This is a genomic window from Acidimicrobiia bacterium (assembly GCA_029210695.1).
Lineage (GTDB): Bacteria > Actinomycetota > Acidimicrobiia > Spongiisociales > JAHEDJ01 > JAHEDJ01.
Map to the genome: position 1 here is coordinate 1 of JARGFH010000030.1, position 43,978 is coordinate 43,978.

A 43,978-nucleotide genomic window follows, 5' to 3' on the forward strand; every position below is an offset into this window, starting at 1 on the left:
CCAACAGTGGGTATTCCCTCTCAGGAGGTGGGGAATTTCAGTGAGCAGGTCTGGGGAGTTTCAATGAGCGTGGTCACAGATCGGCTCGACCCCGAACTCCTCTCTATGCCCGTCGATGTAATCCACCATCACCTCTGTGGGCGGTCGAGCTCCGCTGCGAAAAAAGCCGAGGCAGAACGAAGAATCGCATTCGCTCTCCTCAGCTCCTTCACCTCCCGCTGCAACTCTTTGATCGTCTCGGACTCATCCGAGGTCACCCCGGGCGTCTCACCCCGGTCGATCTCGTCCTGTCGGACCCAGGCGCGCAAGGACTCCACCCCACACCCCAACTGGCCGGCCACCCGGCCGATCGTTCCCCTCTTCTCCCCGGTCTCCTCCCGGAGCTGGCGGACCATCCGCACCGCCCGCTCCTTGAACTCGGCCGAGTACCGACGGTTCGTCGGCGCCTGCAGTTTCTTTGACATAACTCCATCCTCGCTTCCAAGGTAAAGAGTCTCCAAGAATCCCAGGGCGATACAAACCGAGGGCTCCGAACGCCCTTCTTTTTGTGTTGAGTTTGTAGTGTACACGTCACGCATCGTGGTTGTGGGTTTTCTTTCGCGAATGATGAGTGGCGCAACTCGAGACTCGCCGTTTGGTACCATCGCCACTTATGGCAGTCCTGTGTTATCACTCTGTGTGCAACGATTGGGCAGACCCGCTGGCCGTGACCGCAACGCGATTCGAGCATCAATGCGAATGGCTCGCCCGGCGATTCACAACCGTTGATCTGGAGACTGCCGTGGGACTGCTCGACCGTTACGGAAGGCTCCCACGGCGCGTCGCTTCGCTCACCTTCGACGACGGATTCGCCGACAACTTCGACGTAGCGCTCCCAATCCTCCGGCGACTACACCTTCCGGCGACGGTATTCGTCGTAGCGGCAACCATCGACCGGGGACACGAAGTGAGCTGGGTGGACTCACCCCCGCCATTCCGTCTCGAGACCTTGACCCGGGACCAGATCATGACGATGGCCGCTGAGGGTGTGGGCATTGGTTCTCATTCACTCTTCCACAAGGATCTCACTTCGCTGTCACACAGCGAATGTCTCGAAGACCTCAAGACCAGCCGGCAGATCCTCGAAGAGATAATCAGCGCTCCCGTACCGAACCTCGCCTACCCGCGCGGGAGGTGGAACCATACGGTTGCCGAGGCTGCCAAGGCGGCCGGCTACGCCCGGGCATTCACCCTGCCAACCGGCCCAGAGGAAATCAGTTCGTATTCTCTTCCGAGAGTCGGCATATACCGCGCCAACGGATCTATTCGCTTCGGAGTCAAGAACGCGCGTTGGTACCTGCCGGCCCGGATGTCAAAGGCGTATCAGTTCGCCCGGCGCTGAACTCCAATGGCCCGGACAACGTCGAGAATCTCCGAGACGGTTGATTCCAGCGAGTACTCCCCCATTGCCAGCGCCCGACCGTTCGACCCCAGACGGCGGCGAAGTTCTGTGTCGGTGAGAAGCTCCTCGAGGGCGTCGGCGAGGCTTCCCGGGTCGTGCGGTTCCACCAGTCGCCCGACATCGTCGTTGATGACCTGGGGTATCTGCCCTACCCGTGAAGCCACTACCGGCAGGCCGCTGGCCAGAGCCTCGAGTACCGACAACGGCATGGCCTCGAACCACGACGGGAGACAGAACACGTCCGCCCGCTGCAGGTATTCAGGCATTTCCCGGTGGGGGACGGCCCCGATGAAGTCCTCCAGACCGCTGGCGACGGCCAGTACTTCCTGCTCCTCGGCGACACCTTCGTCCGGTCGCCCCCCGACGATCACCAACCGATGCGCTACACCCCGCGAAAGCAAGAGCCGGGAAGCATCCATGAGATCGACAACACCCTTGCGGCGGGTGAGAAGCCCTGCGTAAATCACAGTCGGTGGATTCCGATTCCCTCTTTCAATTGGTGCGAAGGTGTCGGTATCCACCCCGTTGTAGATCGTCACAGTGCGCTTGGCCGGAAGGACGGTGGTGATGCCGTCCGACACACTGATCATGACGTTGGCGGCCGGCGCAATGATCCGGATGAGCAACCGTCTCATCTTCGATGACGCCCACTCCGGCAGCGATCCGCCGTGGACATGGAGAATCGTCCTCGCCCCCCGCACCCGCGCGGCAATCAACAGCAGACCCGCCCTGATCATCGTGACGGACGGAACGAAAGCGCTATGCACGTAGACCACGTCATAGGCGCCGCCGAGTCTGAACACACGAACGGTGTCGGCAATGGTCCTGCCAACATTGGTGGCGCTCAGAACGCCGGCGGTGTAACCCCGGTCGCGAGTCAGATTGAGGACACCTACACTGCATCGTGGTGTGAGGTGTCGCTGCAACGTCGTGAGCATTGCCGAAATACCCCCCGAATCAGGAGGTCCCTTACCGACCAGAAGCACTGAAAGGGGTTTCACGAGGTATCAATGGTAGCTTTTGCGCATGGATGCCAACAGGCAGGGCGAACCGGCACCGTTTCCGATCGAACCGGACATCGAGCACGTCCACTCAGTGCTCCACCGACTCGGAATCGAAATCCGCAAACCGCCAGTCACGACTTCGGGACTCCACGAAATCGACGTGTGGGGGAGGGAATCCGACCTCATCGAGCTTCGGAGCGGACTTGAGAGCGCCGGCCTCCTCCCATACCGCCCGCACCGCCGAGCAGACCATCGTTTCTTCCTTGGTCTTGGATCGCAGGGCTGGATCAAAGTCGATGTGAAGCTGCGCGGCAAAGAGCAGTCGCAAATAATCGGCGATCTCGCATGGCTGCTCCGCCGCCGTCGTGGAATGGTCGTCGCGTTGCTTGGGGCCGATGGAGCCGGTAAGTCGACTGCCTCTGAATGCGTCGAGAAAAGCATGCCGATCGATGTGACGAGCAGATACCTCGGCGACGCCCGTCGATCACCCGCCGGGCGCCGGCCGCGCAAGGTGCGGGTCTCGCCAGCACGCCGGATGGCGGGGCTGGCCAAGTGGATCGTAACGACCCTCATGAAACTGTGGTCACTCGAGGTGGCGGCTCGACGGGGCACAGTTGTGGTGTGCGACCGCCATCCCATCGAAGCCGGCCACATTGGTGGTGAGTCCCGGTTCGTTCGGACTATCAAACGAGGAGTGATCCGGACGCTGGCTCCCGGGCCTGATCTCATAGTCCTTCTCGATGCTCCTGGCGAGATCCTCTTTGCACGCAAGGGAGAGCACTCGCCTGAGCATCTCGACCGCATGTCAGAAGTCTGGCGCCGCGTCATCGAACGAAACCGCGGCATCGTGATTGGCGTGGACCGGCCTGCCGATCAGGTCTGTCATGACATCCAAGAGCAGATCTGGGTCAGGCTCGCCAAACGGCGAGCATCGTGAACCAATCCGATCTGCTCTACCCACTCCTTGGCGAGACTGGTCTAGAGACCCCTATGGTCATCTGTCCCCCGGCAGACGGATGGCGCCGGCTCATCGGCCATCTCGTGGACCGGGCCGTCAACCATCGGCGTGCCGATCGCTTGCTTCCCGCAGATCGCGAGCTCGTAATCTGGCGACCTTCTCCCGGACGCTGGCCCCGCTTCCCACGGCTCAGGCAGAGGCTCCTGGCCGGGGCTATGTATGTTCAACTCCCCCACAACTCACCGATCGACTCGATACGCCGACAAGAGGAGTTCGTTCCCTCCGATCACCCGCGAGCAGGGAGCGGCGGCGGATTGCACCAGATCGGGACCCAGCGTGGCCGGGCCGTGCTGCTGCGACTCGGCTCGATTGACACGTCCGGCGACCCTGGGCGCCATTATGAGGCATTGCAGGCGATCAGCCGACCGGTCGTGCCTGCTGCTTTGGCAACCGGCACCAGAGATATGGTCCGGTGGACACTCGAAGGGTTCGTCGACGGGCGCCGCGTCGACAAGTTGACGGCGGCGATGACCGAACAGGTCAGCGACTTCCTCTGTGATCTGCCCCGCAGCAGCGAACCGATCACTGCGATCGAATCAAGTGCGGGCGTGTTGGCATCGGCGACAACCGCCGTGGATATCAAGGGAGTAGCGACGATCATCGACGGGGCGACCGGAAACCTGCCCGCGGTTGTCGCACATGGCGATCTTTGGTCCGGGAATCTTCTGTTTCACAACGGAGAGTTGACCGGGATCGTCGACTGGGACTCCTGGCTCGAGCGAGCCGTTCCGGGCACCGACCTTCTCCACTTGCGCGCCGAGGAAATTCGCCGGAGTGGAGGCATGGCCTACGGGGACCTGGTGGCCGACGGTTTTTGGGCGAGACCCGACGTTGCCGGTTTAATCGGAACCTATATGCGCCGCCTCGATATTCCATGGGATGGACGGCTGCTGCCGGTCATCGGTTGGGCATGGTGGTTGACCACTACCGCCGGAGCGCTAACCCGTACCCCGGCGCTGGCCGGCGACGGCGAGTGGATGGCGAGGAACGTGATCGATCCGGGCCGGCTGATAACCCGGCAGCTCAGGTGATGGGAGGCTCGTCTTCCACCGCCCATTCCGGGCTTCCCCAGCGAGTTGAATCAACGCCCGATGCCTCCGGCAAACGGAAGCCGTAGCGCGCAATACGAGCCAACCCCTCCCAGACTCCCCAACCCCACGCAAGTTGCATGGCGCCGAGAACCCCCGGAACCCGAAATCGGTCCCGCCACGAACCGAGCGTCCGCATGATCGGTGCGGACATGCCGATGAGGAGTGCCAGATAGACCAAGAGGACCCCCGGCAACAAGAGCGGGAAGAAGGGGAGGAGGCCGGCGCAGACGACGAGCGCGGCGACGACCAGCGGTGGCGCGGCGTGGCGAAAGCGCACCTCAGATGGGTGCAGGAAAGCCACATCGGCCTTGCCTCGTCCATATCTCCGATATTGGCGGGCAAGATCGATAATTCGACTCCGACAACGCCATGCGACCTCGATCGTCGGGTCGAGCAGCAGCTTTCCTCCGCTAGCGCGCACGCGCACGTCGAACTCGTAGTCCTCATTGGCGACGAGTCGCTCGTCCCATCCTCCAAGCTCCCTGGCCAGGTCGGTGCCATATGCACCGAACGGTATGTGGTCCGTCTCCATCGGTTCGGTCGCGTAGTGATATGCAGAACCACCCACTCCGAACGGTGACCCCAGGCTGGCGGCGATGGCTGCTCCGCTGGGGGGTGAACCTACCGCCTCTTTCTTGCCACCAACCCCGGCCCACTTGCCGGTTTGGAGATGGGTCACCAGTCGTTCAACGTAGTCGTTGGGAATCGTGCAATGGGCGTCGACCCGCACGAGATAGGAGCCCGTCGCCTCTCTGAGGCCGAGATTGAGCCCAGTTGGAATGGACTTGCGGTGGTTGGTGAGGACTCGAACCCGCGGGTCCTGCGCCGACCAGGCAAGCAGTTTGGCAAGGGTTCCATCATCAGATACTCCGTCGACCACCAGGATCTCGAGTTCTGGGTACGATTGACAGACCACGGATTCGAGCGTGGCATCGATGGTCCTGACTTCGTTCAGGATCGGGATGATGACCGATACCGCCGGAGCGATCTGTGACACTTCGAAATCCCCCAAAGTCGTATTCCTCCGCCCGGCCGTCGGGCCTGGAGGATTGTAACCCTGTGCCATCCGCCGTTCGGAGCCCCCATGAATGACCCAGGCGACCGTCTCCGGGTGCTGGTCGTCGGCATGCGGCCACCCCGGTTGCCGATCCGGGACGGCTACGTGCTGCACCTCTACCACCTGCTCAAACAACTGCACCGGCACCACGATGTCCGGTTTCTGGCCCCGGATGATGAGAACGGGCTGTTCAAAGACATCGACGGGCTGAACTGTTCCCTCGTTGCCGGCGGACGGCGCAAGCTCGAAAGGGAGACGTTGGATCAGATCGGACGGTTCAAACCCCAGGTCGTGCACGTCGTTGGTGCCCCGCTGGCGGGAATACTCCGACGACTACCCCGGCCGATGTCGTCCATACTCGGCGCTCTCGATGCTCCTCACCTCAATGTCGATGCCGTGGAGGCAAGAACCGCCGCAGGTTTGATTAGCAAGCGGGTGAAGCGAGCTCGAGCGATCTGGGCTATTCGGCACTCATATCGACAGGCGGATCGGGTCGTCGTTGTGAGCGCCGAAGATCGGGAGGCCCTCGAACACCAGAATGCTCGTCTGTCGGTCTCGGTAATCCCGAATGGTGTTGACGTGGACGATTTCGGATCACGACGCGATGTGGCCCGACAACGCGATCATCTCCTGTTCACCGGAGCGCTGGACTACCCGCCGAATGTGTCTGCCGCGCTGTTCCTCGTCAATGAAGTCCTACCCAGAATCCGAGCCGTGCAACCGTCGGCCCGGGTGTCCTTGGTTGGTCGCGATCCTTCTGACGAGATCCGGAGCCTCGACGGCCGACCAGGCGTTGATGTCGTCGGACCGGTCGATGTCATGGTTGATGCGCTCGCCGTCGGAAGCGTGTACGTCTGTCCGATGATCAGCGGTACAGGGATCAAGAACAAACTGCTGGAAGCCCTCGCAAACGGTCTGCCCTGTGTTGCGAGTGAGCTGGCGGTGCGGGGAACGAGCCTCGCTGACGGCATCGAGGTGCTCATAGCCAACACGGCAGATGAGGTAGCCGAAGCCACACTTCGATTGCTCTCCGATGCCGGGCTACGGGAGCGAATCGGCAGCGCAGGTCAGGACTACGTGACGCGGAACCACGCCTGGTCTTCGATCGGCGAGCTGTATTCAGATCTGTATCGAGCGGTCCTCACGCCCGGTGGCGGCGAACCCAGGTAAACAGACGAGCCCGCCGACTCATTGGGTACGCCATCAAGAATTCGTTCAGGTCTCGCAACACGACGTCGTCCGTGAGGTGGCCGCCGAGCATCGCGTCGTGACGTTGAAGATTCGGCACCCGGTGAAGATGTTGTCGATAGGCAGCATGCTGCTGGGCGACAAGCGTGGCACCCACCAGATCGTCCGGCTTCCGGGCAGCCGCTTCCGCCGCATCCACATCGAGGAACACGGCGAAATCGGCGTTCGGAATGAACAAGCGGATGAGGAAACGCTGAAATCCGGAGTGCACCCCCTGGTAGAGCACATCAACCGTCCCAAGCGCATCAATGAGGTGACGATCGTAGATAACTAGGCCGCCGGCCTTCCTGGTCTGATTACGGACGTCGGCGAGATACGCCATGGTCACGAGCGTCAGCCAGACCCAGCCCGTGAGTCCCCGACGAGACGAGATGGTCTCCGACGCCTGACCTTCTGCCAACCGCTCCAATCCAATCTCTTCCTCTTTGCGGAGTCGGCGTGCCCAGACGGCCAACCGGTCGAGCAGCTTCAATCGCATTCCGGGCCGGGTCCATACGACGGTCGTCGGAATGTCACACCGTTTGAGGCTCTCACTGAGCGCCTCCACGAGCGTTGATTTTCCCGATCCATCAATACCGCTGATCGCCACCCGGATGCTCGGTCGACGCAATTTCCGTCGAGGTGCCGGCTCATCCGGATCGGTGGGCGATGGAGACCGCCAAGCGATCAGCCGGTTCCTGCCGAGTTCGCGCTCCAGATCGGAGACACCCCCCAACAAACCTGGATCGATTGAGTCGGGATCGACCCCACCGTCCATCAGGTGCAGGACTTCCAGGTACGACCGAACGTCGGGTTTGCCCCGCCGCCGCACACGGTCCGTGACCTTGTCAAGGTCCGTTGGTGCCCGCCCTGACTTGAATTCGGCTTTGGCGAGAATTGTGCCGCGGTCGACGATGGCGTAACTCTCACCATCGACATAGCCGAGGTGGCTAAGGATGCCGCTGAGTGGAATCCAATCCGCTTGTCGCGCCAGCGACTCAGCCGCGCTCAGATCAGGCACATAGATGTCAATGTCTGACGACCATCCGGGCCCGAGTGGAGAGACGCTGAACTCTGCGCCGGTTGCCTCGAGGAGCGCGACCGCTCGATCGAAGGCCTCGACCATGCGCACCTGATCCGCCGGTGAAGGGAACGTACCGGCGGGAAAGCCACGTTCGTCATTGCTTGGCTCCGTCATTCCCCTACTCCAGTCTGGCGCCGCAATCGAATGAAGGCAGGAAGCGGGTCGCACACCGACACAATGCTGTGACAGACTCCGCGGTGAGGCATAGCTTCTCTCCAAGCCGAGAAGATGGTGCGGTCGCCGGCCCGGATTTCCGACAGAAGGCTGCGAAGATCACCGTCGATCCAGCGATAGCGTACGCCCACCGCGGCCGTTTGCGTGGCAACATCCTCGCCCTCCGTCAACCGGCACACCAGGTCGGGAAGGTTCAATCCCGCCGCCAGGGCGAGAGCCATCGATCCGTACGGGCGGAGATTCAGGTCGATCAACGCTTCTCCAACGAACTGAGCCTGGAATATTCCATCGAAGTCCCCGAGTAGCGCCTCCAGCAACCCGAACCGGTTTGGATCGATTGCTTCGGTTATCGCGAAGGAGGCCGTGCCGGCCGCAGACGGGAACGTCCGGATGTAGCGTTGTTGCAGCCGGGCGACGATCCGTCCATTCCAGGCAACTCCGGCAAGGGCCCGGGTTACTCCGTTCAGATACGGCTGGGCAACGCCGACCCCGACCGGTACCGCCATGAGGTCGATGGCATGGTCGACGCGAACGGAGACCGGCCCTCCTGGAGACTTGGTCCGCGGCTTCACAATCAGCGGGAAGCCGAGCTCACGGCCGACGAGGTCCAACTCGGCGGCCGAAGCGAAGGTCCTCGTGGGAGGGGTGGTAAGACCAGCCGCGATGATCCCGGCGGTCAGGGTGGACTTGTCCATGAGGCGGGCAGTCGCGGGAACGAGCGAGACGAGCGCGATATCAGAGGTGGGGAATACGGTGGTTGCCGCCCGATCGGTTGCCAGGTTTCGAACTGCTTCAGCAAAGCCGGGGTCGGACGGGGGAACAACCGAGACCGTCTCAGATGTGAATCGGGAGCCGGCAGCCAGCGAACCGGGACCGCTGACCGCCACAATGGCGGTACGCCCTGCCCTGGCCAAGGCGCGCACCGTGGCAAGGGCCGAGCGATCATGGGTCCACCCCTCCGAGGTCACTATTGCGGTCGACGAGGTCCCTGGCACAGCGGGATCGTAGTGTCTTGTATCGACATGGCATCTCTCCGTTCGGCGCAATAGATTGGCGAGATCGTGAAGAAGGTCCTCTTCGTCGCCCTCACCGCGCTCGTGGTGATCATCTTGATTTCGGTGACGGCCGACTCCGAACGTGTGCTGCTATTGCCGGACGCGTTCAGCGCCGATTCGATCTGGAACACGCCGCTGCCGGAAGACGTTCCGCTACATCCGCGCTCCGATGAGATGATCTCGTTCCTGGCGTCGGATAACGCGCTACAGGGGTGTATCACCCTGGCCGGAGCCGAGAACAATTGGGGCATGCCGATCTATGTCGCTGATGCGGATTCACCGACATATAGCGTGACGTCCACCAAGTATCCGGTTCCGCCGGAGTTCGCATCGTTGCGCATCCCGCGCCGCGCCTTGCCGGCGGACACATCGGACGCCGAGATGGTGATATACGACCTCGATCGAGGGGTAGTGGCACAGCTTTCGAAAGCTCGGTACGACGGTGATCGCGACGCGTGGACTGTGAGCGGCGGGAGCATCGCCTACCTGGAGTCGAACGGTCTGGACGGCTCGTTGCCGGCTTCAGATGAACGCCGCAATCGGGGAACCTTTCGGGGTTACAACGGCGCCGTGGCGGCCGTTCATTACGACGACGTCGCGGATGGGGTGTTGGACAACGTTGTCAAGATCGGGGTTCATAGATCGCATGTGGATGCGGTCTCACCAATGGTGGGTAGCGACGGCGACCTCGTCGCCGACGGCGTACCCCGCCAGGGCATGCGGCTCCGCATACGTCCGGAGTTGGACCTCACCACCCTGGGACTGGCACCACAGGCCTTGATCATTGCCACGGGCCTCCAGGAGTACGGGGCGATTATCGGCGACAGCACGGGCGGGGCCATCGTTCTCATGCTGGAAGACACGGACCGGAGTGGCTCGGGAGGTCGATGGGACCTCGACGAGTTTGGTCTCTGTGCCATCACCGCAGCCGACCTCCAGATCGTTGACACCGGGTCTGGATGACCCGCCGTCGGGTACACCCACACCGGTTTGGGGTAGTGGCCGCCAATCGACGATACTCTGCCGACACTGTGCGCTGGGGATTGCGACGACGGAACTCCACAAGGAGACTCAACACATGACTCGTCAATTGACTCGCCTAGCTCTCGCCCTCGCTATCGGGCTAATGGTGATCTCCGCAGATGTTGCTTCTGCTGCCGAACCTGCGCCCGACGCATTCTCAGCCGACTCGTTCTGGAACACGCCGGTGGCCCCCGACGCAACGGTCCATCCCAATTCCGACAACATCATCGACTTCCTCGTGGCCGACAACGACCTCGACGGGTGCATCACCCTCGGAGGCGCGGCCGACAGCAGCAACTGGGGCATGCCGACCTTCGTGGCCGATTCGTCCGACCCCGAAACACCCGTGTCAACGGTCAAATGGGATGTACCACCGGAGTTCGCGCATCTGCGGATTCCAATCGGAGCAACAGCTGCGGACAACTCCGACGGGGAAATGGTCGTCTACGACCTGGTGGCCGGCGTGGTCGCTCAGCTCTCGAAGGCCGTGTATTCCTCCGGAACCTGGACGGTGAGTGGAGGCAGTGTTGCCTACCTCGACTCAAACGGCCTCGACGGATCACTCCCCCAATCGGATGAGCCGAAAAACGGCGGGACGTTCCGCGGATATCCGGGATCAACAGCCATGGTGCACTACGACGACGTGGCCGGCGGTCGCCTCGACAACGTCGTCAAGATCGGGGTCAACACCGCCAACGCGAGATTCGTGTTTCCGATGATCGGTAGCGATGGCGACACATCGAACCCGGACGCTCCACTGCAGGGAATGCACATTCGGATCCGTCCAGATGTGGATCTCGCCGGCCTGGGCCTCACAGGCCAGGCGTTGACCATCGCCAGGGGTCTTCAGGAATTCGGGATGATCGTCGCCGACAGCACAGGAGGAGCCGTAGTACTCGCGCTGGAAGATACGGTGGCCGGCGGACGGGGGAACCTCTGGAAACTCAACCGCGAGAGTCTGTGTGCCATCACCGGCGCCCACCTCGAGGTGCTTGCCGATTCCGGCACACCAACCTCTCCAAGTGGTTTCACGGATGTCGCCGGTCACTTCTTCGAACCCGACATCACCTGGCTCGTAGAGGCGGGCATCACCAAGGGATGCGGGTCCGGTCGTTTCTGCCCGGATGCGCCTGTCTCACGAGGTCAGATGGCTGCCTTCCTATCGCGAGCGCTCAACCTCGAGACGGCGCCGTCTGCGGGATTCACCGATACCGTCGGACACTTCTTCGAGCGTGACATTGATCGGTTGTTCGCGGCGAACGTGACCCGCGGCTGTGCCACAGGGATCTTCTGCCCCGACAGACTGATGACCCGGGGCGAGATGGCCGCGTTTCTGGTCCGGGGTTTTGGACTGCCGGCCGCCCCGCCGTATCCCTTCACCGATACCGTCGGAAGCTACTTCTCGCACGATATCGACCGGTTGGCGGCCTCGGGTATCACACGTGGGTGCACCGCATCGACCTTCTGTCCGAACGACCATGTGACCCGCGGTCAAATGGCAGCATTCCTGAGAAGGGCAAAAGAAGGCTGATCCGGCAGTGTCATTTTGAGCAACAAACAGATTGGAGACGCCAAAACCTCCGTCTCGGAAACAGATGATTCGGAGTCACACAGCCAGGTGCGCGGCTCGAGTTTGTTGTTATCAGGTCAGCTGGTCGCAACCGCCATCAGCTACGCCACGCAGATCCTCATTATTCGCTACTTGAGCAAGAGCGACTACGGCGCCTTCGCGTACGCCCTCTCAATCGTGGCCGTTCTGCAAGCGGCGGTCCAGTTTGGCTTCGACCGCGGCCTGTCGAGATACCTGCCGATCTACGACGAGAAGTCCGACACCGGTTCCATCATCGGAGCCATCACGTTCGTCGGCGGTATGGCCGCTGGGTTTGGCTCGGTGGCCGCGGTGGTTTTCTGGACTACCCGTTCGCTCATCGAAGGTGCCCTCATTGAGGACCCGCTGGCAGTGTCGGTTTTGGCGATACTGGTGGTGCTTGCGCCGGTGGATGCGCTCGACAACTTGCTCATCACCATCCTGGCCGCGTTCCGTCGGACCGGTGCGATCTTCCTTCGACGCTACGTCGTTGCCCCGTTGCTCAAATTCGCGACTGTCGTGCTGCTGATAGGCACGGGCAGCAACGTCAAGTTCCTCGCAGTCGGGTACGCGACCGCCGGCTTCATCGGACTGGTGGTCTTCGCTTCAGTGCTGGGTCGTTATCTCTCTTTACGTCGTTCGAAAGATCCGATGAGCCCCATTCGATTTCCGATCCGGGAGTTGGCGACGTTCTCGTTGCCCCTGTTGACCACTGATCTCGTATTCATGGTGTTCAACGCCTCGGACTCGATAATGCTGGAGTGGTTCGGGTCGACGGTCGACGTTGCGACCCTACGGGCTGTCCAACCAACCGCCCGCCTGAATCAACTCGTGTTGTCTGCGTTCGGTGTGCTCTACATCCCCTACATAGCCAGGCTCTTTGCGCGAGGAGAACACGACGAAGTTGGCAGACGGTACTGGCAAACCGTCAACTGGGTGGTGATGCTATCCCTACCCGTCTTGAGCCTTTGCCTGTTGTTTCCCAACGAGTTGACCGGCCGACTCCTGGGCGGTGACTATGCCGATTCGGCAGCGGTGCTGGGCGTGCTCGCCGTCGGGTACTTCATCCATGCGATGTTCGGGTTCAACGGAATGACTCTCAACGTGTACAGGAAGATCGGATACCTGGTCGGCGTGAACCTTGCGGCGGTATCGGTCAACGTAGCTCTCAATCTTGCGCTCATCCCATCGATGGGACCTCTGGGAGCTGCGATCGGGACCACTGGGTCCTTCCTCTTTCACAATATCGCCAAACAGTACGGACTGATTCGAAGAGTGGGGCTCTCACGGGCTAGTTCCTCGACCTGGCGGCTATACGCATTGGTGATTGGCGTCGCAACAACTTCGGCGGTCGTCGGCTACGGAAGCGGGATTCCATTCTGGGGTCGAGTCGGCCTTTGGGCTGCTTTCGGCGCAATTGCCATTCTTGTAGGACGTAAGATCCTTCGAATCGATGAAGCCTTCCCCGGTCTGGCCAGGATTCCGTTGATCCGCCGCATCTTCCGATGATGGTGCTCGAGGAGACTCGACGGCTAGTCATGGCCCCGTCGTCCAACCTTCCCCAAACCGAAAACGGCTCATGGTTGTTTCTGTTGGCCGGCCTCGACCATGTGGTCTGCCTGGGCCTCCCGCCTCGAGCTGTAATCAGCCTGCTGCGCGCCACGGCCAAACGGGTGACGATCCTCCCGGAGGGATCCGAAGTCACCGAAGGCGATCATGCTGCAGCCTTCGTGGTAGCCAGCGACGATGAGGCCTGGGTGGATGAGGCTTCACGCGGCTACAAGTCCTCGATCGAGGCAGGTGCCAGCGTCGTGCAGCTCGCCGGCAGCGCCCGGGCGTTAGAGGGCGGCCGATGGATCGTGCTCGAAATCACATCCCCTCCTGATTCGGTTTGGGTGCGGCGCCTCAAACGACTCGTCCAACTGGCCCAATCCCGTGTCGCTGCCATCGCCCGGGGTCAAATCGCTCCTTCCGCTCGTCGCCACCCTTCAGATGTTGCCTTCATACGTGTCCCATCAGAAACCCGAACGGAACCCGACCCGGCAGCCCTCTCAATAGGAAGTCGGTCCCTCGAGCTTCCATCGTTCGTTCGGGAAATAGCTGCTGCTGCGGGCTACGACTTTGCAGATCGTGAGTGGTCGTTTGGGCCGCCCCGTGGTTTCTCCTCGCAGAAGGTGGTATTCGTGATCGAGGGCACCGACGCAACCCCGGAGATCGTGGTCAAACTCACTCAGGAATCCCGCTTCAATCGACGATTGCAAGCCGAAGCCGGTTCCCTGCATCGCTGGGCATCGGAAACTGTCTCTTTCGCCACGCCTCGCGTGGTTTTCGAGGGCCTGCACGATGATCGTCTCGTTCTCGGGCAGACCGCTGTCTCTGGCCGGCCCTTCCGAGCGGTCGCAGAGCCCGATCCGGCCGGTCGCATCGCCGGTGCCGGATACCGGGCGATCATCGATCTCTCGACGAATTCGGTCCAGCCGACCGCGGCCGGTGAAAGCGCGACGGCTCTGTCGTCACTCACCGCCGACTTCGGGAAAGCCTTCCGGCCTCCGGATTCGACGGCTGCCGCGATCAGCGCGACCGCCGACCGGCTCGGAGCGCTCGAGCTTCCGGCTGTGTTCATGCACGGCGATCTCGGCGTGTGGAACTTGCTGGTCGACCCGGATGGCAGGATCGGCATTCTGGATTGGGAAAACGGCGACCCTCGCGGGATGCCGTTGTGGGATCTATTCGTGTATTCCCGCACTCTGGGCGTATTCCTGGCCGATGCGCGGGGCGTTAGATACTCGCCAGCGGTATTCGCCAGACAGTTCCTCAAAGATTCGGCGCTGCGCCGGTCCATGTTCGAGTGGATTCGAGAGTATCGTCGATATGTGGAAATTCCGGTACGTGCGGTCGACGACCTCTTCATCATGTGCTTGGTGCAGCAGGCAGTTCGGGAAGCGGCGAGTTTGGAAGATCCGGCATGGTTGGCATCTCACGGCACGCGATACCTGGCCTCTGCCCTGGCCCGCCCACTTGGATTCGAAGGCTAGCGTGATCAAGCCTCCGCGACCGGCAACGAGATCAACAGCATGAGCCCGATTGTCGTTCTGACCCTGCTAACTGCATCGTTGCCGGCGATCGTCGCAGTCGCCGTTTGGATGTGGCGGCGACCGATTCGCTTCCTCGCCGCCTATTTTGCGGTCTTGCCGGTTGGTTCGGCAGTTTCGTTGCCGCTGGGTTTGCCCTCGTCGTTCTCCACGGTGTCGTCGTTACTCGGTCTTCTTGTCATAGCTGTGTACTTTCGGAGATGGAAACGCGAGCGACCGCCACTGCGGATTCCGTCGCTTAGCGTGCCGGTATGGGCGATCTACCTGGCCCTCGCCGCCGCCAGCACTGCATGGTCCATCAGGAGTAGCGCCACAATCAACGGATTGCTGGTCCTGATCAGCCTGATCGGCCTCTTCTTCGTGGTTGTCGTGACACCGATCACGAGCCAGGAGTTGGGTTACCTCAGAGCCTGGATCGCCACCGGGGCAGCCCTAACTGGTCTCTATGGGATTGTCCTCGCCGCGACCGGAAATCTGCAGAAGACCGGCGCCGGCCTGGCCCGTTTCATGGTTACCGGCGCAGGAGGTGGCGACCGTGGTGACCCGAACATAACCGCCGCAGCATTCCTGGTACCGATTTCCATCGCGTTGTGGGAAGGCCTCAATCCGGATCGGTCTCGAAAAAGCCGTGGGTGGTACCTCACGGCGGCTGCACTGGCCGGATCAGCGGTGCTGTTGACGGCGTCGAGAGGCGGGCTCCTCTCGCTGGGGGTCGTCTCGGTTGTGACCATCCTCTCGAGAAAGAGAGGAATATTGTCGCTCGTACTGCTCGGCCTGATGGTGCTTCCGACGATGCTCCTGATCCCCTCCACCTTCCAGGAACGGGCGGACAATACGGGGACGAGCGGTCGGACCGAGATCTGGCGTCTTGCCATCGACAGCTGCCCGCAATATTGCCCGACCGGCAGCGGATACGGAACGTTTGCCGATGTGCACGAGGCGGCGATCCTCGTATCAGAAGATGCCACGGGAACGAAACTACGGTATCAGGCCCACTCGATCTGGCTCGAAGCTTTGATCGAGCTCGGAGTCCTCGGGTTTGCCCTCCTGATCGTGGCATTCGCCATTACGATGAATGACCTGATCCATGTGAACATTGCCGAGCGCGGAGGCGCGCTGGCAGGTCTAATCGGCTTACTGGTGGCGAATACGTTTCTCTCAACCCTGACCTTCAAGTACTTCTGGCTGGGTCTGATCTACGCTCTCCTGGTGGTCGGCTCCGCGGCCGACAAGACTTCAATCAGCCCTCTTCACCCAGCAGGTCACTCGGCGCGGTGAGATCAACGGCTTGTTCGATCCAGTCGACCACCACCTGGCGACGGACGTCAATTGCGCCTGCCAGCCATCTGGGATCGGCGTTGGCCAGATCCTTCAGAGTTGTAATTCCTGCAGTCGCGAGCCTGGCCCCGAAAATCGGACCGATGCCGTTGATGGACTCGACGACCTCTGAGGCCGCCTCATGGGATGAGATCAGCGAACGGACCGGCGCTGATCGCTGCATCTCGTCCATGAACACCACGAGAGGCTGATCTCCGACCAGATCTGACTGCTCGTCTTGATCCCGACCGTCGGTAGGCGCGACGGCAAGCCGCCTGCCCTGCCCGTCGCCCCCGGCGGTGCGCCGGTACGCACTCCCATCTTCATCCCATGTCTCCCATTGGTCACCGGTGGCGCCAACCGAATGCGCGGAGTCTGCATGAGTTCTGACGACTGAGACGGGCCGTGCGGATGGATCGGGCTGTAAACCCTTGACGTAGAAGGTGATCAACGTCGCCATTCCGATGGCTGACGCCAAACCGGCCACCACGCTCAATACGATGATGAGGAGGCGGGGACCCGCAAGCGGAGTTGTTGGTACCGTCGCCTCGATCTGAAGGGCAAACTCACCGAATCCGGGGCCGACCCGGTTCAGTTCCTCCGCCAGGGCTTGGCCCGCTGCATTGGCATAGAGTGCGGCAAGCTCAGGATCGGGATGCAACGCTTCGATCCCGACAACCCACGTATTCTCGAGAGGTTCGGCTGTAACAATGTCGGGAATGAGGTCGGCCGGGAGGATGCCGGTTCCTGCCCGTTCCGCCGCTAGGGCGGCGACGGTGCCGCCGTTGAAGATGGCGACGGCTGTTCGCGGGAATGATTCGACACGGATTTCCAGCTGGGACGCCACCACCAACGCTTCGGCGTGATACAACGGCTCGTCCGGTTCGACGATCCAGGCTACAAAGTTCACGGCGGAGATCACGATGAGGGCGAGCAGCAAGAACTGCAACCAACCGCGCCGGAGGGTGGTAACAATGTCGAGAGGTCCCACCTGAACCGATGGGCGTTGACCGGTTTGGGCGTTGTCGGCTGCGCTTCGTGAGAGGCTTGGATCAGTCATGGATTACGCTCATAGTACAAGACTCAGGGAGCGACGCCTCCAAAACAATATGTTGCGGAAAGTGTTCGAACACTTGCAGAACGCGTTCAGCCCTGCTGCAATGCTGACGAAACCCGGTGCGCTGGCATAATGGGGATTCGCGTTGGCAGACCAACCAACGTTCTCGCAGATATTAGGGGCCTAAGAATGCAGATGAAGAAGCGAGGTTTCCTCGCAATTGTACTTTCAATGGTCATCGTCGGCGCCACGATGGTGGTTGCCTTGGGTGAGACCGCTTCGGCTCAAACCACCAACACATTCACCGACGACGACGGCAACACCCACGAAGCTAACATAGAAGCGATTGCCGCGGCGGGAATCACCAAAGGCTGCAACCCGGCCGGCACGTTGTACTGTCCGTCTGACTTCGTGACCCGGGCTCAGATGGCTTCGTTCCTGGCCCGTGCCTTCAGCCTCCCTGCCGCTTCTCTCGACTATTTCCTCGACGACACCGGCAACACCCACGAGGACAACATCAACCGCATCGCCGCCGCAGGGATCACGCTCGGCTATCCCGACGGCACCTTTCGACCGACGGGGTTCGTGACCAGGGCTCAGATGGGTTCGTTTATCGCCAGGGCGATGAAGCTGACCCCCATCGTTGCGAATCGTTTCAGCGATGTGTCGGGAACTCATGCAGCGAACATCAACGCAATTGCGGAAGCCGGCGTGACGTTGGGATGCAATCCCGCCGGGACCCTGTATTGCCCCAACGATAACGTTCGCCGTGATCAAATGGCCTCGTTCCTCGCTCGCGCCACGCCGACTACGAGCACCACCACAAGTACCAGCACCACAACAACTTCGAGCACCACAACGACGACAACGGTAGTGACCAATCCGAACGTTGCCCAGGGTTCGTTCGGGATTTATGTCGATGGAACCGAACCAAGTGCTGCCCTGTTTTCGGGACCCGGCACCGAGGACACCCCGGCAGTGGTGGATTTGAATGAAACCTTCTCGATTCGGGTAGCGCTGGCCAACACGGGCGCCGCGGCTACCTCAGTTCGGCCCAAGCTGCAGTTCCGCTCCATTGGCCCGTCGGTGCCGCCGGGAACCAGTTGGTCGCCGTGGGCCGACGTCACGGGATCGTCGAACCTCGTCCGAGCCAGCCTTGGAACTGTCGTCGACGGTGCGCCAACCACGGAACGGCTCGACGGCTCGCTGACGTTCGTGCCAGGGCGGATCGACGAAGTCGACGGCGTCATCAACTCTGCTGTCGCGCTGGCTCAGAACCAGGAAACCGAGTTCCTGTTCTCGGTAAGAGTTACGATCCCGAGCGTTGCCAAAGACCAGTTCCAGTTCCGATTGATCGACGCCGCTTTGGGCAGCGTATACGACGGATACGACCAACGGCCGCCGGCCGTCAACTTCCCCTTCGCGTTTGCCAACGGGTTTGAGGCCGGCACCCCCGGAGCTGTCATCACAGCAGCCGGCTCCGCCAACCCGGATCCGTGGACACAGGTAGAGCCGGGAACGGTGATCACATACGACAACACTCAGAAGATCCAGGCCACGCAGTCGGCCAGATTCGAGCGCTCGTATCTCGACCTTGATTCGTACCTACGGCTCAACGACTTCAATCAGGCCCAGCACCTGTACGGGCGGGTGTACTTCCGCTATACGGGTCTTGCGCGGGACATCGACAGCCAACCGGTGAATGTGCGAATCGTCGACGTGGTCGGTGGATATGACGACGGGGACCAGAACTCGCATTCGATCACGGTCACTCTGGCCGGCCAGGTCAGGATAAAGGCGGGCGGCCTCGCCGGACCGGGTGATGTCGAACTGGTGCTGCCAAGTACAACCCTCGACTTCGACACGTGGTACCGCATCGAGTGGCACGCCACGACTGAGTCGGCGCCTCTTGCCAAAGACGGCACGGTCGAGGTAGTGATCTACAACGCGGCTGGTACGGAGTTGGAGAGGGGTTCCATCTCTGCCGCTCCAACCCTCACCGAATTCGAAGACATCGACATCGGCCCCCGCAGGAGCACCATCACCGCCTGGATCGATGCAGTGGCACTCTCCAACCAGGGCTGGCTCGGACCGTAAGCCACCTTCGAATAGACAATCGCCGGCGCGAGGGACAACCCCGACCGCCGGCGATTTCGCGTCCGGCGTTGCTGCCGACGCCGGCGCATGCAAAGAGTGCTCGTCGCTCGGCGGCCTAGTACGACAACCGATGCCACGAAGAACTCCGACAAGCGCTATAGTAAAACCGTACGCCCGATTGCGTACAACGCCGGGCTCCCCCCCACTCGTTCCGTCTGGTGGAGCCACCGCAGGACATGCTGGTTCACGTCGACGCCGCGTCGGCTCTCCAACGCAGATCAGGCGGGGCGTCAACCCCGACGGTTCGACGCTTCGGAAGGAGCAACCATCATGTCCAGCAACCTCTACGTGGGTAATCTCACGTTCAACACCACCTCGGGTGACCTCGAGACTCTCTTCGCCAAGCACGGCGAGGTGACGAAGGCCCAGGTCATCACGGACCGGGACACCGGTCGGTCACGTGGCTTCGGCTTCGTCGAGATGGCCACCTCCGAGGGCGGCAAGGCCGCCATCGACAACCTCAACGGTTACAACCTCGATGGTCGTGACCTCACTGTGAACGTCGCCAAAGAACGCTCACGCTGAAACCAGGTTCGATGCGCAAGATCGACGGAGGCAGGCAACGATGCGTGGGATGCGGACATCCCCGCAAAGAGCACAACGATCGCGAAGGGTGCTCGGTGCCCAAATGTGCTTGTAGTGAGTACATGCAACCGGCGGACCCGGAGTCATCCGGCCGCAAGGGAGCGAAACGGTCGTAGTGATCTGTCCCCTTCGGGGCGCATAGACTGATTGAGTAGGGGTGAGTTCGGAAACGGACTCACCCCTCTCTCGTTAACAGGCGTACCGGGATAGGTCCAGAGCACCTATCCCGAGAGCCGGTGCTCCCCCGGCACGCGACCGGCGCCTGCCGCCGCGATCCGGCGGGCCATTGCGCCGAAGATCAGGGCATGGAACGGGACCAGGGCGTACCAGTACATCCGTCCCAGGAGGCCACGAGGCACGAACGTCGCGGTCTGGGTCAGCTCTGTCGCAGATCCGTCGGGGTCCACCGACCACTCCAACCAGGCTTCGCCCGGCAGCTTCATCTCTGCTTGCAGCAGCAAACTGCGGTCCGGTTCCACCCGGACGACCCGCCAGAAATCGAGGGCCTCGCCGGGCCGGAGATCCTCCGGGTGGCGCCGGCCGCGCCGCAGCCCCACTCCCCCGATCAGGGAGTCGAGCACGCCGCGAATACGCCAGGCCCAGTCAAATCCGTAGTAGCCAACGTCACCCCCAACCCTGGTGAACGCCCAGAAGATGTCCCCGGCGGCGGCTCGTGAGTCGACGACCCGACGATCCTCGAACCTCTTGCCGCCCGCCCACGCCGGATCGGTGGGAAGTGGGTGAGCGGGGCTGGTGGCTGCATCGCTCCAACGGGTCTCGACCTGGCGGGAGGTGGTGAGTTCCAGCGCCAGGCGCACGGCCTCCCGGTAGCTGATCGGCTGGTACGGGAAGAGCCGCGCCGGCGCGTCGTCGGTTACGATCACTTCATTCTTCAGACTGTCCACGAGCGGTCGCGCTACGGCGGACGGAAGCGGAGTGACGAGGCCGATCCACCGGGATGACAGGCCGGGACTGAGCACCGGGACCGGGATGATGATCCGCCGCCGCAGGCCGGCCTCTTCCGCGTAGATCTGCATCATCTCCTCATAGGTCAGAACCTCGGGACCACCCACCTCGAGCACCCGGCTGACCGGTTCGTCCTCGAGCACTGCAGTGAGCATCTCGAGCACGTCTCGAATGGCGATGGGCTGACACCGAGTTCGGACCCATTTCGGAGTGGTCATGATCGGCAGCACTTCGGTGAGATAGCGCAGCATCTCGAAGCTCACCGAACCGGATCCAATGATCACCGCCGCCCGAACCTCGGTCACCGGAACGCGCCCGGACGCCAGCGTCTGGCCCACCTCCTGGCGGGACCGGAGATGCTTTGAGAGCGCTTCATCTTCGGGACGGCCCAGTCCGCCGAGGTAGACGATGCGACGGAGGCCTGCAGTTGCAGCAGCTTCCTGGAAATTCTGGGCGCCGACCCGGTCGGTTTGCCCGAAGTCGGCGGTGTCACCCATTGAGTGGATCAGGTAGTAGGCGTAATCACATCCCTCGAGTGCAGCCCCGAGGGTGGCAGGATCGAGAACGTCGCCTTTCACCACCTCGACCTGATCGCGCCAGGGGTCGAGAGCCAGCTTGGAAGGGTCCCGGGCCAGACAGCGGACTCGATGGCCGCGCTCGAGCAAGCGCTGCACCAACCGTCCGCCGATGTAGCCGGTTGCCCCGGTGACGAGAGTGAGAGGCGAGTCCATCGGCGAGAGGATACCTGCGCCGTGGTTCCTACTTCGGAGCCCACTCGGCAAGACAGGAGCGTGATTCCCCATGAGTCTGCGCGAGCACCCGTGTCTCGTTTGTGAGTGAGCACTCACTCAGTTACTCTGACCCATCGTGAATACCCGACACACCCGCGCCAAGCCACTGTCACGTGATGATCGCAGAGAAGCGATCTTGACGGCCGTCATCCCCCTCCTCATCGAGAAGGGTCAGGCGGTGACTACCGCCGAGATGGCAGAGGCGGCGGGTATCGCAGAAGGAACCATCTTCCGGGCGTTCCCGGACAAGGCCGCGCTCATTCACGAAGCGGTGAAGATCACGATGGATCCGGCCCCGGTCCGGGTCGCCCTCGAAGCGATCGACGCGACCGCCCCCATCGAGACACAACTCACCGAGGCCGCCCACATTCTCGTCGAACGGTTCGACCGGATCACCGCACTGATGGAAGTCCTTCGCACGATGCCACTTCCGGCCACCGGCCCGCCGGCCGGCGCCCGCCGTGTGGTTACCGAGTCGATCGCCTCCATCTCGGCCGGCCTTACCGTGCTCCTCGAGCGGCACCGCGATCGCCTCGTGATTGCACCCTCACGAGCGGCGGCGGCCTTCCGGGGATTGATCTTCGCCAATGCCCACTCGGTGATGACCCCGGAGGAGAAATTGACGATCGATGAGGTCGTCGGGATCCTGCTCTGCGGCATTTCAGCTCGCCCGATCGGAGACTGATCGCCTCGTGCTGATCCGGATTCTCAAAGAGCGCCTCAAGCCGTATTCCCGTCAGATCACGATCGTGATCCTCCTTCAACTGGCCGGGACGATCGCGTCGTTGTACCTCCCCAGCCTCAACGCCGACATCATCGACGACGGTGTCGTCACCGGTGACACGGCCTACATCACCCGCACCGGGGTGTGGATGCTGCTCGTATCCCTGATTCAGGTCGGCTGCACGATCTCCGCCGTCTTCTTCGGCGCCAGAACCGCCATGGCGTTCGGACGCGACCTGCGCTCGGTGATCTTCCACCGGGTAGCCGACTTCTCGAGCCGGGAGATGGCCGCCTTGGGTGCGCCCTCGCTGATTACCCGCAACACCAACGACGTCCAGCAGGTACAGATGCTGGTGTTGATGGGCCTCACCATGATGGTGTCGGCCCCGATCATGATGGTGGGCGGCATCATCATGGCCCTGCGCGAAGATGTCGGGCTCTCGTGGCTGGTGGTGGTGGCGATTCCGATTCTGGCCATGGCGGTCGGGTTGATCATCTCCCGAATGATCCCGGCCTACCGGCTGATGCAGTCGCGAATCGACAGCGTTAACCGGGTCCTTCGCGAACAGGCCACCGGCATCCGGGTCCTCCGCGCCTTTGTCAGGGAACCGTTCGAGACCAAACGATTCGAGCAGGCGAATGCCGACCTCACAGACGTGTCGATCACGGTCGGCCGGTGGATGTCGGCCATGTTCCCGGTGGTAATGCTTGTGCTCAACCTATCCAGTGTTGCGGTGCTGTGGTTCGGCGGGTTCCGCATCGACTCAGGCGCTATGGAGATCGGCGCTCTCACCGCCTTCCTCACCTATCTGATCCAAATCCTGATGTCGGTGATGATGGCAACGTTCATGCTGGTCATGGTGCCACGAGCCACCGTGTCTGCCGATCGCATCGGTGAGGTCCTCGACACCGAGTCGTCGGTGCTGCTCCCGGCGGTCGGAGTGACCAAGGTCGGCCGGCGCGGCGAACTCGATCTGCGCGGAGCGGGGTTCAGCTACCCGGGAGCAAACTTCCCGGTGCTGTGTGACGTGACGTTCTCGGCCAGACCCGGCCAGACCACCGCCATCGTGGGGTCGACGGGTGCCGGGAAGACGACCTTGTTCGGCCTGATTCCCAGGTTGTTCGACGCCACCACCGGAAGCGTGCTCGTCGACGGAGTCGACGTTCGAGAACTCGAGCCAAGCGTCTTGTGGTCGAAGATCGGGCTGGTCCCCCAGATCCCCTACCTGTTTTCGGGGACGGTTGCCTCCAATCTGCGCTACGGCAAGCCCGATGCCAGCGAAGCCGAAATGTGGGCGGCGCTCGAAGTCGCCCAAGCTCGAGGGTTCGTCGAGGACATGCCGGAGGGTCTCGAGGCACTGATCTCCCAGGGTGGCACCAACGTGTCGGGCGGTCAGCGCCAGCGCCTCGCCATCGCCAGGGCGCTGATCCTGAAACCCGAGATCTACCTGTTCGACGACTCATTCTCTGCCCTCGACCTGGCAACCGACGCCAGGCTCAGGCGGGCGCTGAAGCCGGTGACGGCCGACGCCACAGTCCTGATCATTGCCCAGCGCATCTCGACCATCGCAGACGCCGACCAGATCGTCGTGCTCGAAGACGGCGAGTTGGTGGGTCTCGGCACCCATGAGTCATTGCTGGAGACGTGTGAGACATACGTCGAGATCGTCGAGTCGCAGCTGAAGGCGGAGGTTGCCTGATGAGCGGCCGCGACATGAAAGCAACTGAACGAATCTCGGGTCAGCGCGGGCCCGGTCATGGCCCGTTCGGTGGTGGGATGATCGGTCAGAAACCGCTCTCGTTCGGAGCTTCTGCCAAACGGATCGTCAAGCGCCTTCGACCGCAACTTCCCAAGGTCATCGGTGTGTTTGCGGCTGGAATCGTCAGTGTGGCGCTCTCCGCTATCGGTCCGAGGGTATTGGGTCGGGCAACAGACCTGATCTTCGCCGGAGCGATCGGCAAGCGGCTTCCGGCCGGGCTCACAAAGGAGCAAGCCATCGAAGCGGCCAGAGCAGCCGGCCAGGCCCAGATCGCAGATCTGCTGACCGGAGTGGACGTGATACCCGGTCAGGGAATCGACTTTGCGGCGCTGGGGAACGTGCTGTTGATCGTCATCGCCCTCTACGCAGGCTCGGCCTTGCTCGGGTTCCTGCAGGGGTACATGCTCAACGATGTAGTCCAGCGAACCATCTTCCGTCTTCGTTCCGAGGTCGAGGACAAGCTCAACCGGCTCCCACTCCGTTATTTCGACCGCCAGCCGCGCGGCGAGCTCTTGAGCCGGGTCACCAACGACATCGACAACGTATCCCAGAGCCTCCAGCAGACGATGAGCCAGCTGCTGACGTCACTGTTGACGATCATATTTGTGGTCGGGATGATGATCTCGATCTCACCGACGCTGTCCCTGATTGCCCTGGTGACGATCCCCGTCACGATGGTGGTTGCCGGTTTGGTGATGAGGAAGTCTCAGAAGCACTTCATCACCCAGTGGCGCCGGACCGGAAACCTCAACGCTCAAATCGAAGAGGCGTTTACCGGCCACTCGCTGGTCAAAGTGTTCGGCCGTCAGCAGGAAGTCCAGGCCACCTTCGAGCTCGAAAACGAAGCGCTGTATAAGGCCAGCTTCGGAGCACAGTTCCTCTCCGGGCTGATCATGCCGATCATGATGTTCATCGGAAACCTCAACTACGTGATCATCGCCGTGATTGGCGGGCTGCGGGTGGCGAGCGGCACGATGAGCCTCGGTGACGTCCAGGCGTTCATTCAGTACTCCCGCCAGTTCACGCAGCCGGTCACTCAGGTGGCGTCCATGGTCAACCTGTTGCAGTCGGGCGTTGCCTCAGCAGAACGGGTGTTCGAACTTCTCGACGCAGAGGAGGAAGTTCCGGACGACCATCATCCTCCGATGTCAAACGAATCGTACGGGCGAGTGACGTTCGAGGACGTTTCGTTCCGCTACGACGAGGATCGCCCACTCATAGAGCACCTGTCGATGACGGTCGAACCTGGCCAGACGGTCGCGATCGTCGGGCCGACCGGAGCGGGCAAGACCACGCTGGTCAACCTGATCATGCGGTTCTACGAACTGAATGAAGGTCGGATCACCCTCGATGGGGTCGACATCACGCAGATGTCGCGTGCCGGGCTACGTTCACGAATCGGCATGGTGCTGCAAGACACGTGGCTGTTCAAGGGGACGATCAGGGACAATATCGCCTACGGACGGCCGGATGCCACGGAGGCTGAAGTCCTCGAGGCTGCCCGGGCCACACTCGTCGACCGTTTCGTTCACAGCCTTCCCGAGGGCTACAACACCGTCATCGACGATGAGGGCAGCAACGTCAGCTCCGGCGAAAAGCAGCTGATCACCATCGCCCGGGCGTTCCTCGCCGACCCTGCCTTGCTCATCCTCGATGAAGCAACCAGCTCGGTCGACACCCGCACCGAGCTGCTGGTACAGCATGCCATGGCGGCGTTGCGCACAGATCGCACCAGCTTCGTCATTGCCCACCGCCTCTCGACCATCCGGGACGCCGATCTGATCCTGGTGATGGAGGAAGGCCGGATCGTCGAACGCGGCAACCACAACGAGCTGATCAAGCTCGACGGCGCCTACGCCCACCTCTACAACTCACAGTTTGCCGGACCCGATGTCGAGGACCCGGCCCTGGTCCCGGAAGGTCCCCCCGTCGGCGTACGTTGAGAGAACGATGGACAATCTGTCGGATCCCCGACAATCGCTTGAACCATCGGTCCCCCACCCCTACTGTTGCCGGACCCCCACGCTCTGGGAGGAACCAGATGGCGAAATTCATGTTGATCTACACCGGCGGCATGGGTATGGAAGCGGATCCCGAGGATCAGAAGAGGATCATGGAAGAGTGGGGTGTGTGGTACGGCAAGATGGGTGCCTCGATCGTCGATGGCGGCGCACCCTTCGCACACTCCAAGCACCTGAAGGGCAACGGCATCGAAGACGGGCCTCTGAGCGAGACACCTGCCACCGGCTACACCGTGATCGAAGCCGACTCACTCGAGGCAGCGGCGGCTGCCTGCGAAGGCCATCCGCACCTCAACCACGGCGGCCGGGTCGAGATCTACACCTGCATCGACATGGGCTCCCCTGAATAGGGGCCAGGAACCCCCGGCTGAGCTGGGTAAGACCAACCACCAAAGAGCAGCACCGGGGCGCAACTCCAAGCCGCGCCAAGGACGTGGAAGGTGACGAATGGGTGTTGAGGGTTCGCGGTACTCGGATCAAGTGGGAACGTTCGCCGAAGAGCTGGTCGTCGCGCTCTCCCCCATCGGTGACGTGTCGCGACATGCTCGCATGCCGTACCACACGCTCCCGGCCGACATCCTCGATGACGAGGAGATGCTCATCGAATGGGCTCGAGAGTCGGCCGACATCGCGTTGAGGTGATCCGTATTCGGCCACACCCAGTTCGGAGGGACTCGGTCCCGCCGTTTCCGCGGCGCCGTTGCGGTATCAACTCCACACCCCTAGGGTCGTCCGGATGACCGACGAAAACCGAAGATCTCTCATCGGCATCGCGGCCGCCCTCGTGATCGGGGTACTGGTCGGGTTGGCCGGCAGCGCCGGCAGCCGCAGCGTCGGTCCGATAGCCGTGTTTGCCGTGTGCGGACTAGTCGCATATGCGATCAACTGGGTGGTCTTCGTCCCCTCCAACCGGGCGAAAACCGAGCACTACTTCGACCTGACCGGTAGCGTCACCTATCTGACCGTCACGGCCGTTGCTCTGGCGTTCAGCGGCGACCTCGACGCCCGGGCGATCATCGTTGGCGTCATGGTTTGGATATGGGCTGCACGACTGGGTTCGTTCCTGTTCCGCCGGGTTCGGCGGGACGGGCGAGACGGCCGGTTCGACCGGATCAAGACCGACCCGCTGCGGTTCTTCATGACCTGGACGTTGCAGGGCCTGTGGGTACTGCTCACCTTGGCTGCGGCCCTGGCGATCATCACCGGCACCGAACGACAGACGATCGGATGGCTTGCCGTCGTCGGCATCGCCGTCTGGGTCGCCGGCTTCGCGGTCGAGTCCGTGGCCGATTGGCAGAAGTCAGCCTTCAAACGGAATCCGGCCAACGCCGGCCGCTTCATCACTTCCGGATTGTGGGCATGGTCGCGTCATCCGAATTACTTCGGAGAGATCGTGCTCTGGACGGGCATAGCAATCATGGCCCTCCCGGTCCTTTCCGGTTGGCGGTGGATCACCTTGATCTCGCCGTTATTCGTTGTGCTTCTGCTGACCCGTGTGAGCGGGATCCCGATGCTCGAGACCCGGGCCGAGAAGCGCTGGGGCGACGAAGCGGAGTACCAGGAGTACACAAGCCGGACACCCGTCTTGATTCCCCGGCCACCGCGTAACTAGCAGCATCGATCCGCGGGGCCTCGGACGCCGCAGGGCTCAAGACTGCGCCCGCAGGATCCATCTTGCGTGCCGGTGGACCCGGGTCTTCGACCATCAGCGAGCCCATTGGTATCAGTGCTCGGGCCGGCCGGCGACGATGGCGGTCACATGATCTACTGCTCTTTCGACACCATTCTCCGCTCGGAGCCTTGCTGCCAGCTCCGCCGATCTGGAGCGAATGTTCTCTTGGTCCGTTGTCAGGATCGCCCGGGACAAGGACTCGATGGTGAGCCGGCGTCTAGGCAGGCTAACTCCTACTCCGAGAGCCTCTACCCGCTCTCCCCAGAAGAACTGGTCGGCGAACGACGGCACCACGACTGATGGGGTCCCCGACTGAAGAGCCGTGCCGGTGGTGCCTGCGCCGCCGTGGTGCACAACTGCCGCCATCTGGGGAAACAACCAATCGTGCGGAACATCGTCGACCACGAGCACGTCGTCACTCGAATCCGCCACCTTGAGTCCTCCCCATCCGGTCAATAGGACCGCCCGCTTGCCCGTCCGCCTGACCGCGGCCAGCACCACGCCGGTGAGTACTTCCGGCTCCCGCTCGGGGCGGCTGCCGAATCCGACATATACGGGCGCCGGACCATCGGCCAGAAACCGGGTGAGGGCTTCCGACGGCCGCCAAGTCCTGGGACGTTCACGGACCCAGTAGCCGGTCACCTTGATTTGGTCCGGCCAGTCCGAAGGTGGCGTCACCACCGCCGGCGAGAATCCGTAGAGAACCGGCATCGATTTGTAGATGGACCGGTAGAGACCCGACCGCGGAAGCGGACCCAAGCCTAATCCCGCTCGCCAGCGATTGACCGACCGCCGGACCGGCTGCCAGGTGATCTGCTCCACGGCGACGTGGGACCACAGATTGAGAAGCCCGGACCCACTCCGCTTCATGAACAGGCTGGGAAACTGGCGGGTGCGGGTCATGGGCTGCAGGTAGGCGCCGATCGCCGGGATGCGGGCTGCCTCGGCGAGGTGGTAGGCCGGGAAGGCGAGAACGGAAAACAAAACCGCGTCGGTGCCTGCCATGGCGGCCTCGCAATCCTTCAGGTATTGATGAAAGATTGGTCCTGAAAGATCCAAGAGACGCTGCATGATTCGAACGGGGTTCCGTCCGCTGGCGAGCCACCTCTTGCCCGGCTCCGCTTCCATCATGAGGCGGGGATCTCCACCGGCAGGGCTGAACTCCATACCCGCCTCCCGGATCTCCGGCTCGTAACGCTCGTGGGTAGACAGCCGCACGGTGTTTCCCACCGCAACGAGTCCATGGCCGAGTGCAATGTACGGCTCGATGTCACCCCTCGACCCGACCGTGAACAGAGTCATGTGCACGAGACCATGGTCTCGCATGTGGAGGCCAAGAACAAGCGATGGTTGCTCCCCGCACCCGTGGACCTATAGGATCGGATCGCCCCGATCCGACATGCCTTCACGACTAAGGGAGTCAGCTATGACCCGAGTTGTCCTCTTCCATCACGCGCAGGGGCTGACGCCCGGTGTGGAGGCGTTTGCCGATAATCTTCGGGCTGCCGGTCACGAAGTGCACACCCCGGACCTGTTCGACGGCGAAACCTTCGACTCCATTCAGGCCGGCATGGCCCATGTCGGAACGATTGGGTTCGGGGAGATCATGCAACGCGGCGCTCGTGCAGCCGATGCCCTCGGCGGCCACCTCGTGTACGCGGGGTTCTCGCTGGGTGTGGTGCCGGCCCAGATGCTTGCCCAGACCCGTCGCGGGGCGCTGGGCGCGGTGCTTTGTTATTCGTGCGTGCCCGTCTCGGAGTTCGGTGAGTCGTGGCCCGCCGACGTTCCGGTGCAGATCCACGGGATGGACGCCGACCCCTTCTTCGTAGACGAGGGTGACATCGACGCCGCCCGTGCCATCGTCGAGTCCTCCCCCCGCGCCGAGTTGTTCCTGTATCCGGGTGATCAGCACTACTTCGCCGATAACTCGTTGCCCTCCTACGACGCGGAAGCAACCGAGCTGTTATTGCGGCGGGTCATCAGCTTCCTGGCGGGACTGTCCGACGCACCGGCGGACGCCCCGGCCAAACCGTGACATCTATCCAGGTCACATGCCGGCCGTTTGACGCCATTGTGAACCCGAGATGGGTGTGGACCGAGCTTGCACCGGACACGAACCGGACACCCGGCATCATGACCGGCGGCCATTTGCCCGGCCCTCGGCTACTCCTCCAGCATGGCAAGGCGGATCGCAACCAGGCGGCGAACGAGAACCTCATCCGGTGCCCGGTCCACCGGGAACCGCAAGGTGCCTTTGGACCAGTCGTAGCCCTCGAGTAGCTCCGGCTCGACGCGTGGGATGACAGAGCCGGAGTGGGGGAAGTAGCTGCAGTGGCGTTTGGCATGGGCGTAGCCGACCACAGCCTTTCCGCCGACTTTGAAGGCAGGGACACCGTACGACATGCCTTCTTCTGCCTCCGGAAGGATCGACGTCAACATCGCACGAAGGCGGTTCAGCGTGCTTCGCTGAGGTTCGGGTGCTGCATCGAGGTACTCGTCCACGGTCATGGCGAGAATCTACATCGTTTGCTGAACCGACTACCAGGGAATCGGCCCCACGCACGCCGGCAGGTCGCCGAGTGGTCCCGTGCCGGAGGTGGCATCATTGCGGTCATGGACAATCCGGACACCCTCGCGGACGGCGTAATTGATTGGCTGCTCCACGGGGATTCAGCCATCCGCTGGCAGGTCATGCGTGATCTTCAGGACGCGTCTCCCGAAGATGTAGCGGCCGAGCAGGCGCGGGTCGAGCACGACGGCTGGGGTTCCCGCCTTCTCGCGCTCGAGGGTCCCGATGGACTCTGGGACGGGGGTGCCTGCTTCCCGAAGTCCTACACCGGCGGTGAACCGGGGCAACCCTGGACGGCCACGATGCACACGCTGCAGACGCTACAGCTCCTCGGGCTCGACCCGGCCTCGGGGTCCGCACGCCGGGCGATGGCGCTGGTCGCGGAGAACGGGCACTGGGAGCACGCCGGGCAGAGATATTTCGACGGTGAGGTCGAGCCGTGCATCAACGGCCGGACGATCGAGACGGGGGCCCATTTCGGGGTAGATGTCGCACCGATCGTCGAGCGGATCCTCGGCGAGCGGCTGGACGATGGTGGCTGGAACTGCGAGGTCGAGAACGGTTCGGTGCGCTCCTCTTTCGACACGACGATCAACGTGCTCGACGGGCTCCTCGAGTTCGAGCGCGCGACCGGTGAATCTCCCGAGGTGAGCGCCGCCCGGCGCGGCGGTGAGGAGTACCTGCTCGAGCGCGGCCTTTTCCGCCGCAAGAGCAACGGCGAGGTCGCCGACCCGGCGTATCTCGAGTTCGCGTTCCCCTACTACTGGCACTACGACGTGCTGCGTGCACTCGACTATTTCCGTTGGTCGGGCACGGACCCGGATCCCCGGATGGCCGAGGCTGTGGAGGTCGTGCGATCGAAGCGGCAGCCCGACGGCCGGTGGCTGCTCGACCGCATCCACCCGGGCCGCGTCCACTTCGACCTCGAGGGTGGAGTTGGGACGCCGAGCCGCTGGATCACCCTGCGTGCCCTCCGGGTGCTCGACTGGTGGGACGGCTCCGCGTGACGGGCGAGGCGAGTTCGCAGTCGGCACACGGGCGACCTGCACGGTGACGCCCTACGTGGCTCTGCTGCGGGGCGTGAACGTGGGCGGTGGAAACCGGCTGCCGATGGAGGGCCTCCGTGCGACGGCTGAGCACCTCGGCTTCACGAACGTCGCCACCTGCCTCCAAAGCGGTAACCTGCTGTTCTCCAGTCCCGACGACGAGTCCGAGATCGTGGCACGTTTGCGAGCGGCGCTGAGCGAGCGGCACGACCTCACCGTTCCGGTGGTGGTCCGATCGGCAGCCGAGTTCCTGGCCGTGGTCGAGCGCCATCCCGATCACGCCGGCGCGTTACCCCCCAAGCTGCTTCATGTTGCGTTCCTCGACCAAGCCCCGGAGGTCGACGCGGTGGATGCATTCGACGCCGAGCAGTTCGCTCCCGACCGTTGGCATCTTGACGGGCGTGAGCTGTACCTCACCTACCCGGACGGGTCGGCACGATCAAAGATGACCATCGATGCCTTCGAGCGACGTTGGAACCTGATTGCAACAGCACGCAACCTCAACACCGTTCGCCGAATCGCGGACCTGCTCACCGCTTCGTCAAGTCGGAGTGACTAGGCGTCGACGATCCCGACCTGTGACGCACATCCCCCTGCGGCCACGCTTGGCCCTCATTCGGTGACGCCGTACAAGCGGAGCATCTCCGTCATCCAGCATTGCGCCCGCTCCGTACCTTCACTGCAGACCAAAGAAGCCCCTAAGTCCTCGAGAATCGAAGCCGCCGGGCCGCACCCTCCGTCCCCGAACACGCACGGAGTCCGTTGGCCATGATCGATCGAGGATTGAGGTTTTCTGGGTATTGACAAACCTTCTCTTGACAGTGATTCATGCCGCTCACGATATCAATCGCCGCCTACTTCGTTGTCGCCGCCACCCTATGGGTGGTCGGGCGTCATATCGGACGCGCTTCGAGCGCAGTTGCCGCCGTTCCCTACATAGGGCAGCTCGCGCTGGTTGCTGCGCATTACCTGGGTGATCGTTCGGGTTTTGACGAGCGCTTCGACTGGATTGCGTCTCTTGGCGTGAGCTTCGGTCTCCGATCCAATGACCTAACCATGGTCCTCACTGCGATTGTCGCCGGGGTCTGGCTACCGGTTGGCCCCGTGCGATCCTCCACCCCGTTGCGGCTTGGAGGTTCCTCTTGTACTTCACCGGTCGGCTGATCGTTTCTACATGGGACGTCATCTGATCGCTGCGGTTGGGACGAGATGAAATCATGCCGGCGATCATCGAGGTGCCGCTGCGGGCGAGGACGCGAAACCAGCTGACCCTGCTGATGAACTCGATCTCATTCACCCCGGGTACCGTGGCCCTGGAGCTCCACGACAATCACCTGATCGTGCACGTGCTCAACACAGACGACCCGGGCGAGGTGGCGGCAGAGATCCGGACGATGGAGTCGAAGATCATGGCGGTGTTGTCACGGGCCGAATTTGAAGACGCGACCCAAGAGAACGTCTGGCGGCGCTGGCGCCTGGTCGACCGACGCTATCTCATCCCGGCCTGGGCTCACCCGCCGCCCGAGATCCATCCGCGCACGTCGGATACTCCCGCCCGGCCGCAGGAGCCGCCGAAGTAGTAGTGGAATTCGAGGCCCTCGAAGGCGCCCTCACCGACGTAGCGGGCCTCGCCGGAGGGTATGGAGTCATCCGCCGCCTGGACATAACCACGCCAAGTACCTTCGGCATTGGTGATGACGGCCTCCTCCGCCACCCATACGTCGCCAACCTCCCCTCCGTCAAAGAAACGGAGACGATCGTGTCGTTCGGTCCCGCTGACCCGCGGGTCGGACATGTCGAGTTCGCACACAACGAGGAAACCGGTTCCTCCCTCCGGATTGACCCCCTCGTCCGAGAATTCGCATGTCGCCGTACCCGAGACCACCACTGCGTCGGAAGGTATCGCATGGAAGGGGGCTGATTCCGTTGTCAACGACTCCGATCCGCCTGTCGTTGCCACCGTCGTCGAGGACACCGGAACAGCTGTCGTTGCCACCGTCGTCGAGGGCACCGGGGCGACTGTCGTGGTCGTTGACTCGGATGAGGACGACCCGCAGGCGGCCACCAGGCACGCGGCGAACGCGGCACCGATGAATCTTGTCGTCGTCAACCTCATTACCTTCCCCTTCTCAAGAATTCAGCTCTTCCACGTCGCCTTGCGATGAAGCCGTGTCGCTCTTCCTTTCGTCCAGGTGTGGGTCGCCGGTCACCGCACCGTCCAAATCTTGACGGTCCCGTCGTCGCTGGCGGTGGCGATGCGGGTACCGTCGGGGCTCCACGCCACGTCCGTTACCTCATCGGTGTGGCCGGTGAGCGTGGCCAGTTCGTCGCCCGAGCCCGCATCCCAGATCCTGGCGGTCCCGTCGCTGCCGGCGGTGGCGATCCGGTTGCCCTCGGGGCTCCACGCCACCACCCACACTTTTCCGGTGTGGCCGATGAGGGTGACCAACCCGTCGCCGGTGTTGGCGTCCCAGACCTTGGCGATCTTCCCATCGCGGCCGGCGGTGGCGATCCGGGTGCCGTCGGGACTCCACGCCAAGTCCGTCACCTTTAGGAGGCTCGGGATCGTGAGCAGTTCGTCGCCGGTGGTGGCGTCCCAGACCCTGACGCTCGTCCTGCAGGTGGTGGCGAGGCGGGTGCCGTCGGGGCTCCACGCCGCCTCCCACACCCATGAAGTGGGTCCAGGGCAGAGGGACAGTGTGAACTGTTCCTCACCGGTGGTGGCGTCGAGCACCGCTGCCCACCCCCAGGCACCGCCGACGACGATGCGGGTGCCGTCGGGGCTGTAGGCCACGGTCCCATCGCTAATCCAGCCGAGGAGTTCGTCGCCGGTGGCGGCGTCGTAGACCGCTGATCCCGGCCCCACGATCGCCAGGCGGGTGCCGTCGGGGCTGTAGTCCATTGCCACCCTCACGGTTTCGAAGTTCCCCAGGCTAAAGGAGAGCAGTTCGTCGCCGGTTGGGTAGCCGACGAGCGCGGCTACTCCCCTACCCGACTGGGCCATAACGAGGAGACGGTCGGCTCCATCGGGTGCCTCTTGGGCGGGGTCGAGGACGACGATTGGGTCCCAGGTGCCGTCGTTGATCGGCGACAGCCGACCATCGAGCGGTGTGGTCGCGGTCACCTCCACTGCGGCTGTCTTGGCCTCGAGGATCGGAAGGACATCGGTCAGGTTGTCGACAACGGTGATCCGTTCGAGCTGTTCGAGCCCGTCTCCGAATCCGACGCACATGATGTGGATGCCGTCGGCGAGAGGCGTGGTGGCAAGCTCGGTGGCGATCGTGGCGCACGTGTCGAGGAGATCATCAGGTTCGCCGGTGACGCGGGTTGCCCCTGCGAACTCGAGGTCGAGGAGGAGGTGGACGTCGCCGGTGTGCCCGACCGTGACGAGTGTCGGGTACGGGGCGGGGACGGCGGTTGCCTTGCGTCGGAGCAGCTCGGCGTCCGTGGTGGCCGAGAGTGTCCAGCTGCGGCCGCCGTCGTCGATGGCCCATCCGGGTGGCGGGTTGGTGTGCGGTGTCCAAAGGAGGAGCCGGAGGGTGTGTGGGCTGAGGTGGACACCGACGACATGCGGCGGCTGCTGGTGGGCAGCATTGACGTCGTGGACCATGGCTCGCAGGGCGATGTCGACGAACTCCGTGGCGGTCGGGGCAGCCGATGCTCGTATTGTCGCCTCCGTCTTTTGTGCCTCGGCGGGTGGCGGTGTGGGTGCGGTCCCGGTTCGGCGGCGTCGCAGCTGACCGGCTCGGAGCCGGCGCAGCAGGCCGACGACACCGGCACCGAGGATCCCGAGACCGGCCAGCCGGACGGCGATCGGGAACAGATCCCCGAACGGCCCGGCGTCGGCGGTGTCGTCAGCCGCCTCGATATCGGCCGGTTCGATGTCGTCGGCCTGGATCGTGCGCGGCGACGTGGTGTCTTCCATGGGTGGCGCGGTCGGTGTGCTCGTTGCTTGGGCAGGCACAATGGTCTGCGGTGTTGCGTCCGGGTGCGTGGTGTCCGGTGTCGAGGTGGATGGTGGTGGCACATCCACGCTCGGTTCGGCCCAGCCGGTCTCGGGCTCGACTGCCGGGGCTGTGTTGCCCGGGATCGCGGGTAGTTCGAAGACCTGTCCCGGGTCGATGAGGTCGGGGTCGTGCGGGGGTGCGAGCCGGTCCAGGTTCATGTCGACAAGTTGTCGCCAGTAGTCGGCGACTTCTGTGGTCGTCGGGGCCTCGTCGAGCGCGTCGGTGAGGGTCGTTTCTGCGATGCTCCAGAAGGTGTCGCCCTGTGCGACGGTGATCTTCGCAGGACCTTCGGCTGGAGGTGGCGAGGCGGTTTCGGCTCGCAGGTCGGAGGGGACGGGTGGGAGTTCGAAGACCTGTCCCGGGTAGATGAGGTCGGGCTCGTGCGGGGGTGCGAGCCGGTCCAGGTTCATGTCGACAAGTTGTCGCCAGTAGTCGGCGATCTCCTGGTTGGACGGTAGTCGTCCCCAGGCGTCGGCCAGTGTGGTTTGGGCGATGTTCCAAAAGGCATCCCCGGGCTCGACCGCAACCTCGGTCGCTGCCTGCTCGGTTGCGGGTTGCTCGGTCGCCGCCGGCTCGTCGGTGGTGTTGGCGTCGGCGGGGAGGAGGAGCTGCCAGCCGGGCGTGAGGGTGTCGGTGGTCTCGGTGAAGCGGTACCCGTCGTTCATGGTGCGGCCGGCGTTGAGGGTCTGGATCTCGTTCCAGCGTCGCCCGTTGGCGAGGGTGTCCTCGGCGATCTTCCAGAGGGTGTCGTGGCGTTGCACCCGGTAGGTCGGGTGCGATGTTGGCGCCTCGGATCGGGTCGGTTGTTGGTCGTCGGCTCGCTGCCATGGCCCCTCATCGATGTCCAGCACCGGCTGAGCGGACACGTCGACGAGGGATGCGGCCAGCGGGGTTGCCGCTGCTGGCAGTGCCCGCATCGGTCCGAGAGTGGCCACGGCCAGGGTGATGGCGGCAACGAGTTGAGCGACGGCTGGTTGCAGTCCGGGCAGAACGGGGAGCCGTCGTGCGGTGCGGCCGCGGAGCGCAGCAGCCATCTCGACGGCGAGGACGATGGCGAGCTGTGCCCAGATAACCCATACGATGACTGCCAGCGTGTTGATGATCAGGTTCGGGTCGATGCCGCCGCGGAGGGCGAGTTGGATCTGGTCGAGGGTGGGGATGCTGGTGGGTAGGGGCCAGCCGACGTAGGCGATCAGCCCGGCCGGGACGGCGATGGTGAAGAGTGCGAGGGCGATGAGGGCGACGAGCCCGTTGATGGCGTGTTTGGCGTGTCGCATCATGGCTCCTCGGTGATGGCTGCGGCGGTCTCGGTTGCGGTGACAGTGATGGGACCGGTGGGAAGCAGTACCGGGTCGACGGTGAGTTCGACCGTGACGGTGATGGTGTCGTCGGTGACGACGATTTCGCTGGCCGTGTGCCCGAGGTCTGTCAGGTAGTCGCGGGCTTCCTGTTCTGCGGCGGCGGGGAGGAGTCGGACGATGCCGTCGGTGCGGAGAGTGTCGAGGTCGACGGCCTGGGCTCCGGCCCGGGCGGCGTTGTCGGCGAGGTTGCTGGCCTCCCGTAGTGCGTTGACCTTGCGGCCCCCATCGACGACAAGTCCCGCTGCGGCGAGGAGGGCGAGAGCGAGCACCGCCAAGAAGGTGGAGACGGCTCCCCTTTCACTACGGAGCCGAGCGTTCACGGTGTCGCCCCCTCCGCGTTGGCGCGATAGGCGTCGATGATTTCGACACCCGTCGACGAGAAGGTGCGAGTGCCGGGGACGGCGAGCATGGCCAGATCGGAGAAGGCGGCGTCGCAGCTGACGGTCACGGCTACCCGGCCCCCCGGCGTGAAGTCGGAGGTGTCGATGTTCACCTCGAGCTGCCGGCAGCTCACCGTGCCCGCGGCGATATTCGCCGAGGCGCTATCGATGGCGGCTTGTTCCGCGGCTTGTGAGCTAGCGGCGAGTGAGGCGGCGCGGGCGGCTTCTTGGGCGGCGTTGGCCACGTCACCCTCGGCTTGCGTAACCCTGCCGGCGAACACCACGAGCAGCAAGAACCCGATCAGCAGTGGGGTGAGCACCGCCAGTTCGGTCGAAACCGCCCCGTCTTCAGACCTCCGTATCATCGGTCAGGCTCCTGAATGAAGCGCTCCACTCCGCCGGTGGCGTGGGCGGTCACCCGCCAGTCGAATCCGGGCAGGATGCGAGGTGCCCGTCCGGTCACGTCGACGGTGACCGTGTCGGCAGTCCGGCTGACGGACACCTCCGGGTCGGTGAGGTTGCCGGCGGCGTCCAGGAACCACTCTGCTGCCCGCACGCCGTCGTCTTCGGTTGCCGTGACTACTTGGGCGGCGTCGAGCGCTTCGCGGGCGGCAGCTTCGGCGACTTGGCGGGCATGCCACCACAGAGCGACCTGGAACGGCACCAGGACGAGCGCGATGATCACCGGCATGACCACGGCCAGCTCGGTCGAGGTCAGCCCGCGTTCCGTCCTGTGCGGTCCCGTCACCGTCATGCCCATGCTCCCGTTCAGGGTGTGGGTGGGGTGACGTTGTCGGGGATCGCCTCGGCGTTTGACCGCATCTTGGCGATCAGGATCACACCTGCGGCGACGGCGATGGCGACCAGCACGCCGGTGAGTACGGCGGCCTCGGTCGACATCGCTCCTTTCTCGTCCTCGATGTCGATCCCGAGACGGGTCAGCCCTACCTCGATGAGGAGGCGGGCGTAGTCGATGTAGGCGGTCATGGATGGTGCTCCCTTCGCTGTGTAACGTGGTTCCTCCGCTGGTTGGGGGTGTCATGGTTGGGTGTCATGGGACCGTTCCGGGGGTGGAGATGGCTTGAACGACGCCGAAACCGATGAACAGGATCATGCCGACCACGAGGGTGACGACTGGTAGCAGCATCTTCTCGGTGGCGGATTCGGCTTGGGCTTCGATGGCTGCGGTTTGGGCGGCCCGCATCGAGTCGGCTTTGGCGGCGAGCGAGGCGCGGATTCGGGCTCCTTGGTCCCCGGCCAGTTGCGCAGCAGCCGCCAATTCCCGGAGTTCGTCGACGCCGAGTTCGACACCGAGGTCGTCGAAGATCTCCCACGGAGTGCGGTTGGTGATGCGGGCCTTGCGTAGGGAGGCTCGGATCTCGGCGAACGCCCAGCCGTCGCCGAGGTCGGCTGATGCCTGCAGGGCGGTCTCGAGGCCTCCGCCGCCGGCGAGGATGACGGTGACCAGGTCGAGGTACGCGGAGAGCGAGTGGCGGAAGTCCCGACGGCGTCGCTCGATCCGCTCGGCCAAACCCAGGTCCGGGTAGAGGAACCCGGCTACCCCGAGCCCGATCGCCGCTACCGCGGCCACAGCGGGCGATATGGACACTCCGGCTGCCGCCACTGCGAGCGTGAAGAGGACGGGGATGGCGAAGCCGGCGAGACCGGCGAGGAGCTTCTCGTAGGCGTGGGCTTCGACTGTCTTCCCAAGTGCGCGGAGCCGGGTGGACAGACGCCCCATGTCGACCAGTCCAGTGGCTTCGAGCAGCCGTACCCCTGCCTGTCCGATCCGCTCAGCGAACGCACCGGTGGTCACCGGCTGCGTGGTTGCGGGTCGGGGTTTCTCAAGGCCGGCGAGGGCTTCGGCGAGTGGGATCGGTCGGGGCCGTATCGCCCGGACCCCGAGATACACACCGGCCCCGACCGTCGCTCCGGCCGTCATGGCTGCCAGGACACTCATCGGATCGGCTCCCGAGTGATGTGGCGGAGGGTGAAGCGTTCCGGTGCTTCGAGGCGACTGTAGCGGTGGAGCATGACACCGGCCCCGAAGAACACGGCCGTCACCACTACGAGCCATCCCTGCCCGGCGACGGTGTTGTATGGCTCCAACAGGTGCCGGGCGAACACGTCGAGGAACGCGACGGTGGCGGCGGTGATCCCGACTGCGATGCGGGCCGAGGTGCGGATCCGGGCCCGGCCGATCTCGATCCGGGAGCGCATGCGCACGTCACCGCGGATCGCGTCCGCCAACCTGGCCAGCAGCGGGCCCAGGTCGCGGGCTTCGAGACGGGCGGCCGCGGCCAACGCCGCCACCACCATGTCCGCCGACGAATGATCCAGTTCCCTCGCGAGAGTGTCGAGGGCGGCGTCGAGGGGTTGATGCCGCAGGCGCCGGGCGAAGGCTTCGAGCTGGGGCCGGATGGCGGTGGGGGCGACCGCCGCGGTCTGGATCAGCGACGACTCCAACCCGGCGGCGCCGGCCATCGTGTCGCGGAGCATGTCCGCCCAGGTGGCGATCGCGTCGGCGGTTGCCGCCTCGCGGGCACGGTGGGCCTCGCCGCCGAGGGCCGCCGGCCCGACCAGCACACCTGCGAACACGGCGACCCCAGCGACCGGCCAACGGGTGACCAAACCCACCACGAGTCCGGCGACCGTGGCGATGGATAGCCAGGCGACGGCGCGTTCGGCGGGCACCGCCGTCGGCACCAAGCGGCCGGCCGGCGGGACGACCCGGATGCCGCGGATGGCGGTCACGCCCAGCCACACTCCGAAGCCGATCACGGCACCGAGCAGGGAAGCGATCAAGATCAGCACGGTCACCACCGTCCCGAAGCGTCGGCGAGGTGTGATGAATCAAACCCGGCGGCAACGAGGCGGTCGAGGGTGTCGTTGCGGATGGTTGGGCCCGGCGACGGAGCCGCCCACCCTTGTGGGCCGGGTCGGTATACCTCGTTGGTTGAGATCTGCCGTACCTCCGCCTCCAGCACCTCCCGCACCGACGTGACCCGCCGGACACTGTCCACCCACCCGAGGTGCACGATGAGGTCGACGGCGTTGGCGATCCACTTGTTCGACGTTTCCTCATCGAGGCCCGCCTCGGCCGTGTACATGCCGAGCCGGACGATCGCTCCTTTCGACGAGTCGGCGTGAATCGACGACATTGACCCGTCGTTGCCCTGGGACATGGCCCTGAGCATGTCGACTACCTCGACACCGCGTATTTCACCGACGATGACGCGGTCGGGGTTCTGCCGCAGTGTGGCTCGCACACAGTCCGCCAGGGTGGCTTCGCCGTGTCCTTCGATGTTGGCGCCCCGGCGTTCCCAACAGACCTGATCCGGGTGGAGATCCGAGAACCGGTCGAGACCGATCTCGAGGTTGTCCTCCACCGTCACTACCCGCTCGTCGGCTGGGATCTCGTTGAGCAGGCAGCGCAGCATCGTCGTCTTGCCGGTGTTGGTGCCGCCGGCGACGATCAGGTTCAGCTTGGCCCGCACCGCAGCTCCCAGGAACTCGGCCAGCTCGGCGTCGACGACGCCGAGCTCGATCAGGTGTTTCAGCCGGTAGATGGAGAAGTCGTGGCGGCGGATCGTGACCGCCGGGCGGCCCGTCAGCCCCATCACCGCATGGAGACGTTCTCCACCCGGGAGCTGGAGGTGTAGCTCCCACGACACCTGGTCCCACCGTTTCTCTGATCGGCCGATCCGCCGCGCCGCCGTCGACAGGATCTCGATCAGCTCCCGATCCGAGTCCGCGGCCGCTTCTCCTCGGACTTTGGTGCCGTCCCGGTACACGAGCCACACGTTGTCGCAGCCGTTGACGTGGATGTTGGCAATGTCCGGGTCGTCGATGTACGGCTGGAGCCGCCCCAACCCGTGGACCCGATCAAAGACGGCCGAGGCGACTTCAGCCTCTGCAGTCTCGTCGAGGAGCGGCTCGCCGTTGCGGTAGGCCTGCTCGGCAAGCCGTGACAGTTCGGCTGCGATCAGCGACCGGGTCAGGGCTTGCTCGTCCTCAATGCTCAGTGGATCGTCGACAGCGCGGAGACGCTCAGCCAGGTTCTCCGCCACCGCCCGATGCAGCCGCCCGACCAAATCGGATTGACCGTTCACGATCCCACCTCCCGTGCCATCGCCGACGGCGCAACGCTGCCTGAATCGCCGGTCGCCACTGCGGAATCGCTGTGGGGTAGCGGCGCCAGGGCAGCGGCCAGGGTCGCCGCCGATCTGATGAGCTGGGATCGGCGCAGGCTCCCGATCGCACCGGGGGTACCGGCAAGCACGGCAGCCGTCTTCGGGTCCCACGCGATGACCCCGACCACGGGACAGTGCAGCGCAGCTGCCACCTCGCTGGGGCCGTGCGGCTGATCGCCGACCAGCAGGAGCGACGTCTCAGAATCGGCGGTCTTCAAGGCTTCGCAGCGGATCCCGGCCGGTCGGAGCTGATCAACCGTCGGGCGGGCAACAACCATCACCGGGCCCGCTCTGAGCAAGGGCATGGAAGGCGCGGATCGTGTCGAGATCCGTCCCCCGTCAACGATGACATCAAGGTCCGATTGAACCGTGGCCCAGCCGACCAGTTCGTCGGCGGTATCTCTGAGCACCACCTGCGATTCGTCCGGAGATGGAGGTCCCACCAGCACGGGGAGCCCGCCGGGAAGGGTCTGGGTGTGTTCCCGAACCAACTCGTCGCTGAGGCCGCCACGCCGTGCCGCCGCCGCCAGCGAGACCAGCCCAGGCGTATCGGCCATGCCGAACCGTACGGCGATCACACCACCAGAGATGTCTGCCTCGACCACGATGCAGCGACGATGCTGTGGCCAGGTGGCGGCCAAGGCCAACGCCGTCGTGGTCACGCCTGGTGACCCGTGAGCCGAGACGAGGCTGAGCACGCTCACCGGTCGCCTCCGGCGACGAGCACCAGCCGGACCCGATCGGCCGCTGCGGCTGTTACCACCTCGGCCGAAGCCTCGGCCGGTACTTGGAGCGATACGAACCGGTCGCCTTGCGTCCCTAGCTCGGCGATGTCGAACACCACCGCCGACACGATCAGCTGTCCGGTATCAGTCGCAGGGTCGGTGGCCACCACGTCGACGTGATCTCCCGGCGCCAGACGCAGGGTCGGGTACTCGCCCGGTGCCAACGCCACGCCCACCACCGCCTCACCCGTGGCCAGTTCGTTGCCGGAGACGAAATCGGAGGACGTGAGGATCGTGCCCGCTTCGAGGTCGACGGCTGCTGTCGAACCCGCCACCCGCGTCAGCTCGTCGGAACCGAGCGATGCGATCGGATCATCCGACGCCACATACACCACCATTAGATCGTCGGCCGCCACCACCTCGCCTCGCTCGACCGGTTGTGCCAGCGCCAGCACCGGCTCACGGGCAGCGGCGCGTGAGAACACCACCACCGCCACCAAGGCACCAATGGCGACCAGGAACACCGCGATCAGAAGCTGAGGAACCTGCACCCTCGGTCGAGCCGGCTCCACCCGCAGCTGGCTCCGACCCTGCTGACCGTTCCCTGCAGGATCTGGACGTGTGGCGGGTTGGCTACTCGTCATCCGGTTCACGTCATCCTCCCGTCTCCACCGCCTGGATCTCGGCCACGGCCACCCCGAAACCGGAGGCCAGGTCGACGGTGCCGAACACTCCCTGGTAGGCGTCGTTGATCCACCACTCGAACTCCCAGCTGACCGTCACCGAGGCATCGAAACGACCGTCCGGCTCCCCGTACGAGCTGTGCTCGTAGGTGTGAGCGCAGTCCGTGGCGTCCTCAGCGGCGCCCGGCGTCCAGGCGACACCCGGCCCGAAGCACGTAGTCTCACCGCCGTCACCCATCGCCCAAGTGGCGCGGGTCGGGGTGGCCAGCACGGTCACTGTGACCACGCCACGGGTCTCGGATGCCTCCAGCGGCGACCAATACGCCGGATCGAGCCACAGCCACGTCGGAACTTGAACGAAAGTCTCGGCGGCCAGCGGAGGACTGGTCTCCGGGGCCGGAGGAGGCGGCTCCAGGCGAGCTGCTGCGATGTCCCGAATCACCTCCGGCGGGACGCCCGGCGTCACCTCGACGATGATCTGGATCTCGATGTCCCCCCGCCCGTCGTGCCAGCAGATGACGTCGTACCACACGTACTCGCCGGTCGGGTCGAGACCGAACAACTCGATCTCGTCGGGTTCGACCGGACCGACCTCGTAGAAGCCGACCTCGTCGCCCTCCTGGAAAGGCCCGGCCGCGTCGCAGTAGTAGTCCCACAGCTCGTGCATCGTGTAGGTCTCGGGCTCACCGGGAACAATCCCGTGGCATTCGCCCACGACGTCGCCACCCCGGTCCTTGATGTCCCCACTCCCTGAGCAGTGGTCTGCGAGCGCGGGCGGAGCAGGTACCAGCGTCGCCACCAGCGCTATCAGCGCCAGCAACATCAGACCGTGGGCAAGCCCCGATCGGTTGGTGCGAACTCGCATGCGAAATCCACCTGTCCTTGAAAATCTGACACCTTCCAGACGCCGTCCTCCAACACCATCACCGCCGACTCGAGGTTCGTTTGCCCTTCTCGAACAGGAGGCACGTCGTCGAGGCGCTCACCCGTCGCCAGGTCGTACAGCCCGTAGTCGGGGTCGGATTCGAGGCAGCCGGAACTTGTCAAGCTTTTTGAGACAGACGGTTCATTGTTTCATTGGGTCGGCGTGTCCTCCTCTGGTTTGTTGATC

At 63.7% G+C, this 43,978-nt stretch carries 43 protein-coding genes, 1 pseudogene and 1 other annotated feature; of the genes and pseudogenes, 22 read left to right on the forward strand and 22 right to left on the reverse strand.

Features of this window, described 5'->3' with window-relative positions:
* Positions 1-51: 51 nt before the first annotated feature.
* Positions 52-168: a sequence feature (AL1L pseudoknot), on the reverse strand.
* A pseudogene (locus P1T08_10730) lies at positions 76-464 on the reverse strand (transposase). It overlaps the preceding feature by 93 nt.
* A 188-nt stretch (positions 465-652) precedes the next feature.
* Here P1T08_10730 and P1T08_10735 point away from each other — a divergent pair.
* Entirely contained in the window at positions 653-1,381 is a 729-nt protein-coding gene (locus tag P1T08_10735; GenBank protein ID MDF1596551.1) for a polysaccharide deacetylase family protein, read from the forward strand.
* Here P1T08_10735 and P1T08_10740 read toward each other — a convergent pair.
* Positions 1,363-2,442, reverse strand: coding sequence for a glycosyltransferase family 4 protein (locus P1T08_10740; GenBank protein MDF1596552.1), 1,080 nt, complete (start codon positions 2,440-2,442; stop codon positions 1,363-1,365). The genes P1T08_10735 and P1T08_10740 overlap by 19 nt on opposite strands.
* Positions 2,443-2,467: 25 nt before the next feature.
* Between P1T08_10740 and P1T08_10745 the strand changes: the two genes are divergently transcribed.
* Complete coding sequence (locus tag P1T08_10745) at positions 2,468-3,382, forward strand: hypothetical protein (GenBank protein MDF1596553.1); 915 nt, start codon at positions 2,468-2,470, stop codon at positions 3,380-3,382.
* Positions 3,379-4,494: a phosphotransferase gene (locus P1T08_10750; protein MDF1596554.1), complete on the forward strand. Its 1,116-nt coding sequence runs from the start codon at positions 3,379-3,381 to the stop codon at positions 4,492-4,494. The genes P1T08_10745 and P1T08_10750 overlap by 4 nt, the downstream gene beginning before the upstream one ends.
* On the opposite strand, the gene P1T08_10755 is transcribed toward P1T08_10750, so the two are convergent.
* Positions 4,487-5,551, reverse strand: coding sequence for a glycosyltransferase family 2 protein (locus P1T08_10755; GenBank protein MDF1596555.1), 1,065 nt, complete (start codon positions 5,549-5,551; stop codon positions 4,487-4,489). The two genes, P1T08_10750 and P1T08_10755, sit on opposite strands and share 8 nt — an antisense overlap.
* A gap of 87 nt (positions 5,552-5,638) precedes the next feature.
* Here P1T08_10755 and P1T08_10760 point away from each other — a divergent pair, with 87 nt between their 5' ends.
* Entirely contained in the window at positions 5,639-6,781 is a 1,143-nt protein-coding gene (locus P1T08_10760) for a glycosyltransferase family 4 protein (protein ID MDF1596556.1), read from the forward strand.
* On the opposite strand, the gene P1T08_10765 is transcribed toward P1T08_10760, so the two are convergent.
* Together P1T08_10765 and P1T08_10770 are read right to left on the reverse strand one after the other, a co-directional pair.
* Positions 6,753-8,036 carry a hypothetical protein gene (locus P1T08_10765; protein ID MDF1596557.1) on the reverse strand — a complete coding sequence of 428 codons (1,284 nt, stop codon included), beginning with the start codon at positions 8,034-8,036 and terminating at the stop codon, positions 6,753-6,755. The two genes, P1T08_10760 and P1T08_10765, sit on opposite strands and share 29 nt — an antisense overlap.
* Complete coding sequence (locus tag P1T08_10770) at positions 8,033-9,091, reverse strand: hypothetical protein (GenBank protein MDF1596558.1); 1,059 nt, start codon at positions 9,089-9,091, stop codon at positions 8,033-8,035. Before P1T08_10770 ends, P1T08_10765 begins: the two co-directional genes overlap by 4 nt.
* Before the next feature lie 66 nt (positions 9,092-9,157).
* Here P1T08_10770 and P1T08_10775 point away from each other — a divergent pair, with 66 nt between their 5' ends.
* The 5 genes from P1T08_10775 to P1T08_10795 all read left to right on the forward strand — a co-directional run bounded on the left by P1T08_10775 (position 9,158) and on the right by P1T08_10795 (position 16,132).
* The gene (locus P1T08_10775) at positions 9,158-10,114 is read left to right on the forward strand and encodes a hypothetical protein (GenBank protein MDF1596559.1); all 957 of its coding nucleotides are present in this window, start codon (positions 9,158-9,160) and stop codon (positions 10,112-10,114) included.
* A 115-nt stretch (positions 10,115-10,229) separates the two neighbouring features.
* Entirely contained in the window at positions 10,230-11,705 is a 1,476-nt protein-coding gene (locus P1T08_10780) for an S-layer homology domain-containing protein (protein ID MDF1596560.1), read from the forward strand.
* A 15-nt stretch (positions 11,706-11,720) separates the two neighbouring features.
* Entirely contained in the window at positions 11,721-13,271 is a 1,551-nt protein-coding gene (locus P1T08_10785; protein ID MDF1596561.1) for a flippase, read from the forward strand.
* The gene (locus P1T08_10790) at positions 13,268-14,797 is read left to right on the forward strand and encodes an aminoglycoside phosphotransferase family protein (GenBank protein ID MDF1596562.1); all 1,530 of its coding nucleotides are present in this window, start codon (positions 13,268-13,270) and stop codon (positions 14,795-14,797) included. Before P1T08_10785 ends, P1T08_10790 begins: the two co-directional genes overlap by 4 nt.
* Positions 14,798-14,836: 39 nt before the next feature.
* A complete protein-coding gene (locus tag P1T08_10795) occupies positions 14,837-16,132 on the forward strand; it encodes an O-antigen ligase family protein (GenBank protein MDF1596563.1) in 1,296 nt (431 codons plus the stop codon).
* Here P1T08_10795 and P1T08_10800 read toward each other — a convergent pair.
* Positions 16,095-17,231, reverse strand: a complete 1,137-nt coding sequence (locus tag P1T08_10800) for a hypothetical protein (GenBank protein MDF1596564.1) — start codon at positions 17,229-17,231, stop codon at positions 16,095-16,097. The genes P1T08_10795 and P1T08_10800 overlap by 38 nt on opposite strands.
* A 192-nt stretch (positions 17,232-17,423) precedes the next feature.
* Between P1T08_10800 and P1T08_10805 the strand changes: the two genes are divergently transcribed.
* Both P1T08_10805 and P1T08_10810 read left to right on the forward strand, forming a co-directional pair.
* The gene (locus P1T08_10805; GenBank protein MDF1596565.1) at positions 17,424-19,325 is read left to right on the forward strand and encodes an S-layer homology domain-containing protein; all 1,902 of its coding nucleotides are present in this window, start codon (positions 17,424-17,426) and stop codon (positions 19,323-19,325) included.
* A gap of 330 nt (positions 19,326-19,655) precedes the next feature.
* Entirely contained in the window at positions 19,656-19,910 is a 255-nt protein-coding gene (locus tag P1T08_10810) for an RNA-binding protein (GenBank protein MDF1596566.1), read from the forward strand.
* 281 nt (positions 19,911-20,191) lie between these two features.
* Here the strand turns inward: P1T08_10810 and P1T08_10815 are convergent, their stop codons facing one another.
* A complete protein-coding gene (locus P1T08_10815; GenBank protein ID MDF1596567.1) occupies positions 20,192-21,667 on the reverse strand; it encodes an SDR family oxidoreductase in 1,476 nt (491 codons plus the stop codon).
* Between the two features lie 136 nt (positions 21,668-21,803).
* On the opposite strand from P1T08_10815, the gene P1T08_10820 reads away from it, so the two are divergent.
* The 6 genes from P1T08_10820 to P1T08_10845 all read left to right on the forward strand — a co-directional run bounded on the left by P1T08_10820 (position 21,804) and on the right by P1T08_10845 (position 27,843).
* On the forward strand, positions 21,804-22,412 hold the full coding sequence (locus P1T08_10820) for a TetR/AcrR family transcriptional regulator (GenBank protein ID MDF1596568.1): 609 nt from the start codon (positions 21,804-21,806) through the stop codon (positions 22,410-22,412).
* Between the two features lie 7 nt (positions 22,413-22,419).
* Entirely contained in the window at positions 22,420-24,150 is a 1,731-nt protein-coding gene (locus P1T08_10825; GenBank protein MDF1596569.1) for an ABC transporter ATP-binding protein, read from the forward strand.
* A gap of 14 nt (positions 24,151-24,164) precedes the next feature.
* Complete coding sequence (locus P1T08_10830; protein MDF1596570.1) at positions 24,165-26,153, forward strand: ABC transporter ATP-binding protein; 1,989 nt, start codon at positions 24,165-24,167, stop codon at positions 26,151-26,153.
* Between the two features lie 98 nt (positions 26,154-26,251).
* Positions 26,252-26,581, forward strand: a complete 330-nt coding sequence (locus tag P1T08_10835; GenBank protein MDF1596571.1) for a hypothetical protein — start codon at positions 26,252-26,254, stop codon at positions 26,579-26,581.
* A 97-nt stretch (positions 26,582-26,678) separates the two neighbouring features.
* On the forward strand, positions 26,679-26,873 hold the full coding sequence (locus P1T08_10840) for a hypothetical protein (protein ID MDF1596572.1): 195 nt from the start codon (positions 26,679-26,681) through the stop codon (positions 26,871-26,873).
* A gap of 94 nt (positions 26,874-26,967) precedes the next feature.
* Positions 26,968-27,843: a DUF1295 domain-containing protein gene (locus P1T08_10845; protein ID MDF1596573.1), complete on the forward strand. Its 876-nt coding sequence runs from the start codon at positions 26,968-26,970 to the stop codon at positions 27,841-27,843.
* Between the two features lie 111 nt (positions 27,844-27,954).
* Here the strand turns inward: P1T08_10845 and P1T08_10850 are convergent, their stop codons facing one another.
* The gene (locus P1T08_10850; GenBank protein MDF1596574.1) at positions 27,955-29,205 is read right to left on the reverse strand and encodes a glycosyltransferase; all 1,251 of its coding nucleotides are present in this window, start codon (positions 29,203-29,205) and stop codon (positions 27,955-27,957) included.
* 124 nt (positions 29,206-29,329) lie between these two features.
* Here P1T08_10850 and P1T08_10855 point away from each other — a divergent pair, with 124 nt between their 5' ends.
* Positions 29,330-29,938, forward strand: coding sequence for a dienelactone hydrolase family protein (locus tag P1T08_10855; protein ID MDF1596575.1), 609 nt, complete (start codon positions 29,330-29,332; stop codon positions 29,936-29,938).
* Positions 29,939-30,066: 128 nt separating this feature from the next.
* Here the strand turns inward: P1T08_10855 and P1T08_10860 are convergent, their stop codons facing one another.
* Positions 30,067-30,411, reverse strand: coding sequence for a DUF1801 domain-containing protein (locus P1T08_10860; protein MDF1596576.1), 345 nt, complete (start codon positions 30,409-30,411; stop codon positions 30,067-30,069).
* 105 nt (positions 30,412-30,516) lie between these two features.
* Between P1T08_10860 and P1T08_10865 the strand changes: the two genes are divergently transcribed.
* From P1T08_10865 to P1T08_10880, 4 genes are all read left to right on the forward strand, one after another.
* On the forward strand, positions 30,517-31,479 hold the full coding sequence (locus P1T08_10865; GenBank protein MDF1596577.1) for a hypothetical protein: 963 nt from the start codon (positions 30,517-30,519) through the stop codon (positions 31,477-31,479).
* 43 nt (positions 31,480-31,522) lie between these two features.
* Entirely contained in the window at positions 31,523-32,077 is a 555-nt protein-coding gene (locus P1T08_10870; GenBank protein ID MDF1596578.1) for a DUF1697 domain-containing protein, read from the forward strand.
* Positions 32,078-32,346: 269 nt separating this feature from the next.
* Positions 32,347-32,682, forward strand: a complete 336-nt coding sequence (locus tag P1T08_10875) for a hypothetical protein (GenBank protein ID MDF1596579.1) — start codon at positions 32,347-32,349, stop codon at positions 32,680-32,682.
* A gap of 53 nt (positions 32,683-32,735) precedes the next feature.
* The gene (locus P1T08_10880) at positions 32,736-33,098 is read left to right on the forward strand and encodes a Na+/H+ antiporter subunit E (protein MDF1596580.1); all 363 of its coding nucleotides are present in this window, start codon (positions 32,736-32,738) and stop codon (positions 33,096-33,098) included.
* On the opposite strand, the gene P1T08_10885 is transcribed toward P1T08_10880, so the two are convergent.
* The 13 genes from P1T08_10885 to P1T08_10945 form a co-directional block, all read right to left on the reverse strand.
* Positions 33,029-33,628 carry a hypothetical protein gene (locus P1T08_10885; protein MDF1596581.1) on the reverse strand — a complete coding sequence of 200 codons (600 nt, stop codon included), beginning with the start codon at positions 33,626-33,628 and terminating at the stop codon, positions 33,029-33,031. The two genes, P1T08_10880 and P1T08_10885, sit on opposite strands and share 70 nt — an antisense overlap.
* A gap of 96 nt (positions 33,629-33,724) precedes the next feature.
* Positions 33,725-36,805 (reverse strand): LysM peptidoglycan-binding domain-containing protein, encoded by a 3,081-nt coding sequence (locus P1T08_10890; protein MDF1596582.1) that lies wholly within the window; start codon positions 36,803-36,805, stop codon positions 33,725-33,727.
* Positions 36,802-37,206 (reverse strand): pilus assembly protein TadG-related protein, encoded by a 405-nt coding sequence (locus tag P1T08_10895; GenBank protein ID MDF1596583.1) that lies wholly within the window; start codon positions 37,204-37,206, stop codon positions 36,802-36,804. Before P1T08_10895 ends, P1T08_10890 begins: the two co-directional genes overlap by 4 nt.
* Positions 37,203-37,631, reverse strand: coding sequence for a TadE/TadG family type IV pilus assembly protein (locus P1T08_10900; GenBank protein MDF1596584.1), 429 nt, complete (start codon positions 37,629-37,631; stop codon positions 37,203-37,205). The genes P1T08_10895 and P1T08_10900 overlap by 4 nt, the downstream gene beginning before the upstream one ends.
* Complete coding sequence (locus P1T08_10905; protein ID MDF1596585.1) at positions 37,628-38,020, reverse strand: pilus assembly protein; 393 nt, start codon at positions 38,018-38,020, stop codon at positions 37,628-37,630. Before P1T08_10905 ends, P1T08_10900 begins: the two co-directional genes overlap by 4 nt.
* A gap of 14 nt (positions 38,021-38,034) precedes the next feature.
* The gene (locus tag P1T08_10910; protein MDF1596586.1) at positions 38,035-38,253 is read right to left on the reverse strand and encodes a hypothetical protein; all 219 of its coding nucleotides are present in this window, start codon (positions 38,251-38,253) and stop codon (positions 38,035-38,037) included.
* Between the two features lie 64 nt (positions 38,254-38,317).
* Positions 38,318-39,226, reverse strand: coding sequence for a type II secretion system F family protein (locus P1T08_10915; protein MDF1596587.1), 909 nt, complete (start codon positions 39,224-39,226; stop codon positions 38,318-38,320).
* Positions 39,223-40,089, reverse strand: coding sequence for a hypothetical protein (locus tag P1T08_10920; GenBank protein MDF1596588.1), 867 nt, complete (start codon positions 40,087-40,089; stop codon positions 39,223-39,225). The genes P1T08_10915 and P1T08_10920 overlap by 4 nt, the downstream gene beginning before the upstream one ends.
* Positions 40,083-41,378: an ATPase, T2SS/T4P/T4SS family gene (locus tag P1T08_10925; protein ID MDF1596589.1), complete on the reverse strand. Its 1,296-nt coding sequence runs from the start codon at positions 41,376-41,378 to the stop codon at positions 40,083-40,085. Before P1T08_10925 ends, P1T08_10920 begins: the two co-directional genes overlap by 7 nt.
* Complete coding sequence (locus P1T08_10930; GenBank protein MDF1596590.1) at positions 41,375-42,163, reverse strand: chromosome partitioning protein; 789 nt, start codon at positions 42,161-42,163, stop codon at positions 41,375-41,377. Before P1T08_10930 ends, P1T08_10925 begins: the two co-directional genes overlap by 4 nt.
* Entirely contained in the window at positions 42,160-42,828 is a 669-nt protein-coding gene (locus P1T08_10935) for an SAF domain-containing protein (protein ID MDF1596591.1), read from the reverse strand. The genes P1T08_10930 and P1T08_10935 overlap by 4 nt, the downstream gene beginning before the upstream one ends.
* A gap of 10 nt (positions 42,829-42,838) precedes the next feature.
* Positions 42,839-43,732, reverse strand: a complete 894-nt coding sequence (locus P1T08_10940) for a hypothetical protein (GenBank protein ID MDF1596592.1) — start codon at positions 43,730-43,732, stop codon at positions 42,839-42,841.
* Positions 43,690-43,914 (reverse strand): hypothetical protein, encoded by a 225-nt coding sequence (locus tag P1T08_10945; protein MDF1596593.1) that lies wholly within the window; start codon positions 43,912-43,914, stop codon positions 43,690-43,692. Before P1T08_10945 ends, P1T08_10940 begins: the two co-directional genes overlap by 43 nt.
* Positions 43,915-43,978: the final 64 nt, after the last annotated feature.

Coding starts and splice junctions, on each gene's coding strand:
- P1T08_10735 (MDF1596551.1), top strand. CDS start 653: ATGGCAGTCCTGTGTTATCACTCTGTGTGCAACGATTGGGCAGACCCG.
- P1T08_10835 (MDF1596571.1), top strand. CDS start 26,252: ATGGCGAAATTCATGTTGATCTACACCGGCGGCATGGGTATGGAAGCG.
- P1T08_10765 (MDF1596557.1), bottom strand. CDS start 8,036: ATGACGGAGCCAAGCAATGACGAACGTGGCTTTCCCGCCGGTACGTTC.
- P1T08_10845 (MDF1596573.1), top strand. CDS start 26,968: ATGACCGACGAAAACCGAAGATCTCTCATCGGCATCGCGGCCGCCCTC.
- P1T08_10850 (MDF1596574.1), bottom strand. CDS start 29,205: ATGACTCTGTTCACGGTCGGGTCGAGGGGTGACATCGAGCCGTACATT.
- P1T08_10890 (MDF1596582.1), bottom strand. CDS start 36,805: ATGATGCGACACGCCAAACACGCCATCAACGGGCTCGTCGCCCTCATC.
- P1T08_10900 (MDF1596584.1), bottom strand. CDS start 37,631: ATGATACGGAGGTCTGAAGACGGGGCGGTTTCGACCGAACTGGCGGTG.
- P1T08_10795 (MDF1596563.1), top strand. CDS start 14,837: ATGAGCCCGATTGTCGTTCTGACCCTGCTAACTGCATCGTTGCCGGCG.
- P1T08_10780 (MDF1596560.1), top strand. CDS start 10,230: ATGACTCGTCAATTGACTCGCCTAGCTCTCGCCCTCGCTATCGGGCTA.
- P1T08_10830 (MDF1596570.1), top strand. CDS start 24,165: ATGAAAGCAACTGAACGAATCTCGGGTCAGCGCGGGCCCGGTCATGGC.
- P1T08_10810 (MDF1596566.1), top strand. CDS start 19,656: ATGTCCAGCAACCTCTACGTGGGTAATCTCACGTTCAACACCACCTCG.
- P1T08_10790 (MDF1596562.1), top strand. CDS start 13,268: ATGATGGTGCTCGAGGAGACTCGACGGCTAGTCATGGCCCCGTCGTCC.
- P1T08_10880 (MDF1596580.1), top strand. CDS start 32,736: ATGCCGGCGATCATCGAGGTGCCGCTGCGGGCGAGGACGCGAAACCAG.
- P1T08_10805 (MDF1596565.1), top strand. CDS start 17,424: ATGAAGAAGCGAGGTTTCCTCGCAATTGTACTTTCAATGGTCATCGTC.
- P1T08_10800 (MDF1596564.1), bottom strand. CDS start 17,231: ATGACTGATCCAAGCCTCTCACGAAGCGCAGCCGACAACGCCCAAACC.
- P1T08_10860 (MDF1596576.1), bottom strand. CDS start 30,411: ATGACCGTGGACGAGTACCTCGATGCAGCACCCGAACCTCAGCGAAGC.
- P1T08_10815 (MDF1596567.1), bottom strand. CDS start 21,667: ATGGACTCGCCTCTCACTCTCGTCACCGGGGCAACCGGCTACATCGGC.
- P1T08_10940 (MDF1596592.1), bottom strand. CDS start 43,732: ATGCGAGTTCGCACCAACCGATCGGGGCTTGCCCACGGTCTGATGTTG.
- P1T08_10865 (MDF1596577.1), top strand. CDS start 30,517: ATGGACAATCCGGACACCCTCGCGGACGGCGTAATTGATTGGCTGCTC.
- P1T08_10905 (MDF1596585.1), bottom strand. CDS start 38,020: ATGACGGTGACGGGACCGCACAGGACGGAACGCGGGCTGACCTCGACC.
- P1T08_10760 (MDF1596556.1), top strand. CDS start 5,639: ATGAATGACCCAGGCGACCGTCTCCGGGTGCTGGTCGTCGGCATGCGG.
- P1T08_10840 (MDF1596572.1), top strand. CDS start 26,679: ATGGGTGTTGAGGGTTCGCGGTACTCGGATCAAGTGGGAACGTTCGCC.
- P1T08_10745 (MDF1596553.1), top strand. CDS start 2,468: ATGGATGCCAACAGGCAGGGCGAACCGGCACCGTTTCCGATCGAACCG.
- P1T08_10855 (MDF1596575.1), top strand. CDS start 29,330: ATGACCCGAGTTGTCCTCTTCCATCACGCGCAGGGGCTGACGCCCGGT.
- P1T08_10935 (MDF1596591.1), bottom strand. CDS start 42,828: ATGACGAGTAGCCAACCCGCCACACGTCCAGATCCTGCAGGGAACGGT.
- P1T08_10910 (MDF1596586.1), bottom strand. CDS start 38,253: ATGACCGCCTACATCGACTACGCCCGCCTCCTCATCGAGGTAGGGCTG.
- P1T08_10915 (MDF1596587.1), bottom strand. CDS start 39,226: ATGAGTGTCCTGGCAGCCATGACGGCCGGAGCGACGGTCGGGGCCGGT.
- P1T08_10875 (MDF1596579.1), top strand. CDS start 32,347: ATGCCGCTCACGATATCAATCGCCGCCTACTTCGTTGTCGCCGCCACC.